The sequence below is a fragment of the Tateyamaria sp. LSS28 genome, assembly GCF_059611725.1.
Map to the genome: position 1 here is coordinate 561,312 of NZ_JCAPFI010000001.1, position 57,671 is coordinate 618,982.

General features: G+C 59.4%; 45 protein-coding genes (2 of these 45 cut by a window edge). 22 read left to right on the forward strand and 23 right to left on the reverse strand.

What is annotated here, in order from left to right; translation table 11 throughout:
• Window positions 1-514, forward strand: the final stretch of a protein-coding gene (locus AC53L6_RS02915) for an aldehyde dehydrogenase family protein (protein WP_496906988.1). It extends 1,829 nt beyond the left edge of the window; 514 of the gene's 2,343 nt are visible here — the last part of the coding sequence; its start codon lies beyond the left edge, outside the window; it ends in the stop codon at window positions 512-514.
• 89 nt (window positions 515-603) lie between these two features.
• Here AC53L6_RS02915 and AC53L6_RS02920 read toward each other — a convergent pair whose 3' ends face one another.
• The 7 genes from AC53L6_RS02920 to AC53L6_RS02950 form a co-directional block, all read right to left on the reverse strand.
• The gene (locus AC53L6_RS02920) at window positions 604-1,923 is read right to left on the reverse strand and encodes a M16 family metallopeptidase (protein WP_496906741.1); all 1,320 of its coding nucleotides are present in this window, start codon (window positions 1,921-1,923) and stop codon (window positions 604-606) included.
• Entirely contained in the window at window positions 1,920-3,269 is a 1,350-nt protein-coding gene (locus AC53L6_RS02925; RefSeq protein WP_299202644.1) for a M16 family metallopeptidase, read from the reverse strand. Before AC53L6_RS02925 ends, AC53L6_RS02920 begins: the two co-directional genes overlap by 4 nt.
• Window positions 3,270-3,364: 95 nt before the next feature.
• Window positions 3,365-3,886 carry a DUF3035 domain-containing protein gene (locus AC53L6_RS02930; protein ID WP_299202647.1) on the reverse strand — a complete coding sequence of 174 codons (522 nt, stop codon included), beginning with the start codon at window positions 3,884-3,886 and terminating at the stop codon, window positions 3,365-3,367.
• A 49-nt stretch (window positions 3,887-3,935) separates the two neighbouring features.
• Window positions 3,936-4,412: a signal peptidase II gene (lspA, locus tag AC53L6_RS02935; RefSeq protein WP_299202650.1), complete on the reverse strand. Its 477-nt coding sequence runs from the start codon at window positions 4,410-4,412 to the stop codon at window positions 3,936-3,938.
• A 7-nt stretch (window positions 4,413-4,419) separates the two neighbouring features.
• Window positions 4,420-6,003, reverse strand: a complete 1,584-nt coding sequence (gene purH, locus AC53L6_RS02940; RefSeq protein ID WP_496906742.1) for a bifunctional phosphoribosylaminoimidazolecarboxamide formyltransferase/IMP cyclohydrolase — start codon at window positions 6,001-6,003, stop codon at window positions 4,420-4,422.
• Between the two features lie 15 nt (window positions 6,004-6,018).
• The gene (locus AC53L6_RS02945; protein WP_299701095.1) at window positions 6,019-7,764 is read right to left on the reverse strand and encodes a heparinase II/III family protein; all 1,746 of its coding nucleotides are present in this window, start codon (window positions 7,762-7,764) and stop codon (window positions 6,019-6,021) included.
• Between the two features lie 73 nt (window positions 7,765-7,837).
• Entirely contained in the window at window positions 7,838-9,124 is a 1,287-nt protein-coding gene (locus tag AC53L6_RS02950) for an RsmB/NOP family class I SAM-dependent RNA methyltransferase (protein ID WP_496906743.1), read from the reverse strand.
• 86 nt (window positions 9,125-9,210) lie between these two features.
• Here AC53L6_RS02950 and AC53L6_RS02955 point away from each other — a divergent pair, with 86 nt between their 5' ends.
• Window positions 9,211-9,522, forward strand: coding sequence for a DUF1674 domain-containing protein (locus tag AC53L6_RS02955; protein ID WP_496906744.1), 312 nt, complete (start codon window positions 9,211-9,213; stop codon window positions 9,520-9,522).
• Between the two features lie 6 nt (window positions 9,523-9,528).
• Here AC53L6_RS02955 and AC53L6_RS02960 read toward each other — a convergent pair whose 3' ends face one another.
• On the reverse strand, window positions 9,529-9,882 hold the full coding sequence (locus AC53L6_RS02960) for a dihydrodipicolinate reductase (RefSeq protein WP_496906745.1): 354 nt from the start codon (window positions 9,880-9,882) through the stop codon (window positions 9,529-9,531).
• Between the two features lie 101 nt (window positions 9,883-9,983).
• The gene (gene dapB / locus AC53L6_RS02965; protein ID WP_299746164.1) at window positions 9,984-10,799 is read right to left on the reverse strand and encodes a 4-hydroxy-tetrahydrodipicolinate reductase; all 816 of its coding nucleotides are present in this window, start codon (window positions 10,797-10,799) and stop codon (window positions 9,984-9,986) included.
• Window positions 10,800-10,886: 87 nt separating this feature from the next.
• Here dapB and rbfA point away from each other — a divergent pair, with 87 nt between their 5' ends.
• From rbfA to AC53L6_RS03030, 13 genes are all read left to right on the forward strand, one after another.
• Window positions 10,887-11,282 (forward strand): 30S ribosome-binding factor RbfA, encoded by a 396-nt coding sequence (rbfA, locus tag AC53L6_RS02970; RefSeq protein WP_299202668.1) that lies wholly within the window; start codon window positions 10,887-10,889, stop codon window positions 11,280-11,282.
• Window positions 11,279-12,016 (forward strand): phosphodiester glycosidase family protein, encoded by a 738-nt coding sequence (locus AC53L6_RS02975; RefSeq protein WP_496906746.1) that lies wholly within the window; start codon window positions 11,279-11,281, stop codon window positions 12,014-12,016. Before rbfA ends, AC53L6_RS02975 begins: the two co-directional genes overlap by 4 nt.
• 54 nt (window positions 12,017-12,070) lie before the next feature.
• Window positions 12,071-12,976 (forward strand): tRNA pseudouridine(55) synthase TruB, encoded by a 906-nt coding sequence (gene truB, locus AC53L6_RS02980; RefSeq protein ID WP_299202674.1) that lies wholly within the window; start codon window positions 12,071-12,073, stop codon window positions 12,974-12,976.
• 173 nt (window positions 12,977-13,149) lie between these two features.
• Window positions 13,150-13,653, forward strand: coding sequence for a hypothetical protein (locus AC53L6_RS02985; protein ID WP_496906747.1), 504 nt, complete (start codon window positions 13,150-13,152; stop codon window positions 13,651-13,653).
• 54 nt (window positions 13,654-13,707) lie between these two features.
• Window positions 13,708-14,238, forward strand: a complete 531-nt coding sequence (locus AC53L6_RS02990) for a DUF1643 domain-containing protein (protein ID WP_299746175.1) — start codon at window positions 13,708-13,710, stop codon at window positions 14,236-14,238.
• Between the two features lie 107 nt (window positions 14,239-14,345).
• Window positions 14,346-15,278 (forward strand): calcium-binding protein, encoded by a 933-nt coding sequence (locus AC53L6_RS02995; RefSeq protein ID WP_496906748.1) that lies wholly within the window; start codon window positions 14,346-14,348, stop codon window positions 15,276-15,278.
• Between the two features lie 176 nt (window positions 15,279-15,454).
• Complete coding sequence (rpsO, locus tag AC53L6_RS03000) at window positions 15,455-15,724, forward strand: 30S ribosomal protein S15 (protein ID WP_299202688.1); 270 nt, start codon at window positions 15,455-15,457, stop codon at window positions 15,722-15,724.
• Between the two features lie 47 nt (window positions 15,725-15,771).
• A complete protein-coding gene (locus tag AC53L6_RS03005; protein ID WP_496906749.1) occupies window positions 15,772-16,632 on the forward strand; it encodes a DMT family transporter in 861 nt (286 codons plus the stop codon).
• Between the two features lie 10 nt (window positions 16,633-16,642).
• A complete protein-coding gene (locus AC53L6_RS03010; RefSeq protein ID WP_496906750.1) occupies window positions 16,643-17,164 on the forward strand; it encodes an ASCH domain-containing protein in 522 nt (173 codons plus the stop codon).
• A 171-nt stretch (window positions 17,165-17,335) separates the two neighbouring features.
• Window positions 17,336-19,471, forward strand: coding sequence for a polyribonucleotide nucleotidyltransferase (pnp, locus tag AC53L6_RS03015; RefSeq protein WP_496906751.1), 2,136 nt, complete (start codon window positions 17,336-17,338; stop codon window positions 19,469-19,471).
• Between the two features lie 66 nt (window positions 19,472-19,537).
• A complete protein-coding gene (locus AC53L6_RS03020; RefSeq protein ID WP_496906752.1) occupies window positions 19,538-20,500 on the forward strand; it encodes a glycosyltransferase family 2 protein in 963 nt (320 codons plus the stop codon).
• The gene (locus AC53L6_RS03025; protein WP_496906753.1) at window positions 20,500-21,300 is read left to right on the forward strand and encodes a hypothetical protein; all 801 of its coding nucleotides are present in this window, start codon (window positions 20,500-20,502) and stop codon (window positions 21,298-21,300) included. The genes AC53L6_RS03020 and AC53L6_RS03025 overlap by 1 nt, the downstream gene beginning before the upstream one ends.
• Window positions 21,297-22,133: a glycosyltransferase family 2 protein gene (locus AC53L6_RS03030; RefSeq protein ID WP_496906754.1), complete on the forward strand. Its 837-nt coding sequence runs from the start codon at window positions 21,297-21,299 to the stop codon at window positions 22,131-22,133. Before AC53L6_RS03025 ends, AC53L6_RS03030 begins: the two co-directional genes overlap by 4 nt.
• Window positions 22,134-22,154: 21 nt before the next feature.
• On the opposite strand, the gene AC53L6_RS03035 is transcribed toward AC53L6_RS03030, so the two are convergent.
• The gene (locus AC53L6_RS03035) at window positions 22,155-22,805 is read right to left on the reverse strand and encodes a peroxiredoxin (protein ID WP_496906755.1); all 651 of its coding nucleotides are present in this window, start codon (window positions 22,803-22,805) and stop codon (window positions 22,155-22,157) included.
• Window positions 22,806-22,930: 125 nt separating this feature from the next.
• Here AC53L6_RS03035 and AC53L6_RS03040 point away from each other — a divergent pair, with 125 nt between their 5' ends.
• Window positions 22,931-24,370 carry an aldehyde dehydrogenase family protein gene (locus tag AC53L6_RS03040; RefSeq protein ID WP_496906756.1) on the forward strand — a complete coding sequence of 480 codons (1,440 nt, stop codon included), beginning with the start codon at window positions 22,931-22,933 and terminating at the stop codon, window positions 24,368-24,370.
• Between the two features lie 26 nt (window positions 24,371-24,396).
• Here AC53L6_RS03040 and AC53L6_RS03045 read toward each other — a convergent pair whose 3' ends face one another.
• Complete coding sequence (locus AC53L6_RS03045; protein ID WP_299770744.1) at window positions 24,397-24,756, reverse strand: GFA family protein; 360 nt, start codon at window positions 24,754-24,756, stop codon at window positions 24,397-24,399.
• A gap of 69 nt (window positions 24,757-24,825) precedes the next feature.
• On the opposite strand from AC53L6_RS03045, the gene AC53L6_RS03050 reads away from it, so the two are divergent.
• Both AC53L6_RS03050 and AC53L6_RS03055 read left to right on the forward strand, forming a co-directional pair.
• The gene (locus AC53L6_RS03050; protein ID WP_496906757.1) at window positions 24,826-25,587 is read left to right on the forward strand and encodes a helix-turn-helix transcriptional regulator; all 762 of its coding nucleotides are present in this window, start codon (window positions 24,826-24,828) and stop codon (window positions 25,585-25,587) included.
• A 571-nt stretch (window positions 25,588-26,158) separates the two neighbouring features.
• A complete protein-coding gene (locus AC53L6_RS03055; protein ID WP_496906758.1) occupies window positions 26,159-27,712 on the forward strand; it encodes a calcium-binding protein in 1,554 nt (517 codons plus the stop codon).
• Between the two features lie 237 nt (window positions 27,713-27,949).
• Here AC53L6_RS03055 and AC53L6_RS03060 read toward each other — a convergent pair whose 3' ends face one another.
• From AC53L6_RS03060 to AC53L6_RS03070, 3 genes are all read right to left on the reverse strand, one after another.
• The gene (locus tag AC53L6_RS03060) at window positions 27,950-31,345 is read right to left on the reverse strand and encodes an RHS repeat domain-containing protein (RefSeq protein WP_496906759.1); all 3,396 of its coding nucleotides are present in this window, start codon (window positions 31,343-31,345) and stop codon (window positions 27,950-27,952) included.
• An 11-nt stretch (window positions 31,346-31,356) separates the two neighbouring features.
• The gene (locus AC53L6_RS03065) at window positions 31,357-43,542 is read right to left on the reverse strand and encodes a beta strand repeat-containing protein (protein ID WP_496906760.1); all 12,186 of its coding nucleotides are present in this window, start codon (window positions 43,540-43,542) and stop codon (window positions 31,357-31,359) included.
• Window positions 43,543-44,468: 926 nt separating this feature from the next.
• Window positions 44,469-45,116, reverse strand: a complete 648-nt coding sequence (locus AC53L6_RS03070; protein WP_496906761.1) for an RluA family pseudouridine synthase — start codon at window positions 45,114-45,116, stop codon at window positions 44,469-44,471.
• Between the two features lie 105 nt (window positions 45,117-45,221).
• Between AC53L6_RS03070 and AC53L6_RS03075 the strand changes: the two genes are divergently transcribed.
• Complete coding sequence (locus AC53L6_RS03075; RefSeq protein ID WP_299746195.1) at window positions 45,222-46,019, forward strand: CE1 family esterase; 798 nt, start codon at window positions 45,222-45,224, stop codon at window positions 46,017-46,019.
• On the opposite strand, the gene rarD is transcribed toward AC53L6_RS03075, so the two are convergent.
• From rarD to AC53L6_RS03120, 9 genes are all read right to left on the reverse strand, one after another.
• Window positions 46,016-46,909 (reverse strand): EamA family transporter RarD, encoded by an 894-nt coding sequence (gene rarD / locus AC53L6_RS03080; RefSeq protein WP_496906762.1) that lies wholly within the window; start codon window positions 46,907-46,909, stop codon window positions 46,016-46,018. The genes AC53L6_RS03075 and rarD overlap by 4 nt on opposite strands.
• 47 nt (window positions 46,910-46,956) lie before the next feature.
• A complete protein-coding gene (locus AC53L6_RS03085; protein WP_496906763.1) occupies window positions 46,957-49,404 on the reverse strand; it encodes a GcvT family protein in 2,448 nt (815 codons plus the stop codon).
• A 9-nt stretch (window positions 49,405-49,413) separates the two neighbouring features.
• Entirely contained in the window at window positions 49,414-50,307 is an 894-nt protein-coding gene (locus tag AC53L6_RS03090) for a homocysteine S-methyltransferase family protein (RefSeq protein ID WP_496906764.1), read from the reverse strand.
• A 30-nt stretch (window positions 50,308-50,337) separates the two neighbouring features.
• Entirely contained in the window at window positions 50,338-52,782 is a 2,445-nt protein-coding gene (locus AC53L6_RS03095; RefSeq protein ID WP_496906765.1) for a GcvT family protein, read from the reverse strand.
• 12 nt (window positions 52,783-52,794) lie between these two features.
• Window positions 52,795-53,178: a GFA family protein gene (locus tag AC53L6_RS03100; protein WP_496906766.1), complete on the reverse strand. Its 384-nt coding sequence runs from the start codon at window positions 53,176-53,178 to the stop codon at window positions 52,795-52,797.
• 1 nt (window position 53,179) lies between these two features.
• Complete coding sequence (locus AC53L6_RS03105; protein ID WP_496906767.1) at window positions 53,180-53,800, reverse strand: LysE family translocator; 621 nt, start codon at window positions 53,798-53,800, stop codon at window positions 53,180-53,182.
• Window positions 53,800-54,372, reverse strand: coding sequence for a helix-turn-helix domain-containing protein (locus tag AC53L6_RS03110; RefSeq protein ID WP_299600398.1), 573 nt, complete (start codon window positions 54,370-54,372; stop codon window positions 53,800-53,802). Before AC53L6_RS03110 ends, AC53L6_RS03105 begins: the two co-directional genes overlap by 1 nt.
• A gap of 66 nt (window positions 54,373-54,438) precedes the next feature.
• Window positions 54,439-54,891 (reverse strand): GAF domain-containing protein, encoded by a 453-nt coding sequence (locus AC53L6_RS03115; RefSeq protein WP_496906768.1) that lies wholly within the window; start codon window positions 54,889-54,891, stop codon window positions 54,439-54,441.
• A gap of 72 nt (window positions 54,892-54,963) precedes the next feature.
• On the reverse strand, window positions 54,964-56,136 hold the full coding sequence (locus tag AC53L6_RS03120) for a thiolase family protein (RefSeq protein WP_496906769.1): 1,173 nt from the start codon (window positions 56,134-56,136) through the stop codon (window positions 54,964-54,966).
• Window positions 56,137-56,227: 91 nt separating this feature from the next.
• On the opposite strand from AC53L6_RS03120, the gene AC53L6_RS03125 reads away from it, so the two are divergent.
• The 3 genes from AC53L6_RS03125 to AC53L6_RS03135 form a co-directional block, all read left to right on the forward strand.
• Window positions 56,228-56,566: an STAS domain-containing protein gene (locus AC53L6_RS03125; protein ID WP_299202772.1), complete on the forward strand. Its 339-nt coding sequence runs from the start codon at window positions 56,228-56,230 to the stop codon at window positions 56,564-56,566.
• A 29-nt stretch (window positions 56,567-56,595) separates the two neighbouring features.
• Window positions 56,596-57,045 carry an ATP-binding protein gene (locus tag AC53L6_RS03130; protein ID WP_299746206.1) on the forward strand — a complete coding sequence of 150 codons (450 nt, stop codon included), beginning with the start codon at window positions 56,596-56,598 and terminating at the stop codon, window positions 57,043-57,045.
• A 236-nt stretch (window positions 57,046-57,281) separates the two neighbouring features.
• A protein-coding gene (locus AC53L6_RS03135; RefSeq protein WP_496906770.1) for a gamma-glutamyltransferase family protein crosses the window boundary here: on the forward strand, window positions 57,282-57,671 show its start. Its footprint extends 1,185 nt past the window's final position; 390 of the gene's 1,575 nt are visible here — the first part of the coding sequence; it begins with the start codon at window positions 57,282-57,284; the stop codon falls past the right edge of the window.

Genomic DNA, 57,671 nt, shown 5'->3' on the forward strand with positions numbered 1-57,671 from the left:
CACCTATGCGGCCTGGGCAGACAAATATGACGGCGCTGCCAAGGGCGTGCCGATCCGCGGCGTCGCTCTGGCGATGAATGAACCCACGGGCATCATCGGGGCCCTGTGCCCGGACGAAGCACCGCTTCTGGGCCTCGTCTCCCTCATGGCACCAGCCATTGCCATGGGCAACCGCTCGGTGCTGGTGGCATCACAACCCTTCCCGCTCGCTGCAACCGATTTCTACCAGGTGCTCGAAACCTCGGACGTGCCTGCGGGGGTGGTGAACATCCTGACCGGCAAGCATGAGGAGCTTGCACCGCATATGGCGAAACATCTGAATGTCGATGCCGTCTGGTCCTTCTCGGGCAGTGACCTGTCCGCGACCATCGAACGGGAAGCCGCTGGCAACCTGAAACGCACGTGGGTGAACCACGGCAAGGCCCGCGACTGGATGGGATCTGCCGGTGAAGGCAAGGCGTTCCTGCTGGCCGCCACAGAGGTCAAAACCATCTGGGTGCCCTACGGCGAATAAGACTTCTTCTGACTGGAAGTACGATCAGGGGAGTTCGAGGGAGCAGACAGCCCCCTCGTCAGCAGGAATAGGTCGCGCGTGCGCAGCACTCAATTGGCGACGGTTGTTTCCAGACCTTCCGGCTGACCCACCACGACGAAATGCAGGCTATCGGGGTCGAGCAACTCGCCCGCCACACGCTTCACATCCTCCAAAGTCACCGCCTCGACCTTGTCGTTGCGGGTCGCGATATAGTCGATGGGAAGGCCAAGCATCTGCATGCCAACCATGATCCGCGCGATAGGTCCATTGCCGTCAAATCGCAAAGGATAGGCGCCTGTCACATAGAGTTTGGCGGCCTCCAACTCGTCCTCAGTGACACCTTCGGCAGCGGCGCGGGCCCACTCGTCACGTATGACTGACACAGCTTCGGCGATCCGATCATTCGCGGATGCGACCTGCCCCTGATATGTCGCGGCGTGATCCTGTGGCACGAGGAACGAATAGACGCCATAGGTCAGCCCGCGCTTCTCTCGCACCTCGGTCATCAGGCGGCTTTCGAACCCACCAGCCCCGATCACCTGGTTCAGGACACGCGCGGCAAAGAAATCAGGATCGTCCTGTTCGATTCCAGCCTGCCCAAAGAGGGCAACAGATTGCGGCGTGTCGAAGGGCACCACGGTTGTTCCACCCTCGATCAGGATATCTGCGGGGCCAGGTTGCGGCGCGCCCTCGTCCGGCAGTGCGCCGAGCAATTCGTCAAGGAGCGGACCCAGTTCTTCGGGCGTGACATCGCCAACAGCCCCAACGTAGAGCCTGTCCTTGGCAAAGACGGCACGATGTGCATCGATCATGTCCTCGCGCGTCAGCGCAGTCACGCTGTCAGTCGTACCGCGATAGTTGGAGCCATAGGGATGGTCGCCATAGGCCATCTTGTTGAAGGCGGCGCGGGCAATCTCGTTCGGATCCTGGGCATCGGACCGCAGGCCCGTGAGTACCTGTTCCCGGACGCGATCCAGCGCCTCTTGCCCGAATGTGGGTTCAATTATCGATTTACGTAGCAGTTCGACCGCTTCGTCACGATTTTCGGTCAGAAAGCGGGCCGACACCGCCAGACTGTCATCACTCACGTCATAATCAAAGGACGCGGCCAGAGCTTCCAACTCGCGCGCAAAGGCGCGTGCATCCAGATCAGCGGCACCCTCTTCCAGAAGGCCGGTCATCAGGTTGACGGCCCCCCGTTTGTCCGGCGTATCCAGCGATGCGCCGCCACGGAACCGCAACTCAAGCGCCATGAACGGGATCGACGGCTCTTGCACCAACCACGCGGTGATGCCGCCGGGGCTGACAACTTCGGTGATGTCCACCTCGGCTCGAGCGGGCAGACTGGCAAACAGGGCAATGGTCAGGGCTGCGAAAATTCGGATCATTGTGTCACCTCATCGGAGAGCGGACGGGTCAGCCAACCGGTCACGGATGCATTGCGGTCCAGAACCATGCGGGCGGCTTCCATGATATCTTCCTCTGTCACGGCTTGAAGGATGTCAGGCCACGCCTGCACATCTTCGACGGTCAGCCCAACGGACAGGGCCGCCCCGTATCTGCGGGCGATGCCGTCGACATTGTCACGCTCGTAGATCTGGCTGGCGCGCAACTGGTACTTGATGCGTTCCAGCAGCGCGCTGTCCACGCCATCCTTAAGGAACTGGGCAAGCGTTTCGTCCATGGCGGCCTCCGCCTCCTCGAGGGAAAGGCCCGGCACAGGCACGATCACCACGTCAAAGGTCGTATCGTCCAACGAGGTCCCACGATAGAAAGCACCGGAAAAGACGGCCTTTTGCTGCTCGAATTGCAGCTTTTCGGTCATGTAGCTTGTCTGCCCACCCCCTAGCACCTCGGCCAGCAGTGTAAGCGCAGCTGCCGCTTCCTGATCTCCGGGATCGCGTTCGGGCGCGAGATACGAACGGCTCACATATTCCTGCCCCACGCGCGCATCGCGGTAGATCAAGCGCCGCTCCGCCGTCTGCGGGGGTTCTTGTGATCGCACACGTTCCGGCAGATCGGGATTTGCCGGGATCACACCGTAGTACTTGTCCGCCAGTTCACGCACCTCTTCCGGTGTTACATCGCCAGACACCACAAGGATCGCGTTGTTGGGGTAGTAGTACGTGTCGTAGAAGCCCAGCGCGTCGTCCATATCCAATGCTTCCATCTCGTGCCGCCAGCCAATGATCGGCACGCCGTAGCGATGGTTGAGATATTGCGCGGCATTGATCTGTTCCGAGTACAGAGCGCGTGGATTGCTGTCAGTCCGCTGGTTACGCTCTTCCAGGATCACATCGCGTTCGGTCGCGACATTCTGGGGCGTGAAGTTGATGTTGCGCATGCGATCAGCTTCCATCCGCATCATCAATTCCAGACGATCCGCCGCCACGCGTTGGAAATACGCGGTGTAGTCATAGCTTGTGAACGCATTGTCAGTCCCGCCATTGGCCGCAACTGTGGCCGACAATTCGCCATCGGCAAGCGTGTCGGTCGCCTTGAACAGCAGGTGTTCAAGGAAGTGCGCGACACCAGATGACCCGACGGGTTCGTCTGCAGAGCCCGCCTTGTACCAGACCATATGCTGCAACACCGGTGCCCGGTGGTCTTCCACCACCACCACCTGCATCCCGTTATCAAGGGTAAAGGTTGTAACCGCTTCCTGTGCTGCGTGCACGGCAAAGGACGAAACAGTCAGGGCAAGGCCGGCAAGTGCGGCGCGCAATCGTAGCATGTCGGGAACAACCTCGGCAGTTTACATTGATCAACACATACGGCCACACCGCCGCGGATCAAGCGTTACTGGCAGGTTTGTGAGCGAAGGGACGCTTAGCGACGCCGCCGACGCGTTGCCAGTGCCGGTGCCGTTGGGGTGGGAACGCCCGCATTCTGGAACGTGCGTGCCGTTTTGGCTGCGTCAAGGGCCTCGCGACGGTAAGCTTGGTTGTAGACATCCTCACGCACGATACGAATCTGCGTCAAACGGGATTGACGCTTGCGAAACTCTGCATCAGCGGCAGCGAGTGTCGCGCGAATGTTGGCATCCCGGCCGAAACGACTGGCATGGTTGACCAAAGCGCCATCTGCCCCGGGAATCGGAGCATTTGGAGAGGACCGTTGCCCCCCCAGTGCCGCCGCGCTGTCTTCCAGTGGGCGCTGATCTGTCCGATTGAACCCGCCGGGTGTAGGTTGCGGCAAGGCCGAGAAGCTTTCTGGCTGTTCCAGCGGCTTTGACGGTACGACAATGAATTCATCCGGACCGTCACCACGCGATGTTACCTGGCGCAGGCCCTTGTTCTCGCAAGCAGCGAGGAAGGTCACGGCTATCATGGCACATGCGATCAGTCGCATCGAAAGTCTCCCTTTGTCAGCGAGCTTTATCGCAGCTTCGCCCACCTTGTCACGCGCCCTTTTTCCGTGCTGCGCCTTCGCTGCCGAAGAAGACAAGGCCGATGGCACCCGCAAAAATAAAGATGTCGGCGACATTGAACACAAATGGATTGTTGATACCGCAGCACGACATGTTCAGGAAATCCAGAACAAAGCCATAAAGCAACCTGTCCAGCACATTGGCGAGTGCCCCGCCGATCAGCAAACCTGCACTCGCGTAGGCCAGTCGCCCTTGCGGATGTTTCCAAACCCACCACAAAACGCCCACGCAAATCACGATCGCGACGGCGATCAGAGCCCAAACACTGGTGCCATCTCCGAAGAGGCCAAAGTTGATCCCCCGGTTTTCGCCATATCGGAAGTTCAGCAGCGGCGGCAGCACATCAATGGGCTTGAATTGCGACACGCCCAACACGTGGATTACCCAGTATTTCGACGCTTGGTCGAGCAGAAAGGCGATCGCCGCAGAGATCCAGAGCAGTTTCATTCAGCCCTCAATGCCGGAAATGCCGCATGCCCGTAAAGACCATCGCCAGCCCGGCCTCGTCCGCGGCGGCAATCACCTCATCGTCACGCATTGATCCACCGGGCTGGATCAGGGCGGTAGCGCCGGCCTCTGCCGCTGTGATCAAACCATCGGCGAAGGGAAAGAATGCATCCGACGCGACAACCGATCCTTGGGTCAGCGGTGCAGACAGGCCCATCACCTCGGCCATGTCCTGCGCCTTGCGTGCTGCGATCCGCGTGCTGTCTACCCGGCTCATCTGGCCTGCTCCGACACCCACGGTTGCACCATCCTTGACGTAAATGATCGCGTTGGATTTCACGTGCTTGGCCACGATCCAGGCAAAGAGCAGATCACTCAGCTCCTGATCGGAGGGCTGGCGCTTGGTCACAACTTTTAGGTCGCCGCGGCTGATACGGCCCACATCCTTATCCTGCACCAGAAAGCCACCCGACACTTGCTTGACGGCAAGCGCCGCGGAAGAGGCATCAGCCAGCCCGTTTGTCGTCAGCAAGCGCAGGTTTTTCTTGGCGGCGAACACCTCGCGCGCTTCGGTGCTTGCACCTGGCGCGATTACCACTTCGGTGAAGATACCGGTGATCTCCTTGGCGGTTTCCGCGTCCAGTTCATGGTTCAGCGCGATAATCCCACCAAAGGCTGACGTGCGGTCGCAATCAAAGGCGCGGCTATAGGCCTCTTTCAACGTCTCACCAGTCGCAACCCCACAAGGGTTGGCATGCTTGATGATCGCGCAGGCGGGGCCTTGGCCCGCAAACTCGCTGACCAGCTCAAACGCAGCATCCGTGTCATTGATGTTGTTATAGGACAGTTCTTTGCCCTGATGTTGGGTGGCCGTTGCAACCCCGGGGCGGGCGGAGCCATCAGCATAGAACGCTGCCGCTTGATGCGGGTTCTCGCCATAGCGCAGGGTCTGGGCCAACTGCCCGCCAAAAGTGCGACGGCGCGGTGTCTCATTCACTTGAGCCGCCATCCACGTACTGACCGCCGTGTCATAGGCCGCCGTCCGGGCATAGGCGGTCTGTGCCAACCGCTGGCGCAGGGTATAGGTTGTCTGACCGTCATGCGCTGCCAATTCGGTCAGCACGACATCGTAGTCCTCGACATCCACAACGATGTTCACAAAGCCATGGTTCTTGGCCGCCGAGCGGATCATAGCCGGGCCACCAATGTCGATATTCTCGATCACCTCGGCGTATTCCGCGCCCTTGGCGACGGTTTCTTCAAACGGGTACAGGTTCACGACAACCAGATCGATGGCACCGATCCCGTGTTCGGTCATCGAGGCGACATGATCATCATTGTCGCGCAAGGCCAGCAGACCGCCATGCACAACCGGGTGCAGCGTTTTGACGCGACCGTCCATCATCTCGGGAAAGCCAGTGACCTCGCTCACATCCTTGACCGCAAGCCCGGCCTCGCGCAGCGTGCGGGCAGTCCCGCCTGTGCTTAACAGCTCAACCCCATGACCGGCCAGTGCGGTAGCAAAGTCGACCAGTCCGGTCTTGTCGGACACGGAGATCAAAGCACGGCGGACGAGGGTCAGGTCGGTCATGTTGGCAGCATTCCTTTAGTCATATACCTCGCCGGGTTCATCCCGGCTTAGGTCGCGGATGCCCATGGCAGTTTCCTGCGCTTTGGACAAGGACCAGCGCACACGGGTGGCAAATGTCATCGCACGCCCCGACAGCACGATCTGCTGCGTGGCACGAGGCTTGAGCCGCCCCTTCTCAAGGTACACGCTCGGCTCCAGCGACAGGTCACGGGTGCCGTCGTGGCGGAACACCCATAGCTCTCCGCTCTTCAGCGCCATGGACACCGCAGACCCACCCATATCCAGTTCGGCATGCACCTCCGGATGCAGGTGAAAGCGGATATCGAACGGGACGCCCGCCAGTTTCTTGGTGTCCATCACCTTGTCAAATAACCGTTTTTCGCCGTCTTCCATGGCCAGCAACATGTCTTCGCCGGCGATGCCCCGCCCATCAAATGTCAATTCAAGCTGACGTGCGTGAGTCAGACCATGGGTCCGGACATAGCCATCATGTCCACCCTGAAAGCGCAATCCATCAGGGGCGTGATTGATTTCGATAGGAACATGGATCGGCGCATCGATCAGCGTCTCACGAGCCGTGGCCCGTTCCGCATCGCCCAGACGCGCGCTGGAATACCCGTCCAACGACAACGCCGAATGCGACGGTGTGGCGCGGCCTGCTCGGCGCCAATCGGCACCGAAACTCGCACCGGATCCGCAATTCACGATCATCGGACGTCGGCCGGACGTCACTTCGAAGGCAAGAGTGGAGGCATGTGCATTGTGCCCAGCCTCGGGCTTGGGAGGGGCCGACGCATCAATGATCACACTTGTCCGCCCCGAGCTCAGCCGCGCATATCCCATGGACAATCCATCCGGCTGCCGCGTCTTGACGCCGGATGCCGCCAGCGCGTGATCCAGCCACCCTTCTTGTCCACGCCCGCCACCGTGGAAGCGGGCCAAGCCACCATCGGAATGGCGCAAGGTGCGCAAAGTCGGGGCGATCCGTTCGATGGCGGCGGTGCACGTGTCTGGCACGGGTTTCGCGGCTTCCTCCAACGCGGCTACGGCCCATGTCAGCAGGGTAAAAACCTCAAGCAGTTCTTCGGGATTGCGGGTCGGCAAACCGCCTTGTTCGTCAATCTGGTCGTTGCATTCCTTTGCCAGGGCCGCGACAGCGGGCGGGGTCAGATCCTCCATCCCCTCCAGTGCCAGACCTGCATAGATCAGCCCGGTCAGCGCTTCGAAGCGCGGCAGGCCGGGCGCCGCAGCTTGCCAACGCTTCGCCAGAAAGCGGGTCTGCTGCGCGAGGCTAAGATAAAACGCATCGGTGGCCGGCACTTCGTGACCGCGCAGCAAAAACAGGGCGTGGTTGATCCAGCGGATCAGGCGGCGGCCCGTCAGGTCAGGGGTCCAGCCCGGTCCACGCCCACGGCCAAACCGTTCGATCCACCCCCACAACCACCTCTGACCCAATTCGCGGGTCGATGCATCCCCCACAGCAGCGAGGTCATCCAACCAGGCAAAGCCATGAATTTCGTCAAGATAGGCGCGGTCCGGGGCGTTGATCTCCCAGATCATCATGCCTTTCGCTTCGATCAATGCGCCCGCGAACAGGTAGTTCCCCGCCACAAGCTGCCGCCCCTTGGCAAAGCTGCCGATGGTGCGCGGCTCCGGGGACGACACGAAAGCCGTCACCGCCTTGGCCTGGGTTGCACGGCGTGCGTGCCAACGGTTCAGGAACCGTGTTTTTCGTGCGGTCAGCCCGCTCAGGGTGGACATGCTCTCTGCCTCTACGCGTCTACGGCGTTTTGAGCAGCACTTTAGCGGGTGTCTACGCGCAAGTCACGCGATGTCAGTCGGTCTTGCGCAAGCATGCGACATAGAAGCCATCCATGCCGCCCTGATCCGCCCAATGGTCAGGGCGCAGGCGCAATCCGCCTTCTTCCGTGATCCATGCCGGGTCGATGCCCGGACGGTCCAAGGCGTCCCGATCGATGGTCAGAGATGGATGTCGGCCCAGAGCCTCTTCCACCTGAACCTCGCCTTCATCGGGAAGCAGCGAGCAGGTGCAGAAGACCATACGTCCCCCCGGCTTGAGCAGGGTGACAGCGTGATCCAGCATACGCGCCTGCAGATCGATCAACGCGCCAAATTCTGACCCATCCTTGGCAAAGGGCAGATCAGGGTGGCGACGGATCGTACCTGTGGCCGAACAAGGCGCGTCGAGCAAAATGGCATCGTATTGCCCCGTCACCTCAAACGCATCCGCCACCTGCGTCTTGGCCGTCAGCTTGGTGCGCACAAGGTTTTGCTTCACCCGCTCCATCCGCCCTTCGGAAATATCGACCGCAGTAGCATCAGCACCCGTCGCGGCCAGCTGCAACGTCTTGCCACCGGGTGCCGCGCACAGGTCCAGCACCGCCTCGCCCTTCTGCGCATCCAGAACGCGGGCCGGGATAGCGGCGGCAGCATCCTGCACCCACCATTGACCTTCCGTGAACCCCGGCAGGGCCGAGACCTGGCCCGCATCCATCAGCCGCACTGATCCGGTGGGCAGCACCTTGCCACCAACGGCCTTGGCCACATCCGCTGCGTTGCCCTTCACACTCAAGTCTAGCGGCGCGCCTTCGAACTGCACGCTTTCCATGACCAACACAGCCTCACCACCCCAAGCCTCGACCAGCGGGCCGCGCAGCCATTTGGGCAGGCGCGGGGTGCGCAGGGCGGACCATTGCTCTGGCCCCTTGTCCGCCACCTTGCGCAGGACTGCATTCACGAGACCCTTGAGATGCCCGTAGCGCTTGTGGCGCGAAACGACATTCACCATCGAGTTGACGACCCCATGCGCGGCCTCGCCCGCGCACAGCTCAATTGTCCCGACGCGCAGTGCATTGCGAACGGTCAGCGGTGGGTATTTCTGAAGATGTTTTTGCAGGAGGCGGTCGGCGCGTTCCATCCCACGTAAGGTTTCGGTGGCAAGCCTTTGCGCCCGGGCACGGTCCGCTGGGTCGAGGCGATCCAATGCGCCCGCCCCGATGAGCTCCGGCAACAGCTTGCCCTCGCCAATGATCTGATCCAGCAGGTAAATCGCGCTGCGGCGCGCGGGCAGGCCACCATCTTTTGCGGGTTTATCGCTCATATCTGTTCCCGATCCATGCTGTCGCACCCGCTTGCGGGGCCGAAGGTCGGGCGTATATCAAGGGCATGATCCAAGAGGAACCCACGATGTCAGACGACCCAAATCGCCCCGACGCACCGCCGGGTATCCCATCGACGCCAGACCCCATACCGGCCCCCGCGCCGACCGAAGCGCCGCAACCGGACCCGCCCGCACCTACGCCGGAAACGCCAGTGGAAGTGCCGCCGCAAACAGATGCCGATTTGCCCCCCGCCGCCCAGCGCGCGCTGGCCGAGGCAGAGAAGCGGCACAAGGCTGCCAAGAACATGGATCTGCCAACCGAGTTGGGAGGCCGAGACGGGCCGGAGCCCGTCCGCTATGGGGATTGGGAGAAAAAAGGGATTGCGGTCGACTTCTGATCGCGCTCAGCGCAGCCGGAACATCGCGCTGTCACCGGCACCCCGGTCGGACGTGAACTTGATACGTCCGTCAGCCGTCGCCTGCACTTCCTGACAATTGTAGCCCAAGGCATCGCCACCCCAGAACAGGTCTCGACAGAAGTATCCGTCTTTCCACGACCACGTGCCCTCGACATCCCAGCGCGCACCGCGCCCTTCGATTTTACCGTCCGGTTTCACGTTCAACTTCACAAACGGACGCGTCAGCGTCTTGCCATTCACCAGTTGCACGAATCTCTGCTGATCATCAACCTTCACAAGGTCAGCCAGAGCAGGCCCGGTAGCAAGCGCGGCAACCGCCGCAAACATCATCATACGCATATCACAAGCACCTTCACGCGATGGCGTCCTTTGCCAGCGTTTACGCATGATCAGGTGAATTGGTTCACTCAGGCGGTGAAAATACGGCTGCCCAGTGGCGTTTATCCGCGCATTCCAAGTACATCGAGCATATCGTACTGCCCCGGCGCCTTGTCTTGGGCCCACAGGGCCGCACGCAGCGCGCCCTTGGCAAACAGAGCCCGATCCGTGGCCATGTGCTTGAGCACAATGCGCTCGCCAGAACCGGCAAATAGAACCTCGTGCTCGCCCACAATGTCGCCGCCTCGAATGACTGAAAAGCCAATATCGCCCCGCTTGCGTGCACCGGTGATCCCGTCACGGGCGGCGTCGCGCACCTGCTCCAGATCCACACCACGCCCCTTGGCGGCGGCCTCTCCCAGCATCAGCGCCGTGCCCGAAGGTGCATCGACTTTGTGATGGTGGTGCCCCTCGATCACCTCGATATCGAAATCCTCGTCCAGCGCCGCCGCCACTTGTTTCGTCAGCTGCACCAACAGGTTCACCCCAAGACTCATGTTGCCCGCCCGGACAATCGGCGAATGCCGGGCCGCCGGTTCCAACTGGGCGATCTGATCATCGCTCATGCCCGTTGTGCCAATGATATGCGCCGCACGGGCCTGTGCCGCGATCTTGGACAGGGCAATCGTCGCCTCGGGTGCGGTAAAGTCGATCACGGCCTGCGCCTTGGCCATCGGTTCCAGTGGATCGTCGTACACCATGGCGCCCAAAGGCTGACCGCCCATCGCCTCGCCCACATCGCGCCCGATCCAATCGTGGCCGGGCCGCTCCAACGCGCCGACAAGACGCATCCGGTCATCCTTCAGCACCGCGCTGATCAGCATTTGGCCCATCCGGCCCGATGCCCCCGCAATCACGATACCCGGCAAATCTGACATGTCCCTCACCCCTTTTGGCGGTTTCCCGCTTCACTAGCTTGCCCCGCCGCGCTTGGCAAAGGTCAGCGCCTGTCTTAGATGGAGAAAATGGCAAAGAATAAGTTTCATGACGGTCCCGGCCCTTCGCAACGGCAACTGCGCGTGGGCGAACTGATCCGCCGCACCCTGTCCGAGGTGCTGGCGCGGGGTGACGTGCATGACCCCGACCTCAACCGCATGTCCATCACGGTGGGCGAAGTGCGGACCTCTCCCGATCTCAAGATCGCGACAGCCTATGTCCTGCCCCTGGGCGGTCAGGGGCAAGAGGACGTGCTCAAGCTGCTGGCGCGCAACAAGGGCGAGCTGCGGCGCGCAGTGTCCAAGAAACTGGCCCTGAAATTTGCACCTGACCTGCGGTTCCAACTGGACGAGACGTTTGACCGGATGGACGACACGCGGCGCATGCTGAACCAGGATGCGGTGCGGCGGGATACCGAAGCATGATGCTAAGGGCAGCCGCACTTGTGCTGCTGTCATGGGCGCTGCCCGCATGGGCCGTGACCTGCGAAGACATCCGGTATCAGGACAACAGCTACACCATCTGCACGGTCTATGCGGCCAAAGAAGAGCTGCGGTTGTTCCTGTATAATGACGGAGGCGCGCCATACGGCCACTTCAACGCAGTGGACCGCGCCCTGCAATCAGATGGCGAAACACTCAGCTTCGGCATGAACGCGGGCATGTATCACGAGGATCGCGCGCCGGTGGGGCACTATGTCGAGAATGGGAAAGAGGTCATGCGTGTGATCGCCAACCCCGGCCCCGGCAATTTCGGATTGCTACCCAACGGCATCCTGTGCCTGCGACCCGGGCGGGCTGACGTGTTCGAAACACTGGACTATGTGGATCAGTCGCCCGACTGCACCTTTGCCACGCAATCAGGACCAATGCTGGTGATCGATGGCAACTTGCATCCGCGCTTTCTGCCTGACAGCACTTCGCGCTTTATCCGCAACGGGGTGGGCACCACGGCGGACGGGTCCAAGGCGATCTTTGCCATCTCGAACAATTCTGTCACTTTTTACGAATTCGGCAGCCTGTACCGGGATCACCTGAAACTGCCCAACGCGCTCTTCTTTGATGGCAACATCTCGCGCCTCTACGCACCCGACCTGAACCGGGACGATTTCGGCTTTGCCGTCGGCCCCATCATTGGCACGGTCGAGACCGGCAATTGACAAGGGCCACGGCCCTGCGATAGGCGGCAGCCCTCACGCAAAAACGAGGGTGACATGGGCCGTTCACGCAAAGGGCGCGACATTTCCGGTTGGTTGGTGGTGGACAAGCCTGCGGGCCTGACCTCGACTGCGGTCGTGAACAAAGTGCGATGGGCGCTGCAAGCCAAAAAGGCCGGGCACGCGGGCACCCTCGATCCCGAAGCCACCGGCGTTCTGGCCGTCGCCTTGGGCGAAGCGACCAAGACGGTCCCCTACATTACCGACGCACTCAAGGCGTACCGCTTTACCGTCAGGCTGGGACAGGCCACCAATACTGACGATGCCGAAGGAGAGGTGATCGCGCAATCCGACACCCGCCCATCAGATGACGAGGTCAAAGATGCGCTTGGTCCATTTGTCGGGGACATCATGCAGGTTCCGCCCAAGTTCTCCGCCGTGAAGATCGACGGCCAGCGCGCCTACAAACTCGCCCGTGATGGTGAGGATGTCGAGATTGAGGCCCGCCCCCTATGGGTCGAGGAACTTGTACTGACCGACCGACCCGATCCCGATCACGTCGAGCTGGAGATGGTGTGCGGCAAAGGTGGCTATGTTCGCTCAATCGCGCGCGACTTGGGGGAAGCGCTGGGATGTTACGGTCACGTGCGTGAATTGCGACGTATCTGGTCCGGCCCGTTCGAAGCCGCCGATGGCCTGACCTTCGACCAAATCGAAGAGATGGCGCAGACACCCGCATTGGACGAGCACCTGCGCCCCATTTCCGAAGGGCTGGCTGATCTGCCCGAACTGCGGGCCACAGCCGAAGGGGCCGCGCGGCTGCGCAACGGCAACCCCGGCATGGTCCTGGCGGCGGACGTCGAATACGGAGAAGAGTGCTGGGCGTCCTTTGAAGGCAAACCGGTTGCTGTCGGGCGCTACAAGGCAGGCGAATTGCACCCCGCACGGGTCTTCAACCTGTAACACTCGGTCCGCTACCGGCACTTTCTGGTCAGGAATTCCACTAGTTGTCCCGCAGAATTGTTACAATTTATGGACCCCAGGTAAGCCCTGCGTGAGTGCTCTATGAATTAGGAACTATTCAGTCCACATTTACCTCATCAAGTTTGAAACGCCCAAAACCGATGAGAGATGATATGACCCAAATTACCCTCCGCACCGTTGGCACCGTTCTGACCGCTGGCGCATTCGCCACCATCGCATTCGACGCATTCGGCCAGGCGCTGAGCCCGCTCTTCGGCTATGCAAAACTGGCCCCCGTCGGACTGGCGGGCGCATCGCTCAAGGCGATCTTTGGCGCAAACCCCTCGGGCGCGGCACACCTGTTGCACGCCTTAACTGGCCTGATCTTCTATGCCGTTGGTTATTTCGTCATTGCCCGTCCCATCCAGCTGGCCGTCATGCCCCGCCTGCATTGGTCGATCACGGCCGTGGTCTACGGCATCGCGCTTTGGGTGTTTGCGCTCTACGTCATGGCGCACCTGGTGACCGGCAACAAACCGTTCCTCGGCTTCACCGGCATCACCTGGGTCGCTCTGTGGGGCCATATCGTCTACGCTCTGGTTGCCGCGAGCATCATGGAGGCCAAGGGCGTTGTTCTGGACCTACGCCGCGAACCCGTGGCCGTGCCCGCTGAATAAGAACACCTGAACAAACCGATTGATGGGGCGGTCTGCGACTGGCAGAACCGCCCCATGATCGTTCGAACCCACACCAAGGGCGATGCGCCCTCGACCGCCGTCTACTCCGATTGCGAGCGGTATCGCTACAGCCTGACACGCATCTGGGATGACACGGGACGCCGCGTGAACTTCGTCATGCTGAACCCATCCACGGCGACCGAGGTGCAAAACGACCCAACCGTCGAACGCTGCGAACGACGGGCGCGGACCCTCGGCTATGGCAGCTTTGCTGTCACCAACATCTTTGCATGGCGCGACACCGATCCACGCGCGATGCGGGCTGCCACCGATCCGGTCGGGCCTGAAAACGACGAAAGCATTCTGGAACGGGCGACATGGACACACGACGTGGTGGCAGCCTGGGGAACACATGGCGCGCACCTGGATCGCGGAACACATGTGGCAACGCTGTTACGCAATGTCGATCGTCCGCTCTATCACCTGGGCCTGTCCAAGGCCGGACACCCCAAACACCCGTTATACCTCCCATACGCGCAACAACCGCAGCCTTGGGAAAACGGATCTGGCGTTACCTTACGTTAACCATTTTACGGGATAGGCTTTGTTCCAAACCGCGGATTGCGGTAAATGACCTTTGGGCAAATGCGCCCATTACTTGGAATACGTGTATGTTGTGGCTTGCTGGATTGATGGGACTTGTGGCGGTCGGCGCTGTCGGCGTGATCGACATGATGCCGGTGGAGGAAGGCGAGGAAACGGCGGATGACACATCAGTCACTGGCGGGGAAACTACCCGAACCAGCGACGATGACACGGCGATCACCGACGAAAGCATAGGTGATGACACGCTCACGCTTGGAACCGATGGCGATGACGATCTGACCGGCACAGACGGCGATGATACCTTGCGTGGCGAGGAAGGGGACGACACCCTCGACGGCGGGATGGGAGATGACACGCTCCACGGCGATGATGGTGCGGATGTGATTCATGGCAGCGGTGGCGAAGACGAAATTTACGGCCACAACGACGACGACACGATCAACGGCGGCGCAGGTGACGACTCGATGCACGGCTCCATGGGCGCTGACAGTCTTTCTGGCGGCGAGGGCAATGATGCAGTGCATGGCGGCCTCGACAACGACACACTGGATGGCGGAGAGGGCGAAGACACGCTGTTTGGCGGTTGGGGCGACGACGTGCTGAACGGCATCGAAGGCGCACTTGGTTCTGCAGCGTCAGCCGATTTGGATGGCTCGGGCAACAATGACTATCTGAACGGCGGCGGCGGCGACGACCTCATCATCGCAGGGCAAGAGGACATGGTCACAGCAGGCGAAGGCGCTGACACAATTGTTGCAGGTGACTGGATCGCCGAAGGTCACGCTGCGACGATCATGGATTTCGATGCGGAAGAGGACAACATTCTGCTGATCCACGACGACGCTGAGGAAGAGCCCCACATCTCTTTGCAACTGGACACCGACGACCCAAGCATCACACAAGTAATGATGAATGGAGTGCCGGTGGCGCACGTGCTGAACGGGGCCGAGATTTCGATCGACGATATCGCCTTGATGCCACTCAGCCTTGCGCAAAGCGCGGGAATGGCTTCGTTCTGACCTGTAGCAGCGCAGGCGCATTGGCCACGCTGTTCACCAACCGCGCGATCCAAGTTGCCAACGCTGCGAATCTCTCCTATACGCGCTCATCCTCGGCAAATGCCCTGGTATTTGGCCCCGTGCTGGACGACATCCCGGCCGGCGGCGTCTCACTCTAACCTAAAAAGGAGACACCGATGTCGATCACTGCTGAAGAAAAAGCACGCGTGATGAAAGAATATGGCACCAAGGAAGGCGACACCGGTTCGCCCGAAGTTCAGGTCGCCATCCTCAGCTCGCGCATCGCCACGCTGACCGAGCACTTCAAAACGCACAAGAAAGACAACCACGGCCGCCGCGGCCTTCTGAAAATGGTTGCCCAGCGTCGCAAGCTGCTCGACTACCTCAAAGGCAAGGAAGAGGCACGGTATACCGACCTCATCAAACGCCTTGGTCTGCGCCGCTAACCCGCGCGCACCAGCGACACGAACAATCGCACCCCACGGGGTGCGATTTGCGTTTTGGGGTCCTCTTGCTGATCACCGCCGCTCAGATCTTCGTCGCCACAACCTGCATCGTCCTCGGTGATGCGGCAGGAAAGGCATTGACGGCATCAGGCTTCGATCCATTCTTCGTGGCGTGGACACGTTTTGCATGTGCCGCCATCGCGCTTGCCCCATTTTGTGGCCTGTCCCGCGACAGCCTGCCTGTTCTGCTTGACCGCCGGGTCATTCTGCGCGCCGCTCTTATAGCGGCCGGCATCTGTTCGATACTGACAGCGCTCAGCACGACGCCATTGCCGGACGTGTTCGGCGCGTTTTTCATTGGTCCCGTCGTCGCTTTTGTCCTGTCAGCGCTATTGCTGGGTGAGCGCATCAACACCGCTCGCGCCCTTCTTCTAGCCTTGGGATTTGGCGGCGTCATGCTGGTGGTCAAACCGGGCTTTGGCCTGACCCCCGGCATCGGCTTCGCGCTGCTCGCCGGTCTCTTGTACGGGTGCTTTCTGGTTGCCACCCGCTGGCTTTCCGGGACGGTTCGCCCGCGCCTTCTTCTGTTTTCGCAACTCAGCATCGGGGCAGTTTTGCTAACGCCGCTCGGGCTTGCAGCAACCGTACCGGCGCTCACACCAAACGCCATCCTCTTGATCACTGGCAGTGCCGCCGGATCAGCGATCGGGAACTTTCTACTTGTCTGGGTCAGTCGCACCACACCCGCCAGCATCGTCGCCCCGTTGATCTACACCCAGCTCATCTCGGCGACGGCGGTGGGTCTGATCCTGTTCAATGATTGGCCGGACATGCTGACACTTGTCGGGCTGGTCGTCATTCTGGCATCTGGCCTCGGGTCTCTTTGGCTGGCGCGATCCGTGCACTAAGTAGCATGGCATGCACAACCTGCCCCGCATCGCCCTTTCCGTCCGCCAACCCTCTGCCTGGGCCATTATCGCAGGCCATAAACCTATTGAAAACCGGACACTCGGTTCAATCCGGGCGGGCTGCATGGTGCCGGGACGCATCGCACTCCACGCTGCCGCCGGCCTGAAGGAAGAAGAGTTCCGATACCTTTACTGGCGCCTGGGAAAACACGGAGTGCAATGCCCCCACCCGCTCGACTTGCCAAGGGGGGCGATCATCGGCTCGGTCGAGGTGACAGGCATCATCACGGAATCGGACAGCAAATGGTTCGGTGGGGCGGCTGGACTCACCCTAAAGGAGCCAGAACCCTGCGAGCCGATCCCGGCCCCCGGCGCACTTGGTTACTTCGAATGGACCTCGGGCGGCACTTTGGCACCGCCCACACGCTGGATGCAGAAATGGGGCACAGGGACACCCGGTGGCCACACCGAAGACCTCTTTCCCGACGCACCGATTGCCTTTGCCAAACCACCACGCAAACCGTGGCACTAAGCGCGGATGCGCCGCAGAGCACACGCTTTCATTTCCCGCAAAAGTGCTGTATGCGCGCAAAATCTGAAAGCCTGGCGCCCGGACCTCAGCGCCCGACAAAAGAAGATACCGGGGTCAGGGGGAATACGCCCCCTACGCAAATGGCCACCCGGCCAACTTAGGAAACACTTGATGTTTAACGAGACGAAAAAATCGATGCAGTGGGGCGAAGAGACGCTCACACTGGAAACCGGCAAGGTTGCCCGTCAGGCAGACGGCTCCGTCATTGCCACGCTGGGCGAAACCAGCGTCATGGCAAACGTGACGTTTGCCAAGTCCCCCAAACCGGGTCAGGACTTCTTTCCCCTGACCGTCCACTACCAGGAAAAATACTACGCCGCGGGCAAGATCCCTGGCGGTTTCTTCAAGCGTGAGGCGCGGCCCACCGAGAAAGAAACACTGACCGCCCGCCTGATCGACCGTCCGATCCGGCCACTGTTCGTTTCCGGCTTTAAACACGAAGTGCTGGTGATGTGCACCGTGCTGTCGCACGATCTGGTCAACGACCCCGACATCGTTGCAATGATCGCGGCAAGCGCCGCCTTGACCATCTCTGGCGCGCCGTTCATGGGTCCCATCGCCGGTGCGCGCGTGGGTTACGAGGATGGCGAATACATCCTGAACCCCACCGTCGACGACATGCAGGACCTGCGCCTGAACCCCGACCAGCGCCTTGACCTGGTTGTGGCCGGCACCAAAGACGCCGTGATGATGGTGGAATCCGAAGCCTACGAACTCAGCGAAGCTGAGATGCTGGGCGCGGTAAACTTCGCACACGAGCAAATCCAGCCCGTGATCGACCTGATCATCGCACTGGCCGAAGAATCCGCCAAGGAACCCTTCGACTTCCAGGCCCCCGACTACTCGGACCTGTCCGCAGCTGTCAAAGCCGCAGGCGAAGAGCAAATGCGCGCCGCCTTCGCGATCAGCGACAAGCAGGAACGCACCACTGCCGTGTCCGAAGCCCGCGCCGCCATCATCGACGCGCTGACGGAAGAGCAGCAAGAAGACGCCAACCTCGGCTCCGCGATGAAAGGGCTCGAAGCCTCCATCCTGCGCGGTGACGTGGTCAAAACCGGCACCCGCATCGACGGTCGTAAAACGGACGAAATTCGCGACATCGTATGCCAGACCGGCCTCTTGCCCCGGACCCATGGCTCGGCCCTCTTCACCCGTGGTGAGACGCAAGGTCTGGTCGTAACTACGCTGGGCACCGGCGATGACGAACAGTTCATCGACGCCCTGCACGGCAATTTCAAATCCAACTTCCTGTTGCACTACAACTTCCCGCCCTACTCGGTCGGTGAAGCGGGTCGTGTAGGCCCTCCCGGACGGCGTGAAATCGGTCACGGCAAACTGGCATGGCGCGCGCTGCAAGCGGTCCTGCCTGCCTCGACCGACTTCCCCTACACCGTGCGTCTGGTGTCGGAAATCACCGAATCCAACGGCTCGTCCTCCATGGCTTCCGTCTGCGGCGGCTCGCTGTCGATGATGGACGCAGGTGTGCCGCTGAAAAACGCGGTGGCCGGTGTGGCTATGGGCCTGATCCTCGAAGAGGACGGCAGCTACGCCATCCTGTCCGACATCCTGGGTGACGAAGACCACCTTGGTGACATGGACTTCAAAGTGGCGGGCACCGAAAACGGCATCACCTCGCTACAGATGGACATCAAGATCGCAGGCATCACGCCCGAGATCATGGAGAAAGCCCTCGCACAGGCCAAAGATGGCCGGATGCACATCCTGGGCGAAATGGGCAAAGCCATCACCGGCGCACAGGAATTCTCGGTCCACGCACCGCGTATTGAAACCATGCAAGTACCCACGGATAAAATCCGTGAGGTCATCGGCTCGGGCGGTAAAGTGATCCGCGAAATCGTCGAAGTGTCGGGCGCCAAGGTCGACATCAACGATGACGGCATCATCAAGATCGCATCACCCAACGGCGACTCGATCAAGAAAGCCTACGACATGATCCACTCGATCGTGGCCGAACCCGAAGAAGGCATGGTCTACACCGGCACAGTTGTGAAGATCGTAGACTTCGGCGCCTTCGTGAACTTCTTTGGCAAGCGCGACGGCCTGGTGCACGTGTCCCAGATCGAAAACCGCCGCCTCAACCATCCTTCGGACGTCCTGAAGGAAGGTCAAGAGGTCAAGGTCAAGCTGCTGGGCTTTGACGATCGCGGCAAGGTTCGCCTGTCGATGAAAGTCGTTGACCAGGAAACCGGCGAAGAGATCAAGAAAGAAGAGCCTGCGGCCGAGTAAGGCCCAAGCACCCGGCGCGCATGTGCCGGGTGCTACACAACACGATCATAAACCGTGGCCAACGCAATGACGTCTCCGCTCAAAATCACTGTCGCTGCGCTTACCCGTAAACGGCCCCAGATGCTGGCGACCTTGCTCGACTCTTATGGTGCAATGACGCTGCCAGAAAACTGCGAAGTGCAATGCCTTGTCGTAGAAAACGACAAAACAGATGCCACCCGGCATGTGGTGGATCAAGCCAGCCCACTAAACAACGGCCTGACGGTTACTTATGTCCTCGAAACCGAACTCGGCATTCCCTTCGGTCGTAACCGGGCCGCCAAGGAAGCCATTGCATGGGGCGCTGACCTGCTGAGCTTTGTAGACGATGACGAATTCGTCGACCCGGAATGGCTTGTGGAAATTGTGGCGCGCTATCGCAAGACAGGTGCAGCATTGATTGGCGGCCCCATCCTGATCCCCGCATCGCAAGAGGATTTGACTCGGCTTGAGCGGGTCTTTCACAAGGAACTGACTGATCACTACGTGCAGCGCGCCAAGGGGGCGATCCCTGCCGCCGAGCAAGGGCGCGCAAGCCCAGTCACCAACAACTGGCTAGGCGAAACCAAGCTATTCACTGAACACGGCATCTGGTTCGACGAGACGCTCCGCTTCACGGGCGGATCCGACAGCCGGTTCTTCCATACAGCGCGCGACATGGGGCTACACCTCGATTGGGCGCCCAAAGCTGTCGTCTACGCAACTATGTCTGCGGACCGGTTGAATTTCAGAACCCAATTGCGCGAGGCGCACAGCCGCACCATCAATCGCATTCGTCTGGATCAAGTGAACAAACGCTTTTATTGGCTGCGCTTGCCCTTCAGCTTGTCGCTCAAGCTGATCAGCGCAACCGTGCTGGTGTTGACGCTCCCATTCACAGGCGGGCGCGGTATCCTCAAACTGACTCGTCGGCTTGGCCTTGTCACCGGGCGTATCTCGGCCGCGTTTGGTGGAAATTCTTCGCTCTACACCAAGATTTTCGGCAACTGATGAGCATCGCAAGCGCAATGCCTACCGATCACGTTCTGATCCTGACCATGAAATGGGGCACGCTTTACGGCCCCGAATATGTCAACCGGCTGGCACGCGGCGTGGCTAAACACCTCAGCCGCCCGCATCGGTTCATATGCTTCACGGACGATACAACTGGCCTGTCACCAGATGTCGAAGTGTTACCCTTGCCCGAGATGCGACTGCCGGGCGGCCACGAGGATACGCGTTGGCGTAAACTCGGCTTGTTCTCTGCAAATCTTTTTGATCTTTCAGGAACTGCGCTCTTTCTCGATCTCGACCAAATCGTGGTCGGATCGCTCGATCCGTTCTTCGAAGATGACGCACCATTCCGTATCATTCGGGACGATTCGCTATTCCGACCCAAGCCATTGCGCCGGATCAATCCAACGCGGGACCGCTTCCTTGCCTCCGTCGGCAATTCATCCGTTTTTCGGTACGAAATCGGCGCGCACAGCTACGTCCTTGATGCCTATCTCGCTGATCCCGCGGCCGCGACCACGCAATTCGAAATCTCTCAACAGTTCCAATCCGCACAGCTGACCAAACATGGGCATCTCGCGTATTGGCCCGAAGAATGGTGCGTCAGCTTTAAGAACCACTGCGTCCCGCGCGGACTGCGCAGTTACCTTTCCGACCCGAGCCTGCCCGAGGGTGCCCGCATCGTCGTGTTCGCGGGCGAACCCAAGATGCACGACGCTCTGTCCGGCAAGGGCAGCACATGGTACCGCCGCATCGGCGACGTAAACTGGCTCAAGGACGCTTGGGAAACCCAATGAACTTTATTCGTGAGTGGAACCGCGCGCGCAAGTATCGCAAGCGCATCCGCAGATGTCGTGCGGAAATCGCGACACGTTCCGTGATTGGTGAGCCGCACCAGCTCACAACGCCTCTGGTTGTATCGCTCACAAGCTACCCTCCGCGCTACCCGGAACTGGCGCTGACCCTCCGGTGCCTTCTACAGCAAACAGTCAAGGCCGACCGCACCGTCCTTTGGATCGCCGAAAAGGATATTGCTGCGCTACCGGCTGAAGTGCGCGCCCTCGAAAAGGACGGGCTTGAAATTGCAACCTGCCCCGACATGCGTTCTTACAAGAAACTGATGCCACTCCTGACCGAGATGCCAGAAGCAACCATCGTCACCGCGGATGACGACGTGCATTACGGGCCAGACTGGCTGGCATCGATACTGGATGTTCATATGGATCTGGGCCTCAAGGTTGTCTGCGGCCGTGGACACCGCATGGCGCTCACTCCGGAAGGGCTCCCGGATACCTACGACAAATGGAACCAGAACGCCCCGGGTGGTCGGGAACCGAGTGGGCTCATCTTCCCGACCGGCGTAGGGGGTATTCTATATGCACCGGGGGCGCTTTCTCCCATCGCAACCAATTGGGAACTGGCGCAACAACTCTGCCCAACTGCGGACGATGTCTGGTTCTACTGGATGCACAGGTTGACCGGCGGACGGGCAGCCATGACAGGCGAACGTCGGCGTGTCCTCGAATGGGTGAAAGACCCTACGGGTGGATTGCTCACCGTTAACAGCGCAGGTGGCAATGACAACCAAATCGCGGCTATGATCGATCATTTCGGATGGCCCGGCCCCTAAACAGGACCGGACCAAGACATGTTACTCTGGCGCTTTGGTCTTGCGCAGATACGGCAAGACAGTCTCGAACTCGCCGAACTTGGCCTTCGCGTCATCGTTTGACACGGTCGGCGGTATGATCACATCCTCGCCCGGCACCCAGTTTGCCGGTGTCGCAACACCTTTGGCCGACATCTGCAAGCCATCGAGCGCCCGCACCACCTCGGCAAAGTTGCGGCCAACAGTCATCGGATAGGTCATCGACAGCTTTAGCTGCTTATCTGGGCCAATGATAAAAACCGACCGCACGGTCGCACTGTCCGCAGGTGTGCGGCCATCAGGCAGATAGGCTTCGGCAGGCAGCATGTCGAAGGCCTTCGACACCTCCAAGCCATCATCGGCGATGATTGGGAAACCGGCCTTGGCGCCGGCAACCTTCTCGATATCGCCCTTCCATTTCTTGTGATCCTCGACACCGTCCACAGACACGCCAATCACCTTGGTACCGCGCTTCTCCCACTCGTCGGCCAACTGAGCCACGGCGCCGAACTCGGTCGTGCACACGGGTGTGAAATCCTTGGGGTGCGAAAACAGGATGGCCCAGCTGTCGCCAATCCAGTCGTGCAGCGAAATCGTGCCGTGGTCTGTTTCAACCGTCAAATCGGGGATGGTGTCGTTAATGCGCAAACCCATGGTGTCCTCCGTCGGGATAGTAGTGACAGACGCAACCTAAGGCATTGCGCACGCCTTTTCATCCCCCCGTCTTGCCGACGACACACGCCGGTGCCACATTCCATTCAAACTCAGGGAGAGACCGAATGCTTAAAAAACGCGATTTCTATATCAACGGCCAGTGGGTCGCCCCGCAAAACGGCACTGACCACCATGTCATTGATCCCTCAACCGAAGAGCCGACGGCCGTTATCTCGCTGGGCGGTAGAGAAGATGCCGAAGCTGCTATTGCCGCGGCCAAGACCGCCTTTCCCGGCTGGATGACCACGTCCGTCTCCGACCGCATCGCGCTGGTCGAAAAGCTGATCGAGGTTTATGAAACACGGGGCGAGGACCTCGCCCAAGCCATGTCATCCGAAATGGGTGCCCCGCTCGATATGTCGCGCAACCAGCAGGTTGGCGCAGGTACTTGGCACCTGAAAAATTTCATTCGCTCGGCCAAGGCGTTCGAATTCAACCGCCCGCTCAACGACCGCGCGCCGAACGACCGGATCATCTACGAAGCGGTCGGAGTCGCGGCCCTGATCACCCCGTGGAACTGGCCGATGAATCAGGTCACGCTCAAGGTGGGTGCGGCCGCCATCGCAGGCTGCACCATGGTCCTCAAACCGTCCGAGGAGTCCCCTCTCAACGCCATGATCTTTGCAGAGATGATGGACGAGGCAGGCTTCCCTCCGGGCGTCTTTAACCTCGTGAACGGCGATGGTCCCGGCGTAGGCACGGTGCTGTCGGGCCATCCTGACGTCGACATGGTCAGTTTTACCGGCTCCTCCCGCGCAGGTCGCCTGATCTCGAAGAACGCTGCCGACACACTCAAACGCGTGCACCTCGAACTGGGCGGCAAAGGGGCCAATGTCATCTTTGACGACGCCGACGAAAAGGCCGTGAAACGCGGCGTGCTGCACATGATGAACAACACCGGCCAGTCCTGTAACGCCCCCAGCCGCATGCTGGTGCAACGTAGTAAATACGATGACGCGGTCGAAGAAGCCGCAGCCGTCGCAAACAAGGTCACTGTCGGCCCCGCCTCGGAAGAAGGCCGCCATATCGGCCCCGTCGTGAACGAGGTGCAATGGACCAAGATCCAGGACCTCATCCAGAAGGGTGTCGATGAAGGGGCCAAGTTGGTGGCCGGTGGCACAGGCCGCCCCGAAGGGTTCAACAAAGGGTATTACGTGCGTCCCACCATCTTTGCCGACGTGAACAACAACATGACCATCGCGCGCGAGGAAATCTTTGGCCCGGTCCTGTCCATCATCCCCTTCGACAGCGAAGAGGAGGCGGTCGAGATCGCTAACGACACGCCCTACGGCCTCACCAACTATGTTCAGACGCAGGATGATGCGCGGCTCAATCGCATGGCCCAAGCACTGCGGTCTGGCATGGTCGAAATGAACGGCACCTCTCGCGCAGCAGGCTCACCCTTTGGCGGCATGAAACAGTCGGGCAACGGGCGCGAAGGCGGCATCTGGGGGATCGAAGATTTCCTCGAAGTCAAAGCCGTCTCCGGCTGGGCCGCCGAGTAATTCCGTAAGGCGGGGTTCGCCCCGCCTTACGTCTCTTCCCACGCGGGCCGATCCTCTTCGTGTTCGTGAAATGTAATCCGCACCCCCGGATCGTCATCCAGACAGTGCGCATTGATGGGAAAGGATGGATCCGGCGACAGTGGCTCACCCAAAGATGTGCCGCACCTCCGACAAAATGAACGATGATAGATGAAGGGCGGCGCAGGCTGAACTGTCTCGATATACGCCTCGCCCGCGGTCAGCGTGAACTGCTCCCGCTCCACAAAAACAATTGTCGACGCGCCCAGTTTGCGACAACGCGAACAGTGGCAAGTGCCCATCATCTTGGGCCGCCCCGCAATGGCAAAGCGAACTGATCCACACACGCAACTTCCCTTGATCTCCATCTGTGTTCTCCCAGTCTTCGTGATTGCGCCATTGGTCTAACGACACCATGCTGACAGCATGGTGTCAGCATGGGTGGGGCACGCTGCCATCAACCGATGGAGGCACAAGTGCGACGCGGCGACCGATTGTTTGAAATCATCGAAATTCTGCGCCGGACGGGCGGCCCGATCTCGGCCTCAGCCATTGGCGCCGAGCTGGAGGTGACCAAGCGCACCGTCTACCGTGACATCGCTGCCTTGATGGCACAGCGCGTTCCGATCAGAGGCGAGGCAGGCGTCGGCTATGTTCTTGAGCAGGGGTTTCATATGCCTCCGCTCATGCTTACTGCGGACGAGATTGAAGCGGCCGTGCTCGGTGCCCAATGGGTGCAAACGCGGGGCGAGCCAGAACTCGCCCGCGCAGCCGAAAACCTGATCTCCAAGATCGCCGCAGTCGCACCAGACAACACCCAAAGCTTTTTTGTCGAACCGACCACCGGAGTAAGCCGCGCGACACCACCCCCAGAGGTGCTCAGCGCCTCTGACGTCCGCTTTGCCATCCGCCAGCGACATAAGATCGCCCTGACATATGCGGATGGTGCCGGGGCCATGACCAACCGCGTGATCTGGCCCCTCCTGATCGGCTACCGCGATGCCGGCCGGATCGTGGCGGCATGGTGTGAACTCCGACAAGCGTTTCGGTATTTTCGCAGTGAACGCATCGTCGCGGCGGAGGTGCTGATTGACAAAATCCCCCGCCGCATGGACGTCCTGAGAACCGAATGGCGCGCTGCCATGGACGCTGAACGTGTACAGTTCAATGCACGATCAGACACAGAGGCACCCAACTGATCTTGTAGTGGGCTTCAATCACCTCGCAGGTCATGCAGCGGTTTGCATCAAGCCCATGGTCGCAGCCGCGCTTGGCCCGGCACGACAGTCATCAGCGCACCCCAAGACCCACCTCCAACATGCCCCCGCGTCATCCGCGGGACGCTGCCTAAATATCAGCAACATATCGCTTATCCATTGTTAAGAAAGCAAAAAAGCAACGTTTCAACCCTGAGTTATGATTGCTACTGATCTGCCACTAGCGGCGGCTAGAAGACCACAGAAACGAAATATCATTTCAAAATCTCACCCTACAGACCGGCGGGTGTATTCACGGACAAAAATCCAGTGGGCATCCGCACTACCGTCGACCGAGTCGTACTGACGGATTTGCACAAAAGTATCACTCGACTGCACGGCAGCAGTTCAAAGGCCAAACACTCGACCCGTATTGCGCGGGTTTCTGAGGCATGCGGGCGACGTGGGTTCTGATCTTCCTGCCGCTTTAAGTTCGCCCAATCAGCCCTGCGGCTGAGGTTTTTTTGACCATCTCCGGTTCATCACGCGACCGGGCTCAGATTAGGAGCAATACATGAGCACTGAATTTTTAGAATCGACCAACAAAGGAATTCTTCTTGAGTTTGATGCCGGACCCTTTGTCGTCGATCAGGACGCAACTATCACAAATACAAACAGCGTTCTTTCTGCGGCCATAGAAATCGACTTCATTTCCGGAGCAAGTCTCACGAACTTCGGCACAATCGAAGGAGAGTTCGAAGGCATTTATGGCGAGATATCGGAAAGCATTATCCACAACCAACGTGGCACGATCAGCGGATTGGAAACCGGTCTTCAGCTGTTTGGCAGTGGAAATACGATCGTAAACGCCACTTTCTCTGAAATCAGTGGCGAAACGGCAATCAGGAACACAGGATTCGGCAGCGCGATCTTAAACTCAGGGGAAATTGTAGGAGACATCAATGGAGTTGGTATCGTTGATGACGGCGAAGACAACTACATCCTAAACCGAGGTACGGTTTTCGGGGGAACCGCCATTGTGGTTGAATCCGAGGATGTCGAGATCGTGAATTGGCAAAGCATCACTGGCCGAGGTGTTGGCATCAACTTCCATGTCGAATCAGTTGGCGGTGTCGTTCAGAACAACGGTTTCCTGAGTGGTGGGGGTGATGTCAGATCGATTGCCGTAATGGGGAACGACACAGCGCAGAAGGTGGTTAACAATGCAACCATCGAAGGCAAAGTCCTTCTGGAAGGCGGTGACGATCTGTTTGACGGGCGCAATGGGGACGCAGCCGACGTGCGAGGCGGCGAGGGGAATGACACCTTGCTGGGCGGCGACAGCTTTGATCGGCTTTTTGGCAACGCGGGCGACGACAGCATATCGGGAGGTGGACGGGAGGACCTCCTGTCTGGCGGCGACGGGAATGATACGCTGGACGGCGGCGAAGGTGACGACCGTCTGTTCGGTCTGAACGACGATGATCTGATGTTTGGCGGCGCGGGCAACGACGAGATGGTCGGTGGTCTGGGTAACGATACAATGTCCGGCCAGTCGGGACAGGACACGTTGTTTGGGCGCAAAGGAAACGACAGCCTAAGCGGAGGTCAGGATAACGACACCCTCTTTGGAGATACGGGAAACGACACGCTGAGAGGCGACGAAGGCAACGACAATGTGGCCGGCGGCAGCGGGCAAGATCTGATACTTGGGGGCGCTGGTGCTGATATCCTTCAAGGCGAGAGCGGCAACGATACGCTCGATGGCGGCTCAGGCAACGACCTTATTGATGGTGGCACCGGGCGCGACGTGATGCGTGGTGGCGAAGGTAGCGATGTTTTTGACTTCAACACGTTGCGGGACAGCGCCGTGGCGATTTCAAGAACTGACGTAATCCTCGACTTCGAACGCGGACAGGACAAAGTGGATATCGGCGATCTGAACGACGCTGGAATGTTCACATTGGTCGAGGGTTTCACTGGATCGGGAAGTGCCGAGTTTCAGATTGCAATCGACGCGACAAGAGGGTCGCACGTCCTGATTGACGCGGACGGCGATGGACGGGCAGATACAGCCTTTTTGGTGGAAGACGTGTTCAATCTAAGCACCGGCGATTTTGTCCTTTAACCTAACAGACAAAAGCCCTGGCGCCATTCGGTGCCGGGGCATTCCAAGTCAGACCACCCTCCTGATCCTTAGTGGAGCCGGTGTTGCAAGTCCGAAGCAAAACGCGGTTCGCTCTCTCTACAAACCACTACCCAGTCCAGCGGTTCAGTGTCGCCTCCCTGACCCAACGCCCATCACCCGTGAAGAGCTCCTGCACTAGGCGGCACAAACTGTGCCATCCAGATCGAATTACCCAGCTCAGAACTTTGCAACGATGTTAATGAAAGCACCCCTGTCATCAAAGGTCAGGTCGGTGAGGTCATCGCTGAAGTTGGTGAAGTTATAGCCAACGCCAAGCTTCACGTTCTTGCCCAAATGACGGTAGATCGCCGCGAGCCCACCCACTTCGGACACTCCAGCATCGCGCAGGTCAAGCGCGCGCAATTCAAACAGGGCGTCCCATTTGTTGACCACGTGCCAGCGCGTATTGAGAATGGCGAGAACCGCATCGTTCGACGTGTATTCGTCATCGACACTGTCCGCACTGTCGGTAAAGCGCGCGCCAACCTTACCGCCGATGCTCCAGAACTTGTTGATGTCATATTCCGCATCCACGCTGAAAACATGTGATTGCTGGACCGGACCAGGGGTGTCACTTCCATCGACCTGCTGCCCGAAACTGTCATCCAGATACCGGTAGCGCAGCAGTACATTCAGACGTTCGTTGTAAATCGGACGGTAGGCATACCCAAACGACAGATCGGTAAAGTCGCTGTCAGGCGCAATGCCGCTGTTGCCATCGGTATCAGACACCTTGGCATAAAAGACCAATCGCTGGCTTTCATCCAACTTGTAGCTGCCGGATCCGGTGAACAGCCATGTATCGCTGTTTCGGTTTGAATTGCTGCGGGTGCCATCCTCGTTCCGGAACTCAAGCCGCGCCTTACCTTCAAACTGTTCGCTCTGGTACTGCGCACCCAGGGACAGCGCATAGCGGTCAAAATCGCCGTTTACGCTGTCACGCACCCGACCAGTCTCGAATGCCGTCACAAAAGAAAGGCGTTCGGTCGGTTCATAGGTGACACCATAAGCCGACGTCAGGCTTTCGTAGCGACCAAAGCGGTCAAAAGCATTCTCTCCAAACATGGTGACGGTACCGCTGACCCGACGTTCACCGCCAGTGATGAAGCGCCCCCGTGAGCGACCAGTATCGGAGCGGCTAAGACCCGAAATCTCCCGGCTTGGATCAAGCTCGTAACCGAAATAGGTGTTCCCCGCTTCTCCGCGGTCGTTGCGCAGCAGAATGCGGCCGCCTGTGCCGCCATCCCCTTCGGACAGTTCACCCTCGATTTCCCATGTCTCGGCCCAACGGTAGCTGCCCCCGACACCTATCCGGTCGTTTTTCTCAAGCGTGCCCGAAAGGCTCAGCGTCTCCTGCCCGTAGACGTACCACGTCAGATTATCGTTGGGCTTGTACGTTAAACGGACGACAGCGTCGGTCCGCTGCCCGTCGCCCGAACCGGAAACGCCCTGCCGGTCCAGATTCTCAAGCCCAAATCCAAGGGTCACACGATCGGTTAGAAGGTACTCGGCTTCGATCCCGCCCTCGCGGTCCATTTTGCCCCCATCTTGTTTGAAGCTGTCAAAGTAAAGAGCGATGCTCAGCCGCTCGGACACCTCGGCATCCAACGCAAGACCCCACAAGGTCTCATCCGCAGTGGTTGAATAGTCAAGGGTCGTGAAGCCCTCGGACCTTTCTTCGAAATAGGCACTGATCGAACCCTCGGCAGCCAACCCCAGATCACCAAGGGCCGCGCGGCCCTCGATCTTGTAGGCGTCGCCTCGACCACCGCTGGCTGGCGTTTCATCAAACACAAGTCCGCCGTCGGTTGATGTATCGAACCCAAAGCCGGGTCCATCCGACCAGGCGTATTCCGCGCTCAGATAGGTGTCTTCGTTCAACTGGTACCGCAGATCGAGACCGTAGGAATCCTGTGTGCCAAGCCCGGTTTCTTCGCTCTGCACGGTTGCACCCAGACGGAAACGATCCGCCGCCCAGACCTCCCCGCGCAGACCGTAGGAAAACGCATCAATGTCACCAGCATCCGGGGTGAATTCATACTGTGCGACCAGATTGACATCGGCCGCGCCGCCGACATCCGTCACAACCAGACCGTTGGACCCCGTGCCGGATTGCAGCGGCGCGCTCAGGGTGATGATGCCCTGAATGTAGTTGATCGAGTAGTCGCGCCCCGCCACCAGGGACTGCGTTGAGATCACGCGCCCAGTGGTTGCGTCGCGCACCTGCACCAACAGTGTTTCCGATCCGATGGTCAGATCCTGACGGCTCAGGAAGTAAACCGACCCTCCCGTACCACGGAACACATCGCGTTGCGGAAGCGTGTCCTGCTGCGCGGCATAGGCGTCCAACTGCCAGACGGGCTCGCCCAGCGACGTCGTGTTAGCGGATTCCAGATGCCCTCGCGCACCGTAAAGCGTGCGGTCATTGCGCAGATATGTCGTGTTGGCGATGTCAGCCCGCCAATCACCCCAGACAGCGTAGTTGTTGTCTTTCTCGACCCGCAGATAGAATTTGCCAGAGGTTGGCGTGTCATCAACCAACGTGCTGTCGTCTCCATAGGTCGGATACAGATCGTCCGGATCAAGCCGCAGGAAGGTAGAACGCGGATCCCGTTCCCCCAAGGTCGAGAAAATCTCGTCCAGATCTCCCTCGCCAGTATCGACTTGGGCCGTCAGTTCCACCCCATTGGCATAACGACCATTGAAGTAACCTGCGATGCGTCCCCGCTCGTAAGAGGTGCTCCCGTCAAGGTCACCATCATTGTAGCCAAGCGTCAGATCAATCTGTGCCGTGTAGAAGGACTCGGATCGCGGAACTTCGACCTCGCGCACCACATCGACTGGCACAGCCCCGGTGCCTTGCACCTGCACTCCGATTGCGTAGTCACCCGGTGGGAGAATACGCTGAATAACAAACGCCCCGGACGGGTCGGGGCGCACGACTTCCCCTAGCGTGGTGACCTGCGCACCAGGTGCCACGCTGCTCCCCGACACAGTAACGGCTCCACCATATACCGGAATTCGACGGCGCGCCGTGGCGTCATTGCCGTCCTCCACCCCATCTTCGAGCGCGCGATCGTCGCCACGGCTCAAGGATAACGGCGCGGTTTCATCGTATCTGCCATTGGAATCATACACGCGGTGTACGGCGACAATATTGTCGCCCTCCGGAACAGTGACGGTCACCTGCCCGTTTGGTGCAATATCGTAGCGTCCAAGGGTTTTGGGGCCGCCGCGCGCATTCTGATCCACGATCAAAACCTCACCACGCGTCACAAACCCGGGGTAGTTCAGTGCGGACTGCAGAGTAACGCTGTCGCCCGCACGCCGCTGACCATCCGACCCCTCAATTTCCAGATCAAGGCGCGGCGTCACATCCAGCCCGTCGTACTGAACCCGGACGTCTGCCTGTTCCAGCACCTCGTCCACCTTTTTGACCTGGCGTTCGAGCGCAGGGTCGTCACCCGCCACCTTGTCCCCGTTCAGGGTGATGACAAACCCACCATCCTGCGCAAGTGCGGGAAGCGCTGAGCTGCTAAGAAGAAGGGCGGATGTTGCGATAAACCGTTTCATGTCCACACCCCTCACTGCAACCGCCGGACGGACCGGTCGACATCAAGCCGATAGGTCCCCCTGCCCCGCCACGCCTGTCGCAAGGCATCTTCTGTTGCTTTGAGACGGGTACGCGCCGTCTCAACACTTTCATCACTGCGGTAGTATCGAAGCTGGATGGCTGAGGGTTCGCGCCGGATCTGTTCGACCAACCCCTGAAGACCGTTGATCAAGGCCGCATTCGGTCCGTCACCCGAGAAAGCCGCAGCGGTCAGATCAATCTCGACCAGATTGCCCAGCCGCGCACCAAAGTTCAGCTCTGCAAGCTTACCTGCTGTCACGCGGATCACGCGCGGGTTTTCCGTCGTCACACGGTAGCCGGTGGGCAAGGTCCGGTCGTCCAGTTTGAGTTGGAAATTCGACCCAATCGAGCCATCCGGCAGCAGGGCACAGGGAACATTGAAGCGCCCGTACTTGTCGGTCGTGATAATATCGCCGCGCGGCGACACCAGTTTCACGCCGGGCAGCCCTGGCTCACCGCCATCCGCCTTGATTTCAGCAGATGTTAGTTTCTCAAGCGCCCGCTGCGCCGCATAGGAATTGGCCAGACGCTTCAGCGTCTCGGGCGGATCCTGATACCCGTCGCCATTCACGTCATCAAAGACCTTGCCGATGATGTCACCGCAATCAAAGACCGCCTCGGGTGTGACCCGTATCGCCGCAGTTGCGGTGTTCGATACGCGCGCGCCTGTCGGCCCAAGGGCGAATGCGCTGTTGATGTATTCGCCCGCCCCACCCGTCAGTCGTGCGCTCAGGCGGATCGTCGCCACCTCTGCCGGAGCAAGCGTCTGGTCCGGCCACGTGACAGAACGACCATTCATCACCGGTTCAGGCGTCGATGCACCGTTGAACGTCGCAGATCCCGGAAGGAACAGAAGACCCGGCGGCAATTGGTCCACGAATGTTAGCCCGCTTTCTGCAGTAGTGTTCCGGTTTTCGAACGTCAGCTCGAACGTCACAACCGAGCCGCGCTGCAAAACACCGCTGTTGGTCGCACGCTTTGTTGCCACGATGTCCGATGTCGGCTCACTGCTGGCGACGGCTGCGGATGCGGTCACAGCAGCTGTGAGCCGGTCGGATGTCAGTGACGCCGTGTTGGTCCCTGACGGTGATCCGGCTGCTGTGTCATATTGCACCGCAATCGTGACAGTAGCTGTTTCACCGGGGGCCAGTGACGTCCCAGCGCTCAGCGTATTAGTGTCAGTCTGTCCATCAAACGCGCCATTGGTGCCGCCGGTGGTAAAGCCCGAGGCAACCGGCGCCCCCACGGTGACCAGCGTCGATGGCGCGACGAAAGCCGTCATGTCGTCGGTTAAAACCAGATCGGCTTGCGTCACGTTACCGGTGTTTTCGACCGTGATGGTAAAGAGAACTTCAAAGACCGATCCCGAAACGCGCGTCGGCACATTCGCCGTCTTAGTCAGAACAACAGTCGGAAGCGCCGTGATCGGAACCAACGTCGGATCATCCAGCACGTTCCCATCGGTGTCGTCCCCATCGTCCGAACTGTCCGTCACCGGCAAACCCAGCGGATCATCACCGGTCGCCGCAAAGATGTTCTGGATGCCGCCCGCGTCGAAATCCTCTTGCGTCAAAGTATAAGCCACGCCGACAGTTGTGGTTTCACCTGCACCCAGTTCAGCAAATCCCGCAACCGGCGGCGCATCGGGTGTCAGAATCGTCCCGTCCAGCCGCGTCAGCGTATCGGTGAACACCAGATCGCGCAGGGTGACGTTGCCCAGGTTTTCGATCAGGATGTCGAAGGTGACGGTCTCACCCGGCGCTGTGGGTTCAACCGTCTGGTTGCCCGAGGTTTTGGTCACCACCAGTTCTGGCATCGGCTGAATTGCCAGAACTGTAGGATCATCAGTGGTGTTGCCGTCGGTATCGTCGCCGTTGTCGCCGGTATCACTGACAGGGACATTGCCCGGCCCAGGGCCGGTGCCCGACACAACAACCACATTCGACAATCCACCCGCGTCCACATCTTCCGTCGTCAGGGTGTACGAAACACGCCAGACAGCCAAACTGCCAGGTGCCAGCGGATCGGCAATGACTCCAACCGGGGTCGCGGGCTGCGTGCCGATCACTTCACCATTGGCACGGCTCAACGTGTCGGCAACCGCAAGGCCTGAGATATCCACGTTCCCGGTATTGGCTGCCCGTATTTCGAAGACGACTGTTTCACCCGCTTCACTGCCAGTCGTCACAACTGTTTTGGTGACGTCCAGCCGCGGGTTCGACGTGATGTCGACGATTGTGGGATCATCGGTGGTATTGCCGTCACCGTCGTTGCCGTTATCTGACGTATCACTGACCGATCCTGTGCCCGCCGGTCCGTCGGCAGTGACAGTCGCGGTGTTGCTCACCCCACCCGCATTGATGTCCGATTGAGAGAGCACATAGGTCGCGGAATACTCCCACGCCTCGTCCACATCCAGCAGACCATCGTTGTTGGCATCTCCCGTCACAAAGGCAAACGGAGTGGTCAGGAACGTCGGCGCGCCGGTGTTGATCCGCGTCATCGTGTCGGTGATGCCGCTGACCGCGACAGTCACATTGCCAGTGTTCTCGACCCGTAGGGTGTAGGTTATCGTCGACCCGGGTGTCACGCTGGACACGTCGGCGGTCTTGGTGACCTCCAGCGCCGGGGCACGTGCAGGTCCAGCTGTGGTCAGCGTATCCTCGACCGTCACGGTGCGTGTGTTGAGCAGATCGCGCGCAGTGACTTGGGCCGTGTTTTCAATGCTCCCACGATCCACATCGTCTTGGGTCACGGTGTACAGCGCAGCACAGCTTGTCGTGTCGACGGCACCGGGATCAAGAGTCGCAATCACACAGCTAAAGCCTGAGATCAGCGGGTCCGTGACAGTCACATCAGCCAAAGTGAAGCGTGATGTGTTTTCAACCCCGAACCCGTAGGACACCGTGCTGCCCACAGCACCAAACGGCGTCGGGGTAGCGGTTTTGGACAATGCAAGGCCAAGTGGTTCGGTCAGCGGTCCGGGAACGGTGACTCCGCTGGTATCTGGCGTGACTGCCGTGCCGGTTGGATCAATCGCCTCTGCCGTGGCCGTGTTGCTGAGGGTGCCATTGTCGACATCCTCCTGCGTCACCACGTAGTCGCCAGAACAGGTCAGATCGCCGCCTGGTGCCAACGTGTCAGCTTCGCAAACAAGCGCAGGGATCAGCGGGTCCGTGACGCTCACATCTGTCAGCGTCTGGTTGCCCGTGTTGCTCAGCACAAAGTCAAAGGTGATCGTCTCGCCCACACTGGCAAAGGACGTTGCAGCGGTGGACTTCACCAACTCAATCATTGGATCGCTTGCCGCAGGCGTGGTCACGCTTGAGACGTCCGAGATCACCGGCGCAGTCAAGCCCGACGCACTGGTTTCTGCGATAGCTTCGTTAAAGACTTCGCCCGCGTCCAGATCCTCTTGGGTGACCTCATATGATTGCAAAAGGTTGGTTTCACAGGTCACCGCTTCACCGGGGCGGAAATCGGGATCGGCGCCCGAGCTGGAAAAACAGACCAGCGGCGCCGCGAGAAGCGCGTCGTTCACCACAACGTCATTTACAAAGGCCAAACCGCCCGAGTTGGTGACAGTGAAACGATAGAACAGGCGATCACCAACCGTTTCGAACCCGCCCGTCCGCACGGTTGCACCGGTCGCGTCTGTGACCTGAACCAGTTCCTTGGTCACATCCAATGCCGGCGTGGCGGCATTGGGAATAGTTTCTGTGACTTGCGGGGATGTGGTGGTGCCATCCGTTGCAGATGCAAGGTTCGTCACCGACGTGAGATCAACATCGCCAACGGTTACGGTGTAGCTACCGGTGCAGACATATGTACCGCCGGGCGCGATGCCATCCGTCGGGAAAGTCGGGCAGACGATGTCACCTGTTGGGATCAGATTGTCGGTGATCGTGATAGGGGTTGTAAGCGTGACATTGCCCGTATTGGTGACCGTGTAGGTGTAATCAACCACGGCGCCGACGAAGAACTCTGTGGCCGGATCAACGCTTTCCGCTTCCTTCAACAGCCCCATCGCAGGCGATTGGCTGGCTGGTACAGTTACACTGTCGGTCTGACCCGGCGCGGATCCTACAGCCGCGCTCGCGGTATTCTCGACTTCCCCACGGTCCAAATCTTCCTGGGTAACGGTGTAGCTTGCGGTGCAGGTCCGCGTATCGTCAGGCGCCCAGGGCGCCGCGGCAGAGACGGGATCGCAAATGGCGGGGGTGATAAGCAACGGATCGGTGATCACGATCGGGTCGGTCAGGGTCACATTGCCGGTGTTGACCAATGTAAATGTGTAGTCGAGCACATCGTCTACAGCATCGAAGCTTGCGTCTGCACCCGTGTAATCTTTGACGAAGCTAAAGGACGGGGCAGCGGCGATGTCCAGGCTGGTCGGCGTATCGTCACCGTCGCCCGGAACACCGTTGTCGGTGATATCCGTTGTTGGCGGCCCGGTGGGCGGAGTGCCACTCACGATCGCGGAGTTCCGAATACCACCGGCATCGAGGTCTTCCTGAACCAGCACGTAAGTGGCCGTGTAGGTGGCAGTCTCACCCACCTGCAACGTCCCTGCAGGCGATCCATCATCGTTCGAGCTGAATGTTGGCCCTGTTGCGAGGGTCAGGGATGTCCCGTCCTGCCGCTCCAAGGTGTCAGAGGTGACGTCAACACTTGTCAGGGTAACGTTGCCCGTGTTTTCGATCTCGATGAGGAAGCTGACAGTGTCGCCCAAACCCGTTCCGGTTGATGTGATGGTCTTGACCCCCGTCACTCCGGGTGCGGGTGGCACGGCAAAGGTGGTTGGGTTGTCACTTCCGTCGCCAGGAACACCATTGTCCGACAGGTCGCTCACAGGCGTGTCGCTTGGGTCTTGCGCCTGGACCAGGACCGAGTTGCTCAGCCCTCCGCTATCGATGTCCGACTGGGTTAGGACATGGGTGACCTGGAAGGTCCACGTCTCATCCACGTCCAGCGTCACACCGTCTCCGGCGATCAACGTCGGCACCGGCGCGGGCAGGATTGTCTGCCCGTTTCCATCGCGCAGCGTGTCGGTCAACGTGACCGTATCCAGCGTTACGTTGCCAGTATTAGAGACGTCGATGTCAAAAATGACGCTATCACCCACATCGGTTCCGGTGCTGGCGCTCACGGTTTTCAGGGCCGTGACCTCAGGGCTTGGGCCTTCGACACTGACACTCTGCGTGTCATCGGCAGTGGGCGGCGTCAGACCACCGGGCGGGGTCGCAGTCCCGCTGACAACATTGGTCAGATCCGCACCTGCATCCACATCCGCCTGCGTGACCGTGTAGGTCGCGGTCAGAGTTACTCTGTCACCCGGGTCCAGCGATCCAATCACACCGCCGCCGCTGAGTGTCAGGGGAGACGTGCCAGCCGCGCTGGTGTGACTGTCGGTCAGCGTCACATCGGTCAGGGTCACGTTGCCGGTGTTGGTCACAAGATAGCTGTAGGTCAGCTCTTGATCCGCCTGCACATCGGTCGCATCATCGACAGTCTTGTCGATGGTAAAGGCTGGCCCCCGCGTCGCAGGAACCGTTTCGGTCGCTTCGGCCCGGTTGGGATCCAGTGGATCAAACGGGACTTCGCTGCTTGCAACCGAGGCGATGTTTGTGACCTCGCCCGCATCCACGTCATCCTGTGTTGTTTCATAGGTCGCAGTACAAACAATGCTGTCGAGCGGTGCCAGACCACCCGTTGGGAAGGCAGGGCAACTCACACTGGCAATGCGATCATCGCTTACGGTTGGTGCCGCGGTCAGAGTCACATTGCCCGTATTGGAGACTGTGTAGCTGTAGGTGATGGTTACGCCGGGAGCCGCGAAGCTGGCGATATCGGCATCCTTGACCAAGCTAAAGGACGGCTCGGCATCCGGACCATCCACGAGGAGTGATCCGTCATCAATGATCGGATTGGCCGGGTCACTGATCGGAACCGAAGAGGCGCGCGCTACATTGGTGAAGTCACCTTGGTCAACGTCGGCCTGAGTAACAGTATACAGGAATGTGCAGCTCTGGTCCTCACCGCCCGGGCCAAGGCTGGGCACGGAACATGTTTCACCCGGCACCAGATCATCCGTGATCGTCGTCGATGTCAGGGTCACGTTTCCGGTGTTGCGAACCGTCACGGTGAACTCAATCTCTTGCCCGACCACGCTAAAGCTGCTGTCGGGCTCACTTGCGCTCAGGGCCTTGGTGACCTCGACCGCAGGCGCATCATCTTCGAGCGGCGCAGTGACCGACCCGGTGGCGACCACGGGATCACCCGCAGGCGTCACGCCCTGCGCAGTCGCAATGTTTATAAGGCTCTGACCATCCACATCGTCCTGCGTGATGGTATAGTCACCCTCACACAAAAGCTGCGCGCCCGGAGCCAGCGTGACCGGCAAAGTCACCGCAGGATCAGTGTTCGAGGCACCATCAAAGCAGTTCAGACTTGCAAGCAAAGGGTCTGACACGTCCAAACCGGAAACGGTCGTATCCCCACTGTTGGTGGTCAGGATCGCGAAGGTGATCGTATCCCCTTCTCCGGCAGGGTCAGGGCCACCTGATGCGGACTTGACCACAGACAATGCAGGATCGTTCACAGCGGGCACTGTGACTGTTGCAGCAGGGGATTGAACCGGTTGGCCGGCAAACACTGTGTTGGCCGTGGCCACGTTGGTCACAAACCCACCGGGCTGGCCGGAAGCAACCGCATCCAGATCCTCTTGTGTTACCGTATACTCGGCTTCACAGGTGATAGATTGACCGACCAACAACTGCCCGCCGGGAACAGCAGGGCAGGTCACGGTCGTCTTGTCGTCATCCACCGTAATCGCATTGGCGAATGCGGGCGCCGGTGTGCCCTGCGATGTGTTCTCGACCACGTATTCATAGTCGATCACGTCACCCACGGCGGTGAAGCTCGTCTGGACGGCGGTCTTTGTGACGCTGAGCGCCGGGTTGGCCCCCGATGGAATGGTTTCCGTTGCAGGGCTCGAGGTCACGCCGCCCGACGTCGCAGTCGCATTGTTCGTGACACTACCAAGCTGAATATCGGCCAGGGTAAGCTCGTACACCCCTGTGTAAGTGACGCTGTCACCAGGCGCGAGGCCTGCCGCCGGAAATGGCGCATCGATAGAGATGGACGCCGGCAGGATCAGGTTGTCCGTCACCACGGGTTCGGTCGTGACGGTCGTGTTGCCGGAATTGGTGACCGTGTAGCGATAGATTACGTCATTACCCGCCGCAAAGTCCCCTGCAACCGGGGGCGGGTTTGCGTTCAGGATCGAAACGAACTCCTTCAACATAGTGAGTGCCGGGGTCTGTACTGCGGGGACTGTCAGCGTGTCAGACGTTGCCGGGACCAGAACACCACCGAATGTCGACTGCGGCGAAGCAACGTTAGTGATGCTTCCAGCGTCAATCGCTGGCTGATCCGCAGTCCAGACCAACTCACACGTCAGGCTGGCACCAGGGGCCAGATCGTCTTCGGAACAAAGCTGCGGCACACCGGCCGCAATCTGGTTGTCTGTCACGTTAATAGTGTCAGTGATCGTGACGTTGCCGGTGTTGGTAACAGTGTAAGCGTAGGTCAGGGTGTCACCTGGATTGGTGAAGCTGCTGGCCGAGCTTACGGCAAGCGCCTTCGAGAGGGTCAGCGCCGGGGACTGGGCCGCAGTCACTGTCTCGGTCCGTTCGGGCGACGACGTGGTGATTTCGGTGGCGCCACCGGGCGTGTCTGGCACCACGGTCTGGGTAATGGTCGCCGTCGCGCGGTTGAGCACGCTGCCCACATCCAGATCATCCTGCGTGATCTCATAGGCTGCGGTACATGTCAGTGTAGCACCGGGTGCGAGGCCACCGAGTGGCAGCGCCGGGCAACTTACAGCCGTGCGGTCGTCTGCAACGGTGATATCCGCCGTAAGCGTGATGTTCCCGGTGTTTGAGACAACGTAGTCATAGCTGACCATGTCGCCCACCGCCGTAAAGTTATCCCCGGCTGTTGCAGTCTTGGTCATATCAATGGCAGGTGCCTGTGTCGGACCAGCCAATGTGACGGTGTCGGTATCACTGACCGATGCACCACCTGGTGCGGTGCCCGTAACCTCAACTTCATTGGTCAGGAATCGCGCATCCACATCCGTTTGCGTGATGGTGTAGCTGTCAGCCAGCGAGGTCGTATCGGCACAGGTGGTGGTCGATGCACCGGGCAAAAGATCTGCCAACGTACAGGAAAACCCTGTCAGATCGTCGCTCAAGCTCAGGTTGCTGAGCGTCACATTCCCGTCGTTGAAGACTTCGAACGTGTAAGCTTCGGCGCCTGTGACAGCGCCAAAGGTGCCCGATCCATCCACCTCGGTCTTGACGACACGCAGCACTGGATTGGGGGTTGCGACCGTCACAGTTTCGGTGTCGCTGTCCGTAGGTGGTGTAAGGCCGGTAGGTGGAACCGCAGTTCCGCTGACGATGTTGGTCAGGTCCGCACCTGCATCGATGTCATCCTGGGTCACGGTGTAGGTCGCTGTCAGGGTTACATCAGCCCCAGGCGCAATGCTGCCCGTATTGCCGCCCCCCGAAATGGTCAGTGTCTGAGTACCAGAAGAACTGGTATGACTGTCCGTCAACGCCACATTGGTCAGCGTGACGTTTCCGGTGTTCCTGACAACATAGGAATAGGTAATCACCTGGCCTGCGACGACGCTCACCGCATCATCAGCCTGTTTCTCAACGGTGAAGTCCGCGTCGCGGTTAACGGCGGGCACGGTCAGCGAGCTGCTGTCGCCCGATGTGCCAGGCGCTGCCACACTCGCGATATTGTCGACTTGTCCATTGTCCAAATCGGTCTGGGTCACGGTGTAGACGGCCTGACAGGTGGTTGTGTCAGTGGTGCTGGGGGCGAGTGTCGGAATGGTGCAGGTCAGGTTGACCAGCGGGTCAGTGACCACAATGTCGGTCAAGGTCTGCGTACCGGTGTTTGCTACGGCAAAGCTGTAGCGGATTTCGTCCCCCACCGAGTCGAACTCTGTCACGTTGGCAGTTTTCGACACGTTGACCGCGCGCGTGGCTGCGGCAGGATCAACGGGCGTAACCTCGGTGTCGGAGGACGGATCAATGGTGTCGCCGGTGCTCGACATGCCGCTCGCGGTCGCGGTGTTGGTAATCGTTTCCCGATCCAGATCAGCTTGGGTCACCGTGTACTCGCCGGTACATTCCCCGGCGAGAAGAGGCCCGATATCGGTCAGATCGCAAACCAGACCCGGGATCAGAGGGTCCGTGACGGTGGCCGACGCAATCGTCTGTTCGGTGTTGTTGGTCACCCGGAATGTGTAGGTAAGGACTTCGCCAGCGCTGGTGAACTGCGACGGTCCCACCTTGTCCAGCGTGAAGGACGGCGTGATGTCGACGGGCACGGTCGCCTCTGCCGACGGAGACACAACATCAAACGGGTTGCCGCCATTGACGCGGTTGAATTGTGCCGTGGCAGTATTGATCACCTCGCCTGCGTCTATCTCGGCCTGGGTCGGTGTGGTGCTGCCGGTGCATGTGACCGAATTCGGCGCGCCTTGCCCCACCGGGAAAATCCGCCCTGTTTGCACACATGTCACGGTGTCCAAGCGTGGGTCGTTGATCGAGATGGTCCTGTTTACCCCAATGGACCGGTCGCCAACATTTGTCACTGTAAAGGTGTAGGTGATGACGTCTGAGGTACTGGACACGCTGGTCACATCCGCGGTCTTGGTCAGCTCAATCGCATCTGTACCTGCCTGCGGGACAGTCTCGGTATCCGAGTTTGACGTTGTTGTGCCATCCGTTGCCGTGGCAGTGTTGGACACGAACCCAAGGGATTCATCCGCCGCGGTTATCGTGTAGACAGCCTGACACGTGCGCGTGTCACCAATCAGAAGATCGCCGGTGCCGCAATCAATTGGATCAGTGAACCGATCATCGTTCACTGTCAGCGGCGCCGTGATGGTGGTGTTCCCAGAATTTTCAATTTCGTAAGTGTAGGTGACCGTTTGTCCCTCAAAGAAGTCGACGGCTGGGATCACCGGCGCCAGCTTGTCCAATGTCAGTTCGGGCATCTGGTCGGCATCGACCGTCACTTGCGCCGGATCGGACGACACTTCCGCTGCATCCGGGTCGTCGGCGGCAGCGGTTGCGATGTTGGTGACCGAGCCTGCATCCACATCTTCCTGAAGCGTGAGGTAGTCATCCGAGGTACAGGTCACACTGGTGCCGGGCAGGATCTCGGTCGCGGTGCAGGTGGCGGATACCTTGTCATCCGTTATCCGCGGTGTGGTCAGGGTGACATTGCCGGTATTGGTCAGCACGTAGTCATAGACCAGGGTCACACCGGGCGCATCGAAACTTGTCGCGCTGGCCGCGTTAAGCTGTTTGACCAGCGTCAAACCGGTCGTTCGGACAGCAGGGACCGTTACTGAGGCCGAACCGTTCGCTGTGACACCCCCAACCGTGATTGATGCTGTCGCTTCATTCAGCACTTCACCCGCATTCAGGTTCGCCTGAGTCACCGCATAGTCCGCAGTACAGATCACCGCACCATTTGGCGGAACAGCACCTGCGGGACAACTGACCGCCCCGCCGGCATCCGTCACCAAGGCATCGGTGATAGCTGGCGGACCAGGCCAGGTGACATTGCCCGTATTTGTCACTTCGATGCGGAATTGCAGAACATCTTCATCACTGTCGAAATTCTGTTGCAGCGCTGTCTTGGACACCACCAACGCCGGGGCTGCCGCCGGCCCATCCACGGTCTCATCAACGGTGCGGGTCAGCGTGGACTGCCCGCGGTCCTGCGCATTGGCCGTCGCGGTGTTGGTCAGTGGCGTACCGTTTTGGGCAAAATCATCCAGATCTGCCTGTGTAACGGTATAGGTGCCGGTACATGTCAGTGTATCGGTCGGCAACAATGTCGCCTGCGCACAGGACAATGACGGGATAAGGTTGTCCGCGACACTCAGGTTGGTCAGAGTCGTGTTGCCGGTGTTTTCCAAAGTATAATCATAGGTGATCACCTCACCCACGGCGCTAAAAGTCGTTTGCCGCGCCACTTTCGCGATGGTCATATCAGCGTCAGCTGTGGGACCGGGCAAGGTCACAGTATCCTGCACTTCACCCAATTGGCCGAACTCCGGATCACCATTCGCACGCGCGATATTGGTCAGGCTCCCGCTATCGATGTCGTCCTGCGTGACTGTGTAAGTGGCGGTACAGGTGGCGACCTCAGGTGTGCCACCGCCCGTCGTCTCGTTGATGGTCGTACGATCACAGGACACGGTTCCGCCCTGCTCATCGACCTTGTCATCGAACACCGTCAGGTTGTTGATGTTGACCGACCCGATATTTGTCACCGTGTAAGTATATGTGATGACATCACCAACGGCTGTGTAGTCTGTCGCGGTGGTTGTCTTTTCAAACTCGTAACCCGGCGCGATCGTACGCAACGCCTCGTCGCTCAGGCTCTCGCCGCGACGGAAATCCCAAAAGTTGTCGTTGGGATCATCATCCAACACTTGGGTCGTTGTCTGACCCGTCGTCAACAGACTGTTCAGCAGCGTCGGGTTGGACGAAGTAAACCAGCCGGTATTGAAGCTGTTATTGCCGAACCCGGTTTGAAAGCCCTGACTCACCGTACCTGAGTTGTTGGTACGTTCGGTCGTCAGTCCCGACCAGCTGCCCACATTTACCCCGTTTAGGATCAGGCTGATATCGTTCTGGTCAAACCCACCCGGTTGCGTATCCCCGTCATAGGCAGAGAAACGGACGTGAACCCTGGCGATGGCACCACCGAAATAGTCCGTACAGTTCCGAATTCCGCAGTCCAGTGGAATGGGATCATTCACAGTGAACGGATTGCCTCGGAATCGCGTTGGCTGGCCGTTCGAGTTGAAGCCGCGAAAAGCGCCGTTCGGATCACTGAACTGGTAATAGATCTGGCCGTTGACACCTTCCATGACAATGACGACGCCACCCGCTTCGGGATATGCACTAGGAAGCGCAATGCTCGTCCCGGGAACATTTGTCGTAAAGGGTGTGGCATGCGCCAGGTCAGCCGCAAAAAAAGATACACTGGCGGCTGCCAGCGCACCCTGAAAGGCACCACTCAATCTAAACATTACCGTCCCTCGTTGTTCGCGTCTGTTGGCAGATTTTCTGCTCGTTACGCGCGCGATATTTATTCTTGGTAATAGATCTTATCGACCCTGACACTAAAGTGGCACTGCAACCAATAAGTCATCAACGGTTTTTTTGTCAGAGATTTCCCCCTCGAAATTCTTCCAGAAATTGTCACACAGATGCCACAACTATTGAGTGTTGTCCGCGGACGCCAGCCCAACGAAAGCACCAGATACAGCAGCCAGAGTCACCTTATTAACTACATATAGAGCAGTGGTGGTTATAATCGTGCGATATCCATGCGCTCAATTCACACGCTGAACCATCGCCACAAGGCAGAAACCATTCAATGACCCGACGGCACCGATTTGACAAACTCAATTGCTCAACTCTGACCGCAACCGCTGAATAACAGGCATTTGTAATGCTTGTGCAAGAACTGAAAGTGGGAACACACAATTCTCAAAATGACTTTAACCTCTCTATGCTGTAATTTTTTTATTAAATGTTTCAAATGGAAATGACGCCGACGAACCGCCCTATAAAAATAAAATGACTGCGTTGACACTTCGAATGAAAACACATCAGAGGCACAAAGACAGCAGAAACCCCCTGACCTATTGTGGTTGAGAACAACAGATTTTGCCGACGCAACCGCGAGACCGCTCATCTGTCAGCAAGCAAACGGCAGCCCGTCTAAGACGCTCCGTTGCGCGTGGATAGGCGCGTTTTATGCAAAATATCCTCCAAGTTTGACATTGGGATTCAAGTAGACACACACGTACAGCCCTCAAAACGGATACGAATATTTGCCTGCTCGGGCAAAACGGGCCACCAATACGGCAGAACAGATGCCAATGCGCAGCGTCCGGCGTCAACACTGTGCGCCGGACGCTGCGCATTGCTCAAGGCAGATCGCTACACCTCAGAATGGCGCTGAAGCTCGAAACCGCATCATCTTTCCACTGTCCGGGTGCTTGATCCGCAGTTCTTCCGAGTGAAGCATGAGCCGATCAAACTCACGCGCGGGCCCTTCCGCATAGAATGGGTCGCCCAAGATAGGATGCCCCAAAGCAAGCATATGCACACGCAACTGATGGCTCCGCCCTGTCTGCGGAAACAACCGCACCCGGCTCTCAGTCTCTGTGTCGCGCAGCACCCGCCAATCGGTGACAGCAGGCTTGCCGTTCTCGTGGTCGACATGTTGCCTCGGTCGGTTCGGCCAATCCACGATCAGGGGCAGATCAACCCGCCCCGTCTTGGGTGTCATCCGCCCCCACACCCTTGCCACATAGGTCTTTTTCGCGGAACGCAGTTCGAATTGCTTGGACAGGAACCGCTGGGCATGTGGTGTAAGACCAAATACCATGATCCCGCTTGTATCCCGGTCCAAACGGTGCACCAGCAACGCCTGCGGCCACACCGCCTGCACCCGTGCGATCAAGCAATCTGACAAATGCTCTCCCTTGCCGGGAACACTGAGCAGGCCAGAGGGTTTGTCGACCACCAGCATCTCCGCATCATCATGCAGAATGTCCAAAGGATCGTTGGGCGGGGCATAGACATCATCCATGTCCCCGCCTCTCAAATGCGCAGCTCAAAGACAACCCCCATCACGTTTCGGCGAGGCTCGCATATCCTGTTTGCCTGAATCAGCGCGCCATGATCGTTGTGCGTTATGAAGTATTTAGCTGCCCTTTTGCTCGCCCTCCCGACCTTTGCCTTTGCCCAGTGTGGACCCGATGCGCCCTGTAAAATAGACGGCGGCAGTTATCACATGATCGACGGCAGCGAAGGCACGGAAGGCGCCCCTGTACTGGTCTTTTTCCACGGCCACAATGCAACGGGCCAGATGATCTTTCGCGGCGGGATCAAATCCGACTTCGCGGATGCGGGCTATGTCGTCATCGCCCCCAACGGCCAGCAAATACCGGGGCGGCAAACGCGCTTCTGGCCGGGGCGGGATGGCAGCGTGCGCGACGATATCGCCTTTACCCTCGACGTGATTGAAGATGCCAAGACCAAGGCGTCCATCGACGCCGACCGTATCTATGTCGCCGGGTTTTCCGCAGGTGGATCAATGGCTTGGCTCATGGCTTGCAAAGCCGCGGAACAGTTCGCTGGCTTCACGTCGATCTCTGGCGCCTTGCGGGAACCCAACGATACAACGAACTGCCCGACCACGCCCGTTCGGTTCCTGCAAATCCATGGATTTGCCGACAACCAGGTCCCCTTCGAAGGACGTGCCATTCGGGATTGGCATCAGGGCAGCCTGTGGGACAGTCTCGCACTGGCACGCGCCAGCAACCAATGCCGCACGCACCCAGACACAATCGACGTCGGCGACCGTTTTCGCTGTCGTGATTGGAACGCAAGCTGCTCAGACGGTGCGATAAAATTCTGCGAGCATGACGGCGCCCACGGGATGCCACGCGGCTGGACCACTCTTGCCCGCGACTGGTTCGAGGGGTCCTAGGCCGTCGCCCGCATCTGGCGGATCATGGAGGCCGAGTAGATCACCAGAGCCGCCCAAATCATCGGAAACGCGATCATACGCGCCTGCCCAAAGGGCTCCTTGAACACCAGCACCGCGCAGAGGAAAATCATGGTCGGCGCGATGTATTGCAGGACCGCAATGGTGGTCAGTCGCAGCCCCTTGGCACCATTTGCGTACAAGATCAGGGGGATGGCCGTAACCGCACCGCAACCCAGCAAAAGCCAGTTGGTGCCCGTATCGCCAATCAGGAATTGCCCCTGCCCTGTCGCCCCCAACCATGTTATATAGGCAAGCGCCGGAATGAGCAGGATGAGCACCTCAAGCAGGAAGCCCTGGTTTGGCCCGATCGGCAGCTGTTTCTTTGCAAGTGCATAGAAGCCCCAAGAGACGGTCAATCCCAGCGCGGCCCAAGGCACAACCCCCGCCGATATGGTCAGGACAGCCACTGCGCAGGCCGCGAGACCAATAGCCACCAGTTGCGCAACCGTCAGACGCTCGCGCAGCAGCACTGCGCCAAGTGCCACGGAAAACAGCGGGTTGATGTAGTAACCGAGGGCCGCGTCCAGCGCGTGTCCGCTGGTGATGGCCCACACATAGATACCCCAGTTCACCGTAATCAGCGCGGCCGTTACGCACCCCATGGCCAGCATACGCGGGTTACGCAGCGCAGCCATCAGGTCCCCCGTACGCCGCAACGCGATCAGAAGAACGGCAGCAATCGGAACGGACCAGATAATCCGATGCGCGACCACCTCGCCCGGGCCAACATGGCTCAGCATCTTCATGTAAAGCGGCAGAAACCCCCACAGGAAATAGGCGGAAATGGCAAAGCCAAGCCCTTGGGGCGTGTCACCGTTCGATTGTGTCATGGGGGTGGTCCTTTCCGGCCCACCCCTAGCACCAGATCAACGTGGCGTCACGCCTTCACGCGCTCGGATTTCGGGTCATACATCGGCTTCAACGATGCTTCTGCCCGCACGCGTGTACCGGCCACGTCGATCTCGTAGGCCGAGGCCAGAACATCCGCCGCAGCTTCGCCCTTGCACGGCACGTATCCAAGGCCCATGGCCCCGCCCAGATGGTGGCCATAAGCACCCGAAGTCAGGTAGCCCACGATCTCGCCATCCCGCACAATCGGCTCGTTGTGATAGAGCAGCGGTTCCGGGTCTGTCAGTTTGAACTGCAGCATGCGGTTGGACAGCCCCTCGTCCTGCTTACGCAGCACCGCGTCACGCCCGATGAAGGACGGTTTGTCCTTCTTCACGGCAAAGCCAAGGCCCGCCTCCATCACATGGTCTTCGCAAGTTATATCATGGCCAAAGTGGCGGAAGCCCTTTTCGATCCGGCAGGTATCCATCATGTGCATGCCGCACAGTTTTAGCCCCATGTCTTGACCGGCATCATACAGCGTTTCAAACACATGACCCGCCATGTCGGAGGAAACGTAGACCTCCCAGCCCAGCTCACCCACGTAAGTCACGCGATGGATACGGGCGAGGCCCATGCCGATCTCAATCTGCTGTGCGGTGCCAAAGGGGTTCGTCTCGTTTGACAGGTCCGCAGGCGATACCGCGTTCAGCAACTCGCGCGAACGCGGGCCCATCACGGCCAGAACACCTTCGCCCGGGGTCACATCAGTGACCACCACGTTGAAGTCACCCACATGGCGTTCCATCCAAGTCTGATCCGCCAAACGCGTCGCTGCCGGTGTCACCACCAGATAGGCGGTCTCGGTCAGTCGTGTGACGGTCACATCCGCCTCGATCCCGCCGCGATTATTGAGGAACTGGGTATAGACAATCTTGCCATTTGGCACCGAATAGTTGCCGCCGCCCACGTAGTTCATGAACGCCTCAGCATCGCGCCCTTCGACACGGATCTTACCGAACGACGACATGTCATACATGCCCACGTTCTGACGGATCGCCATGTGCTCTTCGCGCACGTTGTCAAAGAAGTTCTGGCGGCTCCAGCTGTACTCGTATTCCGGCGTTTGACCGGCTCGCGCGATCCAGTTGGCACGCTCCCAACCAGCGAATTCGCCCATCACCGCGCCACGCTCCATCAAGTGCCCGTGGAAAGGGGAGCGGCGAACACCACGAGCAGTCGCCTTCTGACGGAAGGGGAAGTGATCGGCGTAAAGCAGGCCCAGTGTTTCCGTGGACCGCTCGGCCAGATAGGTTTTGTTGCCCTGGAACGGCTGCATCCGGCTGATGTCCACGTCACCCAGATCAAAGGGCTTGTCGCCATCTTCCATCCACTGCGCAAGTGCCATGCCAGCACCGCCAGCCGATTGGATGCCGATGGAGTTGAAGCCGCAAGCGACCCAGACATTGTCCATCTCGGGCGCAAGGCCAAGGTGATAGGCGTCGTCAGGCGTAAAGGACTCAGGCCCGTTAAAGAATGTGTGAATGCCTGCCTCGGCCAGCATCGGCAGACGGTTGACCGCAGCCTCAAGGATGGGCTCGAAATGGTCAAAATCCTCGGGCAACTGGTCGAATTCAAAATCCTTCGGAATGCCGCCAACAGCCCATGGCTTGGCATTGGGCTCAAAGGCTCCCAGCAGAATCTTACCCGCATCTTCCTTATAATACGCGCATTCGTCCGGAATACGCAGCACGGGCAGCTGCTTCAAATCCTTGATGGACTCGGTGACAATGTAAAAGTGTTCGCAGGCCTGCAGCGGCACGTTCACGCCCGCCATGCGGCCAACCTCATGGCCCCACATGCCCGCACAGTTCACGATCATATCGCAGGCGATGCGGCCATCACTGCCATCCTCACCTTTCCAGTCCACGCCTGTGACCTTGCGGCCCTCGCGCACGACGTTGGTGACGGCCACGCGCTCCTGCACTTTGGCCCCGTTCTGACGCGCGCCCTTGGCCAATGCCAGCGCGATATTGGCCGGGTCGCCCTGACCGTCGAGTGGCAAGTACACGCCGCCGGTCACACCGTCGATGTTCATATGCTCATAGCGCGCTTTCACTTCAGTCGGCGAGATTTCCTCAACATCCACACCAAAGGATCGCGCCATCCCTGCCTGACGGCGCAGTTCTTCAAGCCGCTCATCGGTCAAGGCCGCCGTGATCGACCCCACGCGTTTGAAGCCTGTGGCAACACCGGTTTCAGCTTCCAACTCTCCATAGAGTTCCTGCGAATAGCGGGCCAGCTTAGTCATGTTGGCCGTCGCGCGCAGCTGCGCAATCAGGCCAGCGGCATGCCATGTCGTGCCGGATGTCAGCTGCTTGCGTTCAAGCAGCACCACGTCTTTCCACCCAAGCTTGGTCAGGTGATAGGCAACCGAACAGCCAATGACGCCACCACCAATGATGACAACGCGGGCGTTGGAGGGAAGATCAGGCATAGTACATCCTCAGACGATTACATGCCCGGCGGCTTTCAGGCGTCGGGCGATTTCAGCGATATGGGCGGGGCCAACCTCGCAACAGCCGCCCACGATGGTGGCGCCTGCATCGATCCACGACATCACGTGGTCAGCATAGAGAGCGGGAGTGAAGTCGCGCCGGGCCGACAGGCTGTCGACCGTGGGTTTGTCTTCAAGAAAATCGGAGGTGATCTGTTCGAACCCGTTGGCATAGGCACCGATAGGCACATCCAGACCCTTGAGCCCGGCCAGTGCTGCGGGAATGGCCTCGGGCGCGGAACAATTGATCAGCACTGCACTGGCGCGGCCGCGTGCGATGGGTACTACATCTGCAACGTCTTCGCCCGAGCGCAGCTTGCCGCCGCCTCGATCCTCAACGGTGAGGGCCAGCCAAACGGGTTTGCCTGTTGGCACGGTCCCTGCGAGCACATCTTGCGCATGGGCAAGCGACGCTACAGTTTCGCAGATCAGCAGGTCACTGGACGGGGCCAGCAGGTTCGCCACTTCTGCAAAAAGTGGTACGGCAACATCCGAATCCGGATGCAGGTCGGGCCGGTAACTCGCACGCAATGGACCAATGGCCCCGGCGATACGGCCCGAGCCGTGGGCACGCCGTGCAGCCCGCGCCTCGAACAAGGCACTTTGGTGCAGGGCTGTAAACGCGCCCTCCACCGGAGTATCTGTCAGACGGTCGTGATGAATGGCGTAGCTGTTGGTGGTCGCTATCGTGGCGCCCGCGGCAAAAAAATCCGCATGCACCTGCGTGACCAAGCCCGGATGATCCAGCATGATCTGCGTCGACCAAAGCGGCGTGGGCTTGTCCCCTGCGCGATGCACAAGTTCCTGCCCCATCCCACCATCCAACAATGTGATCTCAGCCATCCGTCAGCTCCGAAAAAAATCCAAAAACGATCACGCCCGCAGCCGTTCGTTTTCAGGGTCCCACAACGGCTGGTCCGTCTGCACGACTGCCTTGTAGCGTTTGCCATACATTTCGACCTCTAGCTCGGTGCCAGGAACGGCAAGATCGTTGCGCACCACGCCCAAGGCGATAGATGCATTGATCCGATAGCCCCACGCGCCGGATGTGGTTTCGCCGACAACCTCGTCGCCGTTCCAGACGGTGGACATGTAGGGCGTGTCCTGATCACCGGCCTCGACCAACATGGTGACAAAGCGCTTCTTTGACCCTTGCTGTTTCTCGGCTTGAAGCGCGGCCTTGCCAGGGAAATCCTGCGGCTTGTCGAGACGCACAAAGCGCTCCAAGCCACCTTCGAACATGGTGTAGTCGGTCGACAAGTCGCCCTTCCAAGTCCGATAGCTTTTCTCGAGCCGCATGGAGTTCAGCGCATACATGCCAAACGGCGTGGCCCCGGCATCGCGGATCGCTTCATAGACCTTGGCCGCCTGATCGGTTGGTGCGTGCACTTCCCAGCCCAGCTCACCTACAAAGGACACGCGGGCCATGGCAACAGGCACGCCAGCCACCGTGGCGGATTGGTGCGTCAACCAGCCCAAGGACAGGTCCGCGTCCGAGATATCGGCAAACAGGTCCCGCGATTTGGGCCCGGTGACCAACATGGTGGTGACCTCTTTGGACAGGTCCGTCAGCTCAACACCTTCGGGCGCACGGCTGGCAAGCAGTTCAAAATCGTGCCACTGCGCAACAGCAGCGGTCATGATAGTGAAGTCATCCTCACCATGCCGGATCACCGATACTTCGGTCAGGATACGGCCACGGCTGTCGGCAAAGTAGGACAGGTTCATCCGGCCCGCTTTGGGCAGTGCGCCGGTGATCTGTGTCCGCAAGAACTCTGCCGCACCCGCACCCTTAAGGGCGTAACGCGAGAAGCCGCACATATCGATGACGCCGACGCCATCGCGGATGGCTTCGACTTCGTCCTTGATGCGAGCTTCCCAAGGGCCGTTGCGGTTCCATGACTGCGTAGCTTCTTCGGACGTGTCATCACCTTCTTTTGCAAACCAGTTGGCCCGTTCCCAGCCGTTATAGGCGCCCATCTGGCCCCCATCAGCCACGAGACGGTCATGGTTCGGTGACAGTTTCTTGTTCCGTCCGGCAGGCCATTCGTGATGCGGGAAGTGCATCGCGTATTCGTGACCGTATGTTTCCAGCGCTTTCGACAGGCAATAGTCGTGATCGGCGTGGTCGGTGTAGCGGCGCGGGTCAACCGCCCACATGTCCCACTCGGTCTCGCCATGCATGATCCACTCGGCCAGCGTCTTGCCTGCACCACCACCTTGGGCGATGCCGAATGTAAAGGAATGCGCCTCAAACGCGTTTTTAACGCCGGGCATTGGGCCAATCATTGGCAGCCCGTCAGGGGCGTATGGAATCGGGCCGTTGATGTTGCGGCCAACGCCAGCAGTGCCCAGTGCAGGCACACGTTCCATCGCGTCCTCGATGTAGAATTCAAGACGTTCCAGATCGTCGGGATAAAGCTGGAAGCTGAAGTCCTCTGGCATCGGATCGTCAGGCGTCACCCAATGCGCCTTACAGTTCCGCTCGTAAGGCCCAAGGTTCAGACCGTTCTTGTCCTGACGCAGGTAATAGCTGATGTCCACGTCGCGGATCATCGGCATCTTGTGACCTTTTTCCTTGGTCCACTCGGCCAGTTCGGGGATCTCTTCCGTCAGGAAGTACTGGTGCGACATGACCACCATGGGCACGGTGCGTCCGCCAAATGGCTTGAACATCTCACCGGCGCGCTGCGCGTAGTAGCCGGCACAGTTGGCGACGTATTCAGCGCGAATTTCGCCCTTCTCGGTTTTCACGATCCACTCGTCGCCATCGCGGTCGAGGCCAATGACGGGGCAGAAGCGCTCGATGCGTCCACCGGCATCACGCGCACCCTTAGCCAAGGCCTGTGTCAACTGTGCCGGATCAATGTCACCGTCCAGCGGATCCCAAAGACCACCGGCGAGATCGTGCGTCTCCATGAACGGGTTGAACTCTTTGAGTTCATCCGGCGTGCACATCTGCATCTCAAGGCCCTGATAGCGGCCCATACCTGCGACCCGCTCAAACTCCTGCATCCGCTCTTTCGAGTGGGCGAGGCGGATCGCGCCGGTGACGTGGTAATTCATCGGGTAGTCGACGTCATCAGCCAGGGTCCGATACATCTCCAGCCCGTAGCGCTGCATGTTCATCACGGCCCAGGAGGACGAGAAGTTCGGGCAGTTGCCTGCCGCATGCCAGGTCGAGCCTGCCGTCAGCTCATTTTTCTCAAGCAGAACGCAATCGGTCCAACCTGCCTTGGCCAGATGGTACAAGGTCGAGGTGCCGACGACGCCGCCCCCGATGATGACCACGCGGGCCGTTGTTGGAAAATCTGCCATTTGAATAGCTCCCTATTGGTCGTGTTGCGGACGTCCATCCGCAATGTCGTAATAGTCGCCCTTGTCGGCGACAAAGATGTGTTTTTCCGTGGTGATCCCGGTCGGCCCGTCCAACGTCCCCGACATGACAGACACGGCACCGCCATCGTCCTCATGTCGCCAGAACAGGGACGAACCGCAGTGGCTGCAAAAGCCACGTTGGGCCTTGGGCGAAGACTGGTACCAGACCAATGTGGCATCGCGCGTGATCTCAAGCTGGTCGCCGGCCACTTGTGTTGCAGAGACATAGTGGCCGCTGGTCTTCCGGCATTGCAGGCAGTGGCAGGCAACCGAATTGCGCAACTTATCCGAAAGCGCGTAGGCAACACCGCCACACAGACAGCTTCCCGTTGTCATCTTAAGACCTCCCCGGTGTTGCCGATGTGCCCAAAAGCAAGCCGTAGGCGACAAAGCAGGCGGCCATGGCGCGCCGCACCCAAACATTGAACACCGCACCGATGGCAGCCCGTCCGATACCTGCACCCAATGCGGTGAAGCCCGAATAGCTGAGCGCGGTGATCGTCAAAGCCGTTGGAATGATCTGCCACATCTGATCCCAGACAGGCACGTCTGGCTGCACAAACTGCGAAAAGGCAGCAAGATAGCCCGCCACGCTCTTGGGGTTGATCGTCGCAATTGCGAAAGCCCGGGCATAAACGGATTTACCCGATTGGACGGCTAGTTTGGGTGGCGTCCGGGCCGCAAGCCAACCACGAACGCCGAGATAAATCAGGAAGCCTGCTCCGATCAGCTTCGCGACAAAAAACGCAGTTGGAGAAGCGGCAATGAGGGCCGTAATGCCCGCCGCCGACAAGATGAGAAACAGCAGCGCCTGCGTCAGGATCGCAAGAATGCCGGGGACCGACCGACGAAAACCCAGGGTCATGCCGTTGTTGATGCAATTGACAGCGTTTGGGCCGGGCGTGGTGACAAACACCACCCAAAACATCGCGAATATGGCCCAGGCTTCGAACGACATCAGTACACCGGCGGCGCAATGACCCAGATCGCGACCGCAGGCGCGTCATAGGGGTTTTTCCAGCGAAAGGGTTCGCCCCGGATGCGGAAGCTGTCGCCCGGTGCGATGGCATAGGTCTGGCCGGCAATTTCAAGGTCCAGACGGCCAGAGATCAGATATCCCACCTCTTGCGTCGGGCGGGTGACGGCTTGGGCAATCTCGCTATGCGGCTCAAAGGTCGAATGCACCATCTCGAAATCATCTGTCAGGTCGGGTGACAGCAACTCTTCGACCAATCCTGCCGTACGTGATCCGATGGGCCGCCGTGCACCGCTGCGGACGACATAACCCTCTTCGTTGGCAGGGGCCGCGCCCCGGCGAAACAGGGTCGATACGGCAATGTCCAACTCGGCCGCGATGTGGCGCAAATCGGTGATCGACGGCTCGGACAGATCACGCTCCACCTGGCTGACCCACCCCACGGATCGACCCAATGCGTCCGCCAAATCCTGCAATGTCAGCCCACGTGCCTTGCGCAAGGCACGCAGGTCCGCGCCAAGGCTATGGGCAATGGTTGGGTCTGATTGCAGCATGAGCCGTGAAATTCCCTTTCAGAATTTCACGTAAGGGAAGTCAAAATGAAAAATCAAGATAGATTTTCACGTGCGGGCAAAAACATTCCCAAGAATCACGGCCAAGGCATCGGCATCGCTCTGTGTGAAGGCATCCGATTGATCACTGTCGATGTCGAAAACGGCGATCAGGTCTCCAGTGGCCGCCTTGACCGGCAGCACAAGCTCGGAGCGGGTGGAACTGGCACAGGCTATGTGGCCCGGGAAGGCATCCACATCCGCTACCAATTGCACCTCGCCCGTCCGCGCCGCCGCGCCGCATACGCCGCGTGAGAATGGAATTTGCAGGCAGCCATGCCCGCCTTGATAGGGGCCGATCTTCAACATCTCGGGTCCCGTCACGCGATAGAACCCGGTCCAATCGAAACGGTCGTCACTGTGATGCACTTCGCAAGCAACCGTCGCCATCAAAGCGATCGGATCGTCCTCGCCTTCGGTCAAGCTTTGGATCGTTTTGGCAAGCAGGTTGTAATCTGGCACTGGCACCTCCCCTTGGTCGGGCAGGACTGGGGCGCTGCCCCAAACCCCGTGGTATTTTCAGTCAAAAGAAACTCAGACGCGCTCTATGGCGATGGCCGTTCCTTCGCCACCACCGATACAGATCGCTGCAACGCCACGTTTGAGGTTCCGTTTTTCAAGCGCGTTCAGCAGCGTCACAACGATGCGTGCGCCAGATGCACCGATCGGATGACCCAGAGCGCACGCGCCGCCGTTTACATTCACAACCTCGTGGTCGAGCCCCATTTCACGCATGAACGCAAGCGGCACCACCGCAAAGGCCTCGTTCACCTCCCACAGGTCTACGTCGTCCTTTTTCCAACCGATGCGATCCAGCAGCTTTTGCGCAGCAGGCACAGGCGCCGTGGTGAACAAACCGGGCGCCTGGGCGTGGCTTGCATGACCGAGGACACGAGCCCGCACGCTCATGTTTTGCGCCTCAGCGATCTCTTCGGACGCCAGAACAAGCGCAGCGGCCCCGTCCGAGATGGAGGACGAGTTGGCCGCTGTCACGGTACCGCCATCCCGAAAGGCCGGTTTCAGGTGCGGGATTTTGTCAGGCCTTGCACTGCCCGGTTGTTCGTCCGCGTCCACCGTCACCGAGCCCTTGCGGGTTGAGATTTCAACCGGTGTCACTTCGCCCGCGAAAGCTCCGGTTTGAATGGCCGTTTGCGCGCGGCTCAGGGAAGCGAGGGCGTATTGATCCTGCATCTCACGGGTGAACTGGTAGGTTTCAGCACAGTCTTCGGCAAAGGTGCCCATCAACCGGCCCTTGTCATAGGCGTCCTCAAGGCCATCCAGAAACATGTGATCAACCACCTGCCCATGCCCCAAACGCGCGCCGCCTCGCATCTTGGGCAGCATGTACGGCGCGTTTGTCATGCTCTCCATCCCGCCAGCCACCATGGTGTCAGCATGGCCCAGCGCGATCTGGTCAAAGGCCATCATCGCCGCTTTCATTCCCGAACCACACATCTTGTTAAGCGTCGTTGCCGGAACATCTTCGGCCAAACCCGCAGCGAACCCGGCCTGACGCGCCGGGGCTTGCCCTTGACCGGCAGGCAACACGCAGCCCATCAACACCTCGTCCACGGTCGACACACCAGCACCGTCCATCGCGGCCTTGACCGCGATACCTCCGAGGGCCGAAGCCGACATGTCTGACAATGCGCCCTGAAACCCGCCCATGGGGGTACGCGATGCTCCGGCGATCACAACTGGTTTCATGCTTTGGGACTCCTGTCAGAAGGTAGCAACTGAATAGTAAGGTTTGCGACCTAGACAGACAATGTAACCAGAGAATTGCAAGAGGGCGCGCATGGATCTTCGCAGCAGATCAGAAGACAGCCTACAAGTGGTGTCTGTACATGGTAGCCGAATCGACGCGGCAGTGGCCATCGAGTTCAAGGAAGCGATGCGCAGTGCCACCGATAGCGGCGACGACACCGTCGTTCTGGACCTGAGCGAGGTGCAGTTCATCGATTCGAGTGGCCTGGGCGCAATCGTCGCCGCGATGAAACAGATGGGTCAATCACGCAAATTGGCCCTCGCTGGCCTGACGCCGACCGTGGAAAAAGTGTTTCGCCTGACACGGATGGACAGTGTTTTCCCGGTTTTCCCCACACTTGACGGGGCGATTGCCGAGCTGAAGACCTAACTTTGTCGACCCAGATGGAAGTCCGTTCGATGACCCGCACAACATTCTTGCCTGCATTTCATATTTCGGTGGTGAGTGGTCAGATGGCCGTAAGAACGGCGCTCGGCCAACTGCTTGATGGTCTGAAACCCCTGTCGCTTGATGTAGAAGAGGCAGGAACGGTTGAGCTGGTTATGGCAGAGGCGCTCAACAATATTGTCGAACACGCCTATCCCGAAGACGAAGGGAGTGGGCCGATTGATATCACATGCGCCCATGCATCGGACGGGCTACATTTGACAGTCGTGGATTCGGGGCGGGCAATGCCAGATGGCCAGACCCCCGTAGGTGGTGCCGCAGATATTGATGTTGACTTCTGTGACATGCCGGAAGGCGGGTTCGGATGGTTCCTGATCAAGGATCTGGCCAAGGACGTCACCTATCAGCGACAGGATACAGAAAACCAGCTGCAGCTTCGACTTGCTGTTGCCCTGGCATAGGCCGTCGGTCGCGCGCCCTGCGCGATGATTCCGCAAAACAGCCTCCCGCCGACCATAATCCTGCCCGAATCCACCGGCATACCAGTACCCGTAGCTGCAAATAGCTTCCCTCGGTGTCGCGTGTAATTGCCCCCACCCAGTGCGCGGCACCGAGGATCTTCTCTCCCCCATTCTTCTGTGGACAAGGCATCTGCGACAGTTAGGTTGCCCGGTGCAATCTGACTATGGGGATTTCCATGCGCGACTTTCACCTGCCCGGCCGTTCACCTGTTCTTGCATCGTCCGGCATGTGCGCCACGTCGCACCCGCTTGCAGCCCAAACAGCCGTAGAAATCCTGAAAGCTGGCGGAAACGCCATGGACGCGGCCATTGCCGGGGCCATCTTGCTGGGCATCTGTGAGCCGCAGATGACCGGGATCGGCGGTGACTGTTTCGTCCTTTGGTCTGATACTGACGGCAATATGCATTCCCTCAACGGGTCAGGTCGCGCACCCATGACGCTCGAAGCCGCCGAGTTGCGGGCCACCGGCGAAACAACCGTCCCACCCTACAGCGCGCATGCAGTCACCATTCCAGGCGCCATAGATGCGTTCTGCACCCTGTCCGACCGCGTCGGTCGATTGGGC

Excerpts from the sequence above, each read along its gene's own strand:
- AC53L6_RS02920 (WP_496906741.1), bottom strand. The coding sequence starts at position 1,923 with ATGATCCGAATTTTCGCAGCCCTGACCATTGCCCTGTTTGCCAGTCTG.
- AC53L6_RS02925 (WP_299202644.1), bottom strand. The coding sequence starts at position 3,269 with ATGCTACGATTGCGCGCCGCACTTGCCGGCCTTGCCCTGACTGTTTCG.
- AC53L6_RS02930 (WP_299202647.1), bottom strand. The coding sequence starts at position 3,886 with ATGCGACTGATCGCATGTGCCATGATAGCCGTGACCTTCCTCGCTGCT.
- lspA (WP_299202650.1), bottom strand. The coding sequence starts at position 4,412 with ATGAAACTGCTCTGGATCTCTGCGGCGATCGCCTTTCTGCTCGACCAA.
- purH (WP_496906742.1), bottom strand. The coding sequence starts at position 6,003 with ATGACCGACCTGACCCTCGTCCGCCGTGCTTTGATCTCCGTGTCCGAC.
- AC53L6_RS02945 (WP_299701095.1), bottom strand. The coding sequence starts at position 7,764 with ATGTCCACCCTGAGCGGGCTGACCGCACGAAAAACACGGTTCCTGAAC.
- AC53L6_RS02950 (WP_496906743.1), bottom strand. The coding sequence starts at position 9,124 with ATGAGCGATAAACCCGCAAAAGATGGTGGCCTGCCCGCGCGCCGCAGC.
- AC53L6_RS02955 (WP_496906744.1), top strand. The coding sequence starts at position 9,211 with ATGTCAGACGACCCAAATCGCCCCGACGCACCGCCGGGTATCCCATCG.
- AC53L6_RS02960 (WP_496906745.1), bottom strand. The coding sequence starts at position 9,882 with ATGCGTATGATGATGTTTGCGGCGGTTGCCGCGCTTGCTACCGGGCCT.
- dapB (WP_299746164.1), bottom strand. The coding sequence starts at position 10,799 with ATGTCAGATTTGCCGGGTATCGTGATTGCGGGGGCATCGGGCCGGATG.
- rbfA (WP_299202668.1), top strand. The coding sequence starts at position 10,887 with ATGGCAAAGAATAAGTTTCATGACGGTCCCGGCCCTTCGCAACGGCAA.
- AC53L6_RS02975 (WP_496906746.1), top strand. The coding sequence starts at position 11,279 with ATGATGCTAAGGGCAGCCGCACTTGTGCTGCTGTCATGGGCGCTGCCC.
- truB (WP_299202674.1), top strand. The coding sequence starts at position 12,071 with ATGGGCCGTTCACGCAAAGGGCGCGACATTTCCGGTTGGTTGGTGGTG.
- AC53L6_RS02985 (WP_496906747.1), top strand. The coding sequence starts at position 13,150 with ATGACCCAAATTACCCTCCGCACCGTTGGCACCGTTCTGACCGCTGGC.
- AC53L6_RS02990 (WP_299746175.1), top strand. The coding sequence starts at position 13,708 with ATGATCGTTCGAACCCACACCAAGGGCGATGCGCCCTCGACCGCCGTC.
- AC53L6_RS02995 (WP_496906748.1), top strand. The coding sequence starts at position 14,346 with ATGGGACTTGTGGCGGTCGGCGCTGTCGGCGTGATCGACATGATGCCG.
- rpsO (WP_299202688.1), top strand. The coding sequence starts at position 15,455 with ATGTCGATCACTGCTGAAGAAAAAGCACGCGTGATGAAAGAATATGGC.
- AC53L6_RS03010 (WP_496906750.1), top strand. The coding sequence starts at position 16,643 with ATGCACAACCTGCCCCGCATCGCCCTTTCCGTCCGCCAACCCTCTGCC.
- pnp (WP_496906751.1), top strand. The coding sequence starts at position 17,336 with ATGTTTAACGAGACGAAAAAATCGATGCAGTGGGGCGAAGAGACGCTC.
- AC53L6_RS03020 (WP_496906752.1), top strand. The coding sequence starts at position 19,538 with ATGACGTCTCCGCTCAAAATCACTGTCGCTGCGCTTACCCGTAAACGG.
- AC53L6_RS03025 (WP_496906753.1), top strand. The coding sequence starts at position 20,500 with ATGAGCATCGCAAGCGCAATGCCTACCGATCACGTTCTGATCCTGACC.
- AC53L6_RS03030 (WP_496906754.1), top strand. The coding sequence starts at position 21,297 with ATGAACTTTATTCGTGAGTGGAACCGCGCGCGCAAGTATCGCAAGCGC.
- AC53L6_RS03035 (WP_496906755.1), bottom strand. The coding sequence starts at position 22,805 with ATGGGTTTGCGCATTAACGACACCATCCCCGATTTGACGGTTGAAACA.
- AC53L6_RS03040 (WP_496906756.1), top strand. The coding sequence starts at position 22,931 with ATGCTTAAAAAACGCGATTTCTATATCAACGGCCAGTGGGTCGCCCCG.
- AC53L6_RS03045 (WP_299770744.1), bottom strand. The coding sequence starts at position 24,756 with ATGGAGATCAAGGGAAGTTGCGTGTGTGGATCAGTTCGCTTTGCCATT.
- AC53L6_RS03050 (WP_496906757.1), top strand. The coding sequence starts at position 24,826 with ATGGGTGGGGCACGCTGCCATCAACCGATGGAGGCACAAGTGCGACGC.
- AC53L6_RS03055 (WP_496906758.1), top strand. The coding sequence starts at position 26,159 with ATGAGCACTGAATTTTTAGAATCGACCAACAAAGGAATTCTTCTTGAG.
- AC53L6_RS03060 (WP_496906759.1), bottom strand. The coding sequence starts at position 31,345 with ATGAAACGGTTTATCGCAACATCCGCCCTTCTTCTTAGCAGCTCAGCG.
- AC53L6_RS03065 (WP_496906760.1), bottom strand. The coding sequence starts at position 43,542 with ATGTTTAGATTGAGTGGTGCCTTTCAGGGTGCGCTGGCAGCCGCCAGT.
- AC53L6_RS03070 (WP_496906761.1), bottom strand. The coding sequence starts at position 45,116 with ATGGATGATGTCTATGCCCCGCCCAACGATCCTTTGGACATTCTGCAT.
- AC53L6_RS03075 (WP_299746195.1), top strand. The coding sequence starts at position 45,222 with ATGAAGTATTTAGCTGCCCTTTTGCTCGCCCTCCCGACCTTTGCCTTT.
- rarD (WP_496906762.1), bottom strand. The coding sequence starts at position 46,909 with ATGACACAATCGAACGGTGACACGCCCCAAGGGCTTGGCTTTGCCATT.
- AC53L6_RS03085 (WP_496906763.1), bottom strand. The coding sequence starts at position 49,404 with ATGCCTGATCTTCCCTCCAACGCCCGCGTTGTCATCATTGGTGGTGGC.
- AC53L6_RS03090 (WP_496906764.1), bottom strand. The coding sequence starts at position 50,307 with ATGGCTGAGATCACATTGTTGGATGGTGGGATGGGGCAGGAACTTGTG.
- AC53L6_RS03095 (WP_496906765.1), bottom strand. The coding sequence starts at position 52,782 with ATGGCAGATTTTCCAACAACGGCCCGCGTGGTCATCATCGGGGGCGGC.
- AC53L6_RS03100 (WP_496906766.1), bottom strand. The coding sequence starts at position 53,178 with ATGACAACGGGAAGCTGTCTGTGTGGCGGTGTTGCCTACGCGCTTTCG.
- AC53L6_RS03105 (WP_496906767.1), bottom strand. The coding sequence starts at position 53,800 with ATGTCGTTCGAAGCCTGGGCCATATTCGCGATGTTTTGGGTGGTGTTT.
- AC53L6_RS03110 (WP_299600398.1), bottom strand. The coding sequence starts at position 54,372 with ATGCTGCAATCAGACCCAACCATTGCCCATAGCCTTGGCGCGGACCTG.
- AC53L6_RS03120 (WP_496906769.1), bottom strand. The coding sequence starts at position 56,136 with ATGAAACCAGTTGTGATCGCCGGAGCATCGCGTACCCCCATGGGCGGG.
- AC53L6_RS03125 (WP_299202772.1), top strand. The coding sequence starts at position 56,228 with ATGGATCTTCGCAGCAGATCAGAAGACAGCCTACAAGTGGTGTCTGTA.
- AC53L6_RS03130 (WP_299746206.1), top strand. The coding sequence starts at position 56,596 with ATGACCCGCACAACATTCTTGCCTGCATTTCATATTTCGGTGGTGAGT.